Origin of the sequence: Paenibacillus contaminans (assembly GCF_003285015.1) — a bacterium.
GTDB lineage: Bacteria > Bacillota > Bacilli > Paenibacillales > NBRC-103111 > Paenibacillus_V > Paenibacillus_V contaminans.
In genome coordinates, this window is the sequence record NZ_QMFB01000023.1 from 57,672 (window position 1) to 115,342 (window position 57,671).

Here is a 57,671-nt window from a genome sequence, read left to right on the forward strand (position 1 = left end):
CGGCGGGCTGACGGCAATCAGCTCCGTAGTCGGGCGGACCCATGCTTGTGCAAGCCACTGCAAGGTTTGCGTTAAAGAAACGGTCGTATTCGGGTTAATCATTTTTATTTTCATGCCTGCACCGTCGGCTGCTGCTTGGAAATATTGCTCAGCTCCTCGCCGATCGTGCCGCTCGGCTCCATGTCCTTCGGCAGCGCTCCTTTGGTCTGCTTGATGATGCGAGCTGCGGCATAATAACCGACGAAACCGAGGAAAATCCCGACAAACCAGGCGTATTCATAAAGCCAGGATAAAGAATCGACGAATTGTCCGGTCATGACGATGGCCGTTCCGGCAACCATAATCGACAGAGAAGTAAGGTTGTAGCCTTTGTAAGCCCTGTATCGGCCGTTCGCCAGGAACAACTCCGGCACATCCAGCCGCTGCTTGCGTATGAGGAAAAAGTCCGCGATCAGAATGCCCGTTATCGGGCCCAGCATCGCCCCTACGTTGTTCAAAATTCCGTACAGCACCGTGGGATTCTCCATCAGCTTCCAAGGCATATAGATGAAGGAAATAATGATCGCGACCAATGACCCGCGCCAGAAATTGAACACCTTCGGAAACAAGTTGACGAGATCGTATGCCGGAGAGATCAAGTTCGCCGGGATATTGATCGAGATTGTCGCAATCGTCAGCAGGATGCCGCCGAAGATGCTCAAATACGGATTGTTGATTTCCAGCAGCAGATCGGCCGGGTTCCAGATCGCCTTGCCGTAAATAACGACGGAAGCGGACACAATTAAAGCCGACATGCCGTAGAAAACTAGCGTCGCAATAGGAAGGCCGATCATCGTTCCCCAGAACTGCTCGCGGTTCGAACGAGCGAAACGGGTAATATCCGGAATGTTCAGCACCATGGACGCCCAGCTGCCGCTAATATAGAGCGCTACCGCCGGAATAAAATATTTGAAGACGAACGATACGTTGGTCTCGTATTTGGAAGGCTCGTGGAACAAGGTACCGATTCCGTTTGCATGCGACACCGCCCATACGACCAGCACGCCGAGGACGACGAAAATCATCGGACCCGCCCAGTGCTCGAACTTTTTGACGGTATCCATGCCTCTTCTGACCACAAGCGTATTGAGCGACCAGTAAACGATCATCGCGATCCACAAGCTCCCCGACGCGCCCAGAAAATGAATCTCGTTCAAATTCCGCCATGGCTCAATGACAGCCGACAAAAGAAGATTAACCGCCGTCGCCCCAAGATAGCTCTGCACGCCGAACCAGCCGATAGCGACGATACCGCGGATCAGCGCCGGGATATTCGCGCCGTATACGCCGAAGGCCGATCGCGCCCATACCGGAAAAGGAATGCCGTGACGCGCGCCGACCCTGCCTACAAGTCCGATCAAAAACGTTTGGATCAGGTTGCCGACAATCGCGATCGTCAGCGCCTGGCCGATGGACATGCCCATCAAAATCAGTCCGCCAAGCCAAGTAAAGTTGTATACGTTGTGAACCATCCCCATCCATAGCGTCGAGAAACTCCACCACGTCCACGTACGCTGCGCGATCGGCGTAGGCGCTAGATCGGGATTCGTCAGATTGGGATCGCCTTGAATGACAGGATCGTATTTCTGATGCATGCTCGATGTTTGTTCCATGGGAGCACCCTCTCTTAATCAGGTTTTAACGGGTTGCACAGATTATTTGTTATACGCTGCCGTAATCGCCGGGTCGATGCTGCGGTGGAGAAATTGCCCGTCGCCGCGGCTGCCGCGGAACATGCCGTCTTCGACGATAACCTTTCCTTTGGCGATCGTCATGACCGGGTAGCCTTTCACGACCAGTCCTTCATATAAGCTGTAGTCGAGGTTGTTATGCAAAACTTCCGGCGAGATCGTCACTTCTTTGTCCATGTCCACCAATACGATGTCCGCGTCGCTGCCTGGCGCGATAATGCCTTTTTGCGGGAAGCAGCCGAACAGCTTGGCGACGTTGGTGCTTGTAATCTCACATACCTTGTTGATGCTGATTCTGCCTTTGGAAACGCCTTCAGAAAGCAGTATCGGAAGCCTCGTTTCGATTCCCGCCACCCCGTTGACCACCTTCGTAAAATCGGGAATGACCGCGTCGTCCGCATCCTTCTGCAGAAACATCGACTTCTCTTCCTTCGAGTAAGCGCAATCATCCGAGCCTGTAACCGTGATACTCCCGTTTCGAATGCCGTCCCACAGCTTCTCCGCTTCTTCGGCGGTTCTGAGCGGCGGCGAGCAAATCGCCAAATAGCCAAGCTCCGGATCGTTGTAAAGCTCGTCCGACAGCATCAAATATTGCGGACACGTCTCCACGTACACCGGATGGCCTTCCCGCTGCGCCCGGCTGGCGTTTTCGAGCGCTTCGCCGTTCGTCGTATGCACAATCAGAACGGCATTTCCGACATATTTCGACAAATGTACGGCACGGCTAACCGCCTCCGCCTCGCACAAGACGGGTTTGCTAAGCGGGAAATCCGTCCATCCGAGCTTGCCCTGCCGGCTGAACTGCTCGATATTCGTTTCGGCGATCGCATTGTTCTCCGCATGAATCATCGTTAACGCATTATGCTCCTTCGCCTTCTGAAAAACCTTGACCATCGTCTCGTCGTCGGCCATGACGCCTTCTTTTTTGTAGGTCATAAAAAGCTTCAACGAAGGACAGCCCAGCTCCGCAACCTTGCCGATTTCATCCAATATCGACTCCGGCGCTTCTACGATTTTGACATGGATGCCGTAATCGATCGCCGACTTGCTCATCTCTTCCTTGCGCTGCCGAACGGCTTCGACAAGCGAAGTGCCTTTGAAGGTGTTCGTGAAATCCATGAAGGAAGTGACGCCGCCGAAAGCCGCCGCAACGCTTTGCGTGTAAAAATCGTTCGCGCCGATGCAGCCCTGAAACGGTGCCTCGATGTGCATATGAGCGTCGATGACGCCTGGAAGCAAGTATTTCCCCGCCGCATCGATTGTCCGCTTGGCTTCTCCCAGCTGCGAGCGGTCGCCCATTGCGGAAATTTTGCCGTCCTTGATCGCGACGTCGGTTCGTAAGGTGCCGTAAGGAGATACGACCATCCCGTTAGTAATCACCAGATCATTCAAAACAACCATCTCCTGCCTCACTTAGAAGATTAGCAACTTGATTAAGTTCCTTGCGAAAAGTATATCGCCATCCAAACGAAGATAATAGTATCGCTTTGATACTTTGATTGCGCTTACATTTTAATTTTGAAGGGATACAGCTGAATTTTCGACCGAGTATCAAAATGATACGTCGAATTAATTTGAGACTTTTTGCGGTTGATTTAAAACGCTTAGCAAAGAGACCGCGAGCGGTTCCTTATAAAGACTATAATTCATAAACGGCGCATTTTTAAACCGGTATGGGTTTCCAGCAAAAACGCTGACAGTCTGCTGTCATCGTATATGGTTTATAATAGATTTAACGTATATGGTAGAACGACCGGCGGCATGCAGCGCAGCACATTCAACGCTCGGCGCGCAAGAAAGATTCATTAGGAGGCTATGCCCTTATGCCTGACGCTCCAAAGCAATCATTAATAAATAAAGCAAGCCGGACCGTTGCGGGTAACATATCCGTACAAGCCGAAACGGAAGCTATGCCTAACGCTCCAAAGCAATCATCCGATAAAAAAAGCGGCCGGCTCGTCGCGGGGAAATCAGCCGTTGATCAAGCAGAAATGTCTCGCTCGACACCGAATGTTTTTCCGGAAGCCTCAGTAGTTCCGATCAAAGGCGATACTTCGCCTGTGCTTGGCAAGCGCGAGCTGAACCGGGCGCTGTTGGCGCGGCAGCTGCTGCTGCGCCGGTCAAGCCTGTCCGCGCTCGAGGCGATCGGGCATTTGGCCGGCATGCAGGCCCAAGTCCCCAATCCGCCCTACTTCGGCCTTTGGACAAGGCTGAAGGACTTCCGTCAGGAAGATCTGTCACAGTTATACATGGAGCACAAGGTCGTGCGAATCGCGCTCATGCGATCGACGATTCATCTGGTTACCTCGGACGATTGCCTTTTCCTGCGTCCGCTTATCCAGCCCGTGCTGGAGCGCGGCTTCAAAGGCCCCTACGGCCGCAAGCTCGCCGGCGCCGATATCGATGCGGTCGCCGACGCGGGCAGAGCGCTCGTCGAGGAACGGCCGCGCACGTTCCACGAGCTGGGCAAGCTGCTGCACGAAGCATGGCCTGAAAGCGGCGCCGACGCGCTCTCCGCTGCCGTCCGCACATACGTGCCGCTCGTTCAAGTCCCGCCCCGCGGCTTATGGGGCGAAAGCGGAGCGGCCGCCCATACGTCGGCCGAAGCATGGCTCGGCCGTCCCCTAACCTCCGATGCTTCGGCGGAGGAGCTGGTTTGCCGCTACCTCGCAGCCTTCGGCCCGGCCACCGTCAAGGATATCCAGGTCTGGTCGGGGCTGACCAAGCTGCGCGAGACAGTGGATCGGCTGCGGCCGCGGCTGCTGACTTTCCGCGATGAACGCGGCAATGAGCTGTTCGATTTGCCGGACGCTCCGCGGCCGGATCCCAATACGCCCGCCCCGCCCCGCTTCCTGGGAGAATTCGACAATATGCTGCTGTCCTACGACGACCGCTCCCGGATCATTGCAGACGAGTATCGCCCGCTCGTGTTTACCGAGAACGGGATCATTCGCGCAGCCATTCTTGTCGACGGCTTCGTGCGGGGCATATGGAAAATCGAACGTAGCAAAAGCGAAGCCGTTCTGGTCATCGAATCGTTTGCGCCGCTAACCGCGTTGCAAACGGCCGAATTGGCGGAGGAAGGCGCCAAACTGCTCGATTTTGCCGCGCCGGATGCCGGCAGCCGGGATGTTCGTTTCGTTTCACGAACTTGAAAGTGTAAGGCGACAGCAATGTCGTAAGATATACGTCCTTGCCTCTTATCGCCTGTCTGGGTCATTGGCTTCGTTCACGCGGTCGTCCTCGGGACCTGAAAGCGCTAGATGATAGCAAAACCGGATAATACCTGCCTCTCCTGCCGCCTATCCGGGATCGCTTTGTTTCTCGCGCATGACTTCAGCCCCCCTTCCCCTTTTCCGCGTACATCTGACCTTGAAGGATTTCAGGAGCTGACTGTTGAAATGTTACTAAGACTTTTGGATTTGCCGGCACGTCGAACTATAATGAAGAAAACTGCCTATTTAGGCGGGAAAGGCGGTTAACGTTGCATGAACGCAATCGTATCAAAAAATTGGGTATTGGCACGTTTATATGAACCCGACATCGTCATCGCGGACTGCCGTTTTTTGCTCGGAAAGCCCGATGTGGGCCGTGAGGCCTATTTGGAGGCGCATATACCGGGAGCGGTTTATCTCGATTTGGAAAAAGACCTCTCCGCGCCGATCTGCGAACATGGAGGCCGGCATCCGCTGCCGGATATCGACAAGTTTGTACAAAGCTTAAGCAAAGCGGGAATCGGCAACGATACACGGGTTGTCGCTTACGACGATCAAGGCGGGGCGATGGCTTCGAGGCTTTGGTGGCTTTTGCGCTATTTGGGCCATTCGACGGTTTATGTGATGGACGAGGGCTTTTCTGCCTGGCAGAAAGCAAGCTTTCCAGTCTCCGCCGAGCAAAAAGTGATCGTACCGGCATCGTTCGTCCCTCATCCGCAAGTTGAGCTTGTCGTCAGCGTTGAGGAAGTGAAAGCGAAGCTGCATACGGCAGGCACCATGCTGATCGATTCCCGCGAAGCTCCCCGCTATCGCGGCGAGGTCGAACCGATCGACCCGGTCGCGGGCCATATCCCCGGCGCGATCAACCGCTTCTGGAGCGAAGGCCGCCGCGCCGACGGCTCGTGGAAATCGCCGGAGGAACAAGCTGAGCGCTTCGCCGATCTGTCGCGGGACGACGAGCTCATCGTCTACTGCGGCTCGGGCGTGACGGCGTGCCCGAACGTGCTCGCCTTAACAGAAGCAGGTTTCGACAAGGTGAAGCTGTATGCGGGAAGCTGGAGCGATTGGATTTCTTATGAGGGAAATCCGGTGGCAACGGGAGAAGAAGGGAAGCAGTAAAGCCGCGTCGGACGCGGGTTTGAGGGCTGTGGCAGGATGCCGTTTGAGGATCTGTCGCGGCCCTCTTTCGGCTTTTTTTTCAAATATAAGTTAGCAATCAAACTACCAAGTGAGCCATGAGGGATAGAGAAAGAACTGGTTATATTGGGAGGTTGGATATGGAATTTATTTACGAAGATGACACGCTGGCAGTAGCCATTGTCCAAGCGATCCAAACGGGCGATATTCCATCCCTGAAGCAACTGCTCGTCGAGAATCCAGGGTTGGCAAGGACGAGAATTATCGGAAGAAACAATAGTAAGGAAAGCGGTAGCTGTAAGATGTCTCGGACACTGTTGCATGTGGTGACCGACTGGCCCGGTCACTTCCCAAACAGTTCGGCTACCGTGGGAGTGTTGGTCGAGTTCGGCGCGGAGGTGAACGCTCGTTTCACGGGTTCGAACACCGAGACACCGCTGCATTGGGCTGCGAGCTCCGATGACATTGAAGTTCTTGACGCGCTTCTTGATGCTGGCGCCGACATCGAAGCGCCAGGTGCAGTGATTGCCGATGGCACGCCACTGGACGATGCAGTAGCGTTCGCACAGTGGCGGGCAGCGCATAGGTTGGTTGAACGTGGAGCGCAAATTGCACTCTGGCATGCGGCTGCGCTAGGACAATTGGCTGCAATTGAGGCCTACTTCGCCGGTTCCACACTTTCAGAGCGATACCCTTGGGGAGTAAGTCGCTCTTCACCTCCTGACAAGATCACCGTCGCCTTCTGGTGCGCTTGCCACGGTGGACAACGGCGTTCTGCAGAGTACCTTCTCGACCGTGGTGCTGAACTGAACTGGATTTCGGTTTGGGATGGATTGACCCCACTGGACGCAGCGCAACGTAGTTCTGCTACTGATTTGGTTCAATGGCTGCATAGTCAAGGTGCCAAATCTGCCGGCGAATTGTGAAGGATCAAGAAAACGCTACGCTGCATCAAAATTTTGATAGCTTGAATACCGGCTTCAAAATCTTGCGAATTCCAAAAGCAAATACAGTCATTGCGGTCCATGAACTGCGCTTATTCTGGATGTATTGATCGTTTATTATATAAGTCCGAGTGGAAGTAGGGCTCTTCAGACCGAACTCTTCCCACTTCGCAGGATCATTCCAACCTCCGAGCCTTACAAGCATATTCGCCGACTCGCTATTTACTTTAGCCGGAATTTGCTCGTATGCTTGGGTGATTTGCGCATGAAATTCGTCGATCGGATTGCGGCTAGCAAGACTTTCCAAGTGGATGCCTTCGCGAATGTAAGAAACGTATGCCAGATGGTCAGCCCAGAACTCGTCGATATAAAAAAGCCTTACCCGCTGCTCCGAAGGGCTCATCAGCTTCTCGCCTTTCAAAATTCCGAGCCGCTCCTCGTATAAAATTCGCCTCTGATCCTCCACCATATCCGAATAACAGTTCAGTTCCTGGCGGATATGGAAGTTTTGGCCCATAATAACGCGCTGAATATGCGCGATTTTGTTACGGAGCACCGGCTCTTCGAGAGCCTCATCCTGCCTAGGAGAGCGAATCGCTTTATTGATGCCGAACCGAAGCATCAACTCGTCCTCCAAGCTTACGAAAAATACGGAAGCTCCCGGGTCGCCTTGGCGACCAGAACGCCCGCGCAGTTGGTCGTCGATCCGCACGCTTTCGTTCACATGTGTACCAATCACGTACAACCCGCCCAGCTTGGCGACAACTTCTGCTTGCGTGGGGTTGCCGCCGCCGAGCCGAATGTCGACGCCGCGTCCCGCCATATTCGTAGACACCGTCACGGCGCCGATTTCTCCCGCTTTGGCGATGATCTCGGCTTCTTCTGCGTCGTTCTTCGCATTCAGAACATGGCAAGGTACGTCGGCAACCGCTAGCGCCTCCGCCAGCATGTCAGACTCCTCGACACTTGACGTACCAATGAGAATCGGACGTCCCGTCGTATGGACGGACGAGATTTCTTGTACAAGCGACTTAAGTTTGGCTTCTTTATGGGTATAAATCCGGTGGGGATGGTCGATCCGTATGTTTGGCCGGTTCGGCGGAATTTGCACGACCTGCAGCGCATAAATATCTTCGAATTCCATTGCGGAAGCGTGCGCGGTAGCCGTCATTCCGCAAATATTAGGATATAGGCTAAGGAAGTGTTGAAGGGTGATCGTCCCGAGAACTTTCCCGCCGGCTGTCGACTGCAGCCCTTCTTTGGCCGCAAGCGCGGCTTGCAGCCCATCCGGCAAATACCTGTTCTCCGCCACACGGCCGGTATATTCTTCGATCAGCTCGATTTTCCCGTCCCGGACGATGTAATCGACGTCTTTTTTTAATAACGATTCCACATGCAGCGCGCAATTTAATGACGATAACAAATAACTATTATGGCTTTCGTACAAATTATCGCATCCCAGCAGCGATTCCGCTTTCGCAGAGCCCGCTTCATTCAAATAAACGTTCCGCTGAAACTCGTCGAAATCGTAATGCTCAACTTGCTCGAGCAGCCGAGCCACTTCTGCGAAACGAATGCCGTCGTTGATGGAAGAGCCCGACTCGCCGGCGATGACTAGCGGTACCCGCGCTTCGTCCAGAAGCAGTGAATCCGCCTCGTCGACGATGACGTAGTGGAAAGGACGATGCACGGTATCGGCTTCGTTAAGTGCAATCGTGTCGCGCAAATAATCGAATCCCGCCTCTTTGGCCGTAACATAGGTTATATCGGCGGCGTACGCTTCCCGTTTCTCGGACAGGCTCATACCCGCTTGAACCGGATTTACCGTTAACCCGAGGAAACGATAGATCGGGCCCATCCATTCCGCATCTCGATTTGCCAAATAATCGTTAAAAGTCAGCACATGAACGCCTTCGCCGGTTAGCGCATTTAGATAAGCAGGCATAACAGCAGATAGCGTTTTTCCTTCGCCGGTATGCTGCTCGATCAAAAATCTCTCGTGCAGAGCGATGGCAGCCATGATCTGGACATCGTAAGGCAGTAATCCGAGCTTTCTTTTCGCTGCCTCGCAAACTAGCGCATAGGCATCGATAAGCAGCTCATCCAAAGGCGTACCCGATTTTGCTTCTTTTTGCAGCCGGAGGGATTCCTCTTGAAGCCGCTGATCGTCCCATGCTTCCAAATTCCGTTTCCTGATGAGCTCCGCTTTGTCCCGATAGACTTTCAGCTTTTTCTGGGTATCGAGGTCTTTGAATTTTTGCATCAACTTGGCGGCAATATTCATAGGAATTTGATCTCCCCTCGGTAGAAATACAAGATTTAATGCATTGAATCAACAAGTAACAAAACCACATACTTCCAAACAGCAGCGTCTATTTGACTTCCCCAACCCACTACCGACTGTCACCTCCCCGTTTTAATAGAATCAGACGCGGCTATACTTCCCTATTGTCAGACCATAGACGAGAAATTGGCCCAATCCCAACAATCCGAAAGTGATTAAAGTATAGACAGAATTGGGTGGAAGCAATATGACTGTTCCTGCAGCTATGGGCAAACAATAGCTGTAGTAAATATAGACGTTTCGGCAAGCTTTGAACGTGATCCATTGCTGCCCCTCATCCACTTCCCGAAGTTCAAACGGGATTACGGCCCAGACATTAATGCGGTCTTTCGGATTTCTTCGATTATAAATGCTTACAAGCATCACCCACACCACGCTTAGAGGGACAAAAAAGCAGGCGCCATAAATTCTTCCCGTCGTACTCGAAAGTTCCCCTGACAGCATTATCTTTAATAGGTAAAACAAACCCAACGTGCTGAGAAACAAAGTGGTTGAAAGTAATGGCGAACGCATAATCCGTGTTAACATCTTATTCATCCTCCTCCTTTAAATAAAAAACTTCCTCGACGGGTAACTTGAAAGCTGCGGCAATTTTGAGCGCGAGCGTAATCGATGGGGAGTAATCTCCTTTCTCGATTAACCCTACTGTCTGGCGAGTGGCTCCAATGGCATCCGCGAGGTCTTGCTGAGACCACCTGAAGCGTGCCCTCAGTTCACGAACTTTATTAACAAGCATACGATAGATCCTTTCCAGTCATTGGTTTGAATTATTGTAATTTATATATTTCAAAATGTAAACATTATATTGCATTTTGTAAATCATCATAGTCATTGATATTCAAAAAAGATGACGGAACAGGTTTGTCACAGTCTGTGATGGTCGCCTTGACTCTCCCAATCAAATCCCTTCATCATTATCACAAAATCGGCCTCCTCTTGCGGCGCGCGGTAAGACCTTTGGTCGTCCAGATTTTTGAAAATATTACTTTTCACGCCTGATATAATCTGATAGAGTTGGCAAGTGAGGATGATATTGGAATTTAAACCAAATCAATTCCTGAACTTCCCGTTCAACAGCGTATGCCGCCGCTTTGAAATTAAAATCACTAAGGGGATTGGAATGAAAAAAACGATCATCATTTGGATTGCCGCCATATTGGTCTTGGCAGGCGCAGCCGGCTTTACGGTTTGGAAAATCAACGACGTCAAGGAAAAGAAAGAACTGGCTTTATTAGAGGATATATCGAGCATCCAGGATGACGTGAACAGTTTGTATGCAGACGGCCAAAAAACGAATCTGGCGGATCACATTGACATGAATCGAATCCAGCAATCGCAGGATTTGTTAGGGAAGTATAGCGGCAAAGAGTTATCAGCCCAAGCCACTTTACTATTGAAGCAAGCGTCCACGGATTTAAGCTTCGCAGAAAAAATGTTCGAGATGAAGCAAAGTATCGGCCAGCTTTTTGATGCAAATGGAGCTATTGTCCAAGAAGCCGACATCGACGCTCACAAAGGCCGTTTGGATGCTTTGAGGACGGAAAAACCTAATTTTGCCGACAAAATGATGGTCTTGATTCTGGAAGCAGAGGCTCAGAAGGTGCAAATTGAAGCATCTTCCCGACTGGTCGACGGATTATTTTCATCACCGGATAAATCCACTGTCAAAGAAACCGTCACGCAGACGGAAATTAACGATGCCAAAGCATCGATTGCTACCATTAAGCAAGATAAGGCGAAAACAAGCTTGTTGTCTTATGTGCAGGTTGCTGATGTTTATTTGGATGCCAAGCTAAAAGCGGAGGCAGAAGCCAAAGCCGCGGCAGAAGCTAAAGCAAAGGCCGAGGCAGAAGCCAAAGCTCAAGCCGAAGCGGAAGCCAAAACAAAGGCAAAAAATAATAGCTCCTCTTCGCCCAAGAACGCTGGCCAAACGCCGGACCTCGAAGGCTGGTCTCTGTATAGCACAGGAGACGCCTCCTTACTATTGAAATATTTATTGTCGGGAGAGGTCGTAAAATACAACGGCCAATACTGGGCCTCGCCATCTTTAGTGGACAAATTGGCGAATCCGGAAGTTCACGTCTTTGAAACCAAAAGCAACTGAGTTGCACCGCTCAATTGAAATGAGTTATGAGGGGAATTCGGACACAGGTTTCAGGGCTGTAACAGGTTTCTGGTAGGCGACCTGTCGCAGCCCTCTTTGTTTTTTCGTTCAACAATTTGCAACCAGCAGACACGTGCATCTACGCCAAAAAGACACGGGAATGATCCATTCCCGTGTCTTTTTGGAAATCGGCGTTATGCTGCCGATCAATCTTCGAACTCGACGTTATGATACACTTGCTGTACGTCTTCGAGGTCTTCCAGGACATCGATCATCTTCTCGAACTGGGGCTGCGCGTCCGGCGGCAGCGTGACGTACGTCTGCGGCATCATGACGATTTCCGCTGTCGTAAACTCCGTAATGCCTGCGTTGCGGAACACCTCCTGCACGAGATGGAACTGATCCGGCTCAGCGTAAACGATCACTTCCTCGTCTTCTTCGACGATGTCGCGTATGCCGGCGTCCGCCGCCAACAGCAACTCCATCACTTCGTCGGTCGATTTCTCCGCGATGCCGAATACGGCGGTAGTGTCGAACATGTAGGCGACCGATCCGTTGACACCCATGTTGCCGCCGTTCTTATTGAATGCGGAGCGAACGTCGGAGGCGGTGCGGTTAACGTTGTTGGTCAGCGCATCAACGATGACCATTGAGCCGTTCGGTCCGAATCCTTCGTAACGAAGCTCGACGTAGTTCTCGTCTCCGCTGCCTTTCGCTTTCTCGAGAGCGCGATCGATGATCGCTTTCGGCACGTTGTACGTTTTGGCTCGTTCGAGAACAACCTTCAGTGCCCGGTTCGATTCCGGATCAGGCTCTCCCTTCTTGGCCGCTACGTAGATTTCAACTCCGAATTTGGCGTAGATGCGGCTTGTGTTGGCGTCCTTCGAAGCTTTTTTCTCCTTGATATTGTTCCATTTGCGTCCCATGACACGATTCCTTTCCCTTTGTGCAGTTTCCTGTCGAACAGGCTCTTCTTATATACTCTAACCAAAATTCGGGTCGAAGAAAAGGGCACGGGCGATTCTTGCACGCATAAAATGATCTCTCCTTTCAAAATAGATGCAAAAAAGCCTCCCAAAGTTGGCCGGCAGGTTAGCGGAAACCGCTGCGCTCGGAATAATTTTGTAGTATTCTTGAGATGACTTTCCAGGAAAGAAGGGGGATTTCAATGAACCAAACTAACTTGGTTGTCAGCCTGATCCAAATTTTTCTCCCCTTAGTTTTGGCCTTTCTATTTGTGTACAAGTATGTAGATATCCGCACAAAAACTACCCATTTTGTTTGTCCGTTATGTCGGAGTCGTTTTAAATTATCGAAAAGCCAGTTTGCGTTTGCCCTAAAAACGGGTGCATTAAATGAACGAGTGGTTACTTGTCCCGCTTGCGGATACAAAGGCAGGATGCCAATTATAAAGGATTAGCGGAGACGAAAGTTCAACATTGAGGGGGTTGCAAACAACCCGTCAACTAGTTGCAAACGTTCCCCGATCGTCCATTTCCTAGCCCTCTCCACCCCTTCGTTGCATCACATTACTTCACTAAGCCTTTCCATGGCAGTTATTCGGCTCGCTCCATCCATAGGTGGATGACTCGCCTCGGTTTAAACCACATTATTCCGCCAGCCCCGCCCTCCCATAGGCTTCTAGCTCCCAACGTTCAAGTGTGTCAGAGGAGTCGTCACACATGGGCGCCGGCCTATCCTCGGATGCACTCCCGCCGCGCTGCTCCGCCCCCCTACTTTTTGGCGTTGGAACTTTTCAAACATGGGGGTTGCTGGGGCGAAGCAGGTAGAAATTGCTACGTACCGAAGGTTTTTGTTCATATTGAGTTCAAATAAATGTCGTAAAATGTAGTCGCACATGCGGAAAGGGGGAAGGCGGATGCCCAAAGTGCTGGTTGTAGACGATGACGCGCACATTCGCGAACTGGTACGGCTCTACCTCGAAGATGAAGGAATCGAAGTCGTGCAGAAGGGAAACGGATCCGAAGCGCTGGAATACGCCGAAAATCATTCGCCCGATTTGGTCGTCCTAGATATCATGATGCCGGGAATGGACGGTTGGGACTTGTGCGCCAAGCTCCGCGAGCTTGCGGACATGCCGATTCTCATGATTACCGCAAAAGGCGAGCCGGCGGACCGGATCAAAGGCTTTAAGCTGGGTACCGACGATTATCTCGCGAAGCCGTTCGACCCGATGGAGCTTACGCTGCGGGTCAAGGCGCTATTGAAACGTTACCGGATCGCCTGTTCCCAAACGGTCCGGCTTGGCGATCTCCAGTTGGACCGCAAAAGCTACCAGGTGGTGAACAAGGACGGTCTGAAGGTCACCCTGCCGATGAAAGAATTCGAACTGCTCTACAAGTTCGGAAGTTATCCGGGGCAGTTGTTCACCCGGGATCATCTGATCGGGGAAATTTGGGGAATGGATTACGAAGGAGACGAGCGGACCGTAGACGTTCACATCAAGAGGCTTCGGGAGCGCTTCGCCGAACACGAGTCGGATTTCCGCATTGTAACGCTGCGCGGTCTCGGCTACCGTCTGGAGGTGTACCGGGATTAAATCGCTCTATACCCGCATCGTCCTCCTCTTCGTCGGCGTCATCGTTGTCAGCCTCATCATCGCCTCCATCGCGTCTACGCTTCTGTTCCAGAAACCGTTTGAGCAGACGCTGGAGAACAGCTTGTTGTCGAACGGCAAGCAAATGATTCAGACCTACCGTTCGTCCGCCGGTACGGAACTGATTCCTTTCATGAACAACGTTTCCAGCATATCGATTTATGCGATTCAACTGTTCGACGCCTCCGGCAAGCCTTTGCTGGAAGCCAGGTCGGAGCCTGTCGTTCCCGATGCGGAACGGATTCGTCACGTGTTGGCCGGCGGCGTGGCCCGAGACATCGGGAACGAAGGGCGGTATCCGATGGTCGGACTTCCATTTCCGGTTGACGGCAAGTCCTATGCCTTATTCGTCATGCTGAAGAGCAACGAATTATGGATGCAGTCGAACAAAGAAGTCAACACGGAGCTGGTGACCGTCTTCCTGATCGGAAGTTCACTTGTTCTGGCCGCCGCGCGATTCATCGTGAAGCCGCTTCTTCGGCTGAGAGATGCGGCCGGGCGAATGGCTCAGGGCCATTTTGACGTTCAGCTCCGGACGAACCGCGAGGACGAGATCGGACAGCTTAACGCGAGCTTTAACGAGATGGCGCAGGAGCTTGCCAAGCTGGACCGGATGAGGCGGGAATTCGTGGCGAACGTATCGCATGAGATCCAGTCACCGCTGACGTCCATCTCCGGTTTCGCCAAGGCATTGAAGCAGAAACGCATGAGCGAGGAAAGCCGGATGTATTACCTGACGATTATCGAGGAAGAAAGCGATAGGTTGTCCAGAATCAGCCAAAACCTGCTACGGCTTTCTTCCTTGCAGCACGATCCTCATCCCGTCCAATCGGCGGCTTTCCGGCTTGACGAACAGCTCCGCAAGGTCGTCATCGCCCTCGAACCGCAATGGTCAGGTAAAGAGATCGCCGTTGAGTTGGACCTGGACCCGGTAACCGTCCATGCGGACGAGGATCAACTCGGCCAGGTATGGACGAATTTGCTGGGCAACGGCATTAAGTTCACTCCTGTCCGCGGAAGAGTCCGTATTCGCGTCTATGCCGACGGTCGGTCGGCGATCGTCCGCATAACGGACAACGGCATCGGAATACCGGAGGACCAGCGGACGGATATTTTCAAGCCGTTCCATAAAGCAGACAAGGCCCGTGACCGCGCCGTCAGCGGAAGCGGACTGGGTCTCTCCATCGCCAAACAAATCGTGGATATGCATGAAGGGGAAATTCGGGCGGATGAAGGGCCGGGCGGAGGTTCGAGTTTCACGGTGAAGCTGCCGCTCAGAAAGAGCCTGTGACAACCGCATAGCCACATCTAACTGATTTCATCACAATCGGAGGCCGCCGGCCTCCGATTGTTTTTTTGTAACGCTCCGTTCATTTTCAATTCAAATACGACGCTTATAGTGTCCCTAGATGAATGAAAGGAGAGAGCTTACATGAGAATTAGGCATTTCGGACGGACCGGCGTGAATGTACAGGGATGAAACGGGCGACGGAGTTGCAATTCGGAGAATTTACAAGAAAGCAGGACAATACATTACTTTTACAGTTGGAGGAAAATTATGCGTAAATCTATTAGTCGTTGGGTAAAGCGCGTGGGTATCGCCTTCTTTATCCTTGCAATCGCTCTAGTCTCGATCGGTGCCATTTATGAACAGGCGGCTCGCAGCCGGGCCGTCAAGGATTACCCTGCGCCTGGAAGGCTTGTGGACATAGGCGGCGGTCGCCAGATCCATCTGAATTGCGAGGGTCAAGGCACGCCGCTCGTCGTGCTTGAAGCAGGTGCCGACACAAGCGGATCTGCGCTATGGCAACCCGTGCAGGAACAGGTCGCCCGGTTCACGCGGGTTTGCTCCTATGACCGGGCCGGCATTATGTGGAGCGATCCGGCCAAGGGTCAGCGAAACAGTATCGCCATTGCCGAAGATCTTCACAAGGCCCTTAGTGCTGCAAATGAAAAACCGCCTTATGTTTTGGTCGGTGCGTCCATGGGCGGCCCATATGTCATGACATTCACCAAGTTCTATGGAAAAGAGGTCGCCGGGATGGTTCTGGTCGACGCCTCGCATCCTGACCAGACCGCGCGCCTCGCTTTGGCCACAGGCGAACCGGAGAGCGATCCGATTCCAATCGCGTTTCGCGCCCTTGCCGCAATTGCGTGGTCCGGTTTGCCGAGACTTGTGCTTCCCGATGCTGAAGTCCCGGAGCTGCCGTCCCAGACGGCTAAAGCGATCACGGCCTATCAACCGACATCGCTTAAAGCCGCCTTCGCGGAGGCAGCCGTATTCGAAGATTCGCTGCGCGAAGCCGGCACATTTCGCACCCTCGGCAACCTGCCCCTCGCCGTGCTCTCCAGAGGAAAGCCTTGGAGCGCTTTCAGCGAAGCCGAACGCTCCGCAAGCGGCCTCACGCGCGAACAGTTCAATGGTGCGGAAGCAGCTTGGGCAAGCATGCAAGCCGAGGAAGCCGGTTGGTCCTCCAACAGCACGCACCAAGTTCTCGCAGACTCCAGCCACGTTATACAGTTGGAGCGCCCGGACGCGATCATTGCTGCTATTAAGGACGTCGTTGGAAAGGTAACGCGCGAAGATGCAAATCCCTAGTAGAACCTCCCGGAAGCTCCTGCCTGCACATAGGGTTAAGCAGAAGTTAAGTCCAAACAATCTTACGAAATAAAGTTATAACCGGACAATCCAATCGCGACGGGAGAAGAGCAAGAACTGAAAGTCCGTGTCGGGCGCGGTTTTGGGGCTGCGACAGGCTGCCGAGAGGTAGAATGTCGCTGCCTTTTTTGATTTTCTCGTTCAACAGCTTGCAAATAAAAACGAGGAATGCAGTTGCAGGAAACACGAGGGCAGTCAGCATGTTGCCCTAGCAGCTCCGATCGCGTCATTCGACTTTTTCCAGTACTTACGTCGCTGTTTCCGTTTATTCGAAGCATATCCCGACGGCTATATCCCCCTCTTCGAATACAAGATCTATTTTAGCTGCATGTCTCTCGCCTATATGATTTTTCGCATAGAATCGTTCAGATGCTCCTTAAAAGATAAATTCGATATGATTTTTCATACAGATTTATCGGATTTGCTCTAATGAGGCAAAATCTATTCGATTATTCACATACACTGCTAATCTGCGTAAGTTGAGCCATCAAATCAAATCGGGACTTTGAATGGAACCTACATATTCATAGGAGATAACCCGTCCAGAAACCCCTCGTTCTACGGCTCGAAACTTTCCTTTATCAACAAGCATGCGGCAGTACTTAATGACAGTCATCGTATGGAGTTCCAGTTCCTTTGCCGCTTCAGTCGGGCGAATGACACGATTGTGGCGAATAGCCGCTCGCATCAAGTCACGTTCAATTTTTGAAAAAGATTTTCTACCCGCATTTCCAGCTAGAGACTCAGCAGACAGATAAGGGTATAGGCTGTTCCGTAAGGCGAAGAGAATGAACGAAGGGTTCTCTGTTAACTCGTCCAGGGAAATTGAATAGACGGAACAGTCTTGGGCTTGAAGAAAAAGCCCTCAACGAACAAACGATTGCCGTAGCCATGGCCGCGCTTGAGCGCATCGAGGCGTTCCCCCTTTCTTCGCTTTAGATGATCGTTCATCCATTTCTCATGCTCAATTTGAAAGCTCATTTTCAATCCCTCGCTTCGTCGTTCGCTTAATCGTAACAAGGATAAACGGCTTCGCCGTCCTAAACGCTTTCGAAGAAAGCGGCTTCGTAAGCATAAGCTAAGGACAGGCGCGTTTACCGGTGAAATATCAGGCTCAAGCAATTGTGAAACATATAAACTCCGATATTTGCACAAAAAACCCCGCCTCCTTTCGGATGTTGAAAGGAGACGGGGCATTCTTTGCCACTAGGCTGTTACAGCTATTTCCAGTGTGCCACGAAATTTGACGGATTGCAAATAACTCAATTTCAGAAAACGCCCATTTTATACCTTCTTGCAAAGAGCTTGCTCAAAACTTCTTACATTTCAACCACGGATTGGAACTGATACAATGACAAACGAGGACGTAAATAAAGCTCCATATAAATAACTCTGCAGGAGGCATTTTATATATGAATCGTTTGGATACGGATATAATTGTCGATACGGATCAAGGTACGGACGTAATCGAGATGCAGCCGGGGCAATGCGTCGTTATACAATGCAATCACAATATCGGTACCACGTTTATTCGCTCGTTGACGGGAGAGGACGTATCCTCCTGCTACCGGGTTTCCTACCGCGGGGAACTCCTGCCGTTGGCCGGTCCGGCGGCCGTCAAGCATGTCGGCATTCGCTGTTTGGATGACGGGTTGTATGAGCGGTTGAAAGTGAAAGAGTTCTTGTTATTTTGGATGGAGCTGCATGACGTTCGGGCTCCGCTCGGCGAAATGCTAAGTCAAATCGGGTTATCGGAGAAAGCAAATGAAAAGATAGCCAAGCTTAGCTATTCCGAAAAACGGCTGCTCGGCTTTGCCAAAAGTATTCTTCATGACCCTGACCTTATCGTCTGGGAAGATCCGGAGCAAAACCTCGATTTAGAGAGCTGCATGCTTGTCCGAAGGATGATAGACGGACTGATTCAAAAAAATAAAGCCGTTCTCGTTACGTGCTCGACTTTGGAGCAGGCGCTCTCGATATCGAATCGCATCTTCCGGCTGACCGGGAGCTCGATAACGCCGATTACCGTACAAGAACAAATGGAGCTCAGTGAGCCCGAGCCCGGCGCGGATAACGAAGAACTTGCGGCGGAAAGCAGCGAGCTGCAAGAGCAAACGCCGAGGCTTGCTAAGCTGATTGTAAAAACGGAAGACAAATATGTGTTCATCGATCCTAGGGAGATCCGCTATATCGAAAGCGTCGAAGGCATGACTTACTTGTATACGAAGGATGCCGGTATTACCTGTACCTGGACGCTGGCGGAACTGGAGGACCGGCTCAAACGGTTTCGGTTTTATCGGTGCCACCGCTCCTATATCGTCAATCTGGATTCCATAACGGAATTGATTGTATGGAGCCGCAACAGCTATAGTCTTGTTCTGAATGACGATAAGAAGTCCAAGATTCCGTTATCCAGGGGAAAATTTGATGAAATAAAGGCGATTGTCGGGCTGTAAGGTTGCTCCGTTCGCGCCCAAAATAGCGGCATTCAGCCTGAAAAAAGCGCATTTCATCGAGAAATTGCGGTTTTCAGGCTGTTTTGTTCTTATTCTGGAGTCGAGCAAGCAGGCAACCTATACAAGGGAAGGTGTAATCATCATGCAGTCCGTCATTGAGGTCGAAAACCTCGAAAAGCTGTACAAAAACAAACAAGCTTTAAAGAAGATCAGCTTTCAAGTCCGCCATGGCGAAATATTCGGATTTCTCGGCCCCAGCGGCTCCGGGAAAACGACAACGGTGAAAATCCTTACTTCTCTGCTGCTCTACACATCGGGGCGAGTGAAGGTGCTTGGTATTGATCCCGGACGAAGCAGGCCATCCGAGTTTTTGAGTAAAATCGGCGTGCTTACGGACAACAGCGGCATCTATGAGCGTCTTAGCGTGTACGAGAATCTCGAATTGTTTTGCCGCTTGTACAGCGTGCCCGAACGAAGAATCGAAACCGTTCTCGAAGCGGTTAATCTGGCCGAAAACAAGCATACGCAGGTCGGACAGCTCTCCAAAGGAATGAAACAACGGGTTACGCTGGCAAGGACGATTTTGCATGAACCGGATATTCTTTTTCTAGATGAGCCCACCTCCGCTTTGGACCCGGTGAATAGCGGCCGTATCCAGGAAACGCTGCGCGAAATGAACCGCAAGGGGACGACGATTTTTTTGACGACGCACAATATGCAGGAGGCTGAGGAGCTTTGCGATCGCGTGGCCTTTCTGAACAATGGGGAAATCTCCGCTTTGGACACCCCGCAAGCCTTGCGTTTGCAGTACAGCGACGGTTCGATTACCGTAACGACACGGCAGGGAAAGCAGCTTGTTCAGCGTAATGAAACGGGAGCGGATTTGATAAAAGAGCTTATGTATAGCGATAATTTGCTGGCTATTAATTCCAACGAACCTACGCTTGGCGACATTTTTGTGAAACTGACGGGGAGGGGACTGGAATGACGTTCTCCATACGCCGCTTTCGAGCGATGGTAAAGAAAGAATGGAAGGATGCGATTCGCAATCCGCAAATATTATTGAATGCGGGGATGCCCATTCTGTTAGCCGTTTTATTCCGGCAAAAGGGAGACGACCCGGACAATCTGGCGTTTTTTTCGATTCCGATCCTGATTGCCATATCCATTACCGGCGCCTTTGTTCAGGCGAATATGATCGCCGAAGAGAAGGAGAAACACACGCTGCGTTCGCTCATGCTGTCCCCTGCTTCAAAGCTGGAGATTCTTGCCGGAAAAAGCGCGACGACGACTTTGTTTGCCCTGATCGTCATTGCGGCTTGTTTGGCGATCTCCGGGGTGCCCGATGTAAATTTCGCTTATTTGACAATCTTGGCGGTTATGCTGCTTCTAATCTTTATGGCATTGGGAACCGCGATCGGCCTTATCGCGCGAACCGCCTCCGAATCGTCCATTGTAGGGCTTCCTTTGCTGCTGCTTTTTATTTTTGGCCCCATATTTGTTCCCAGCCTGGATATGCCTGCCTTGATGAAGATTATTTCATTGCTGCCCTCTCAGCAATTTGTAACGGCTATAACGGAGCTTCTTCAAGACGGAGGGCTGCCGCAGATTGGAGGCTCTCTTCTCAACTTGATCATATGGACGATTCTATCAGGAGCTTTGTGCTTCCTCCTATACGGTAAGAAACGGTTCGATCGATAATGCCGAAACGACACAATTATTGAAAACGGAGGTAAACGGACAATGAACAAAATGACGAAAAATATTTTGATAGGCGTTGTCGTCCTTATCGTATGCTTAATTGTAAGGAAGCTGTGGTTGCCCGATGGAATTTGGGGACTTATCGAATAACCGGATTCAACGATTATTCGTTCAGGTTCAGAAAAACATTCCGCATAAGGGTAACCCGATCGCCGTACGCGGCTTTATACGACACGATAGAGGCACTGGGACTCTCCCCTGCGCCTCTATTTTGCATAGATTTATACAGTATTGGGCCGATAGACAAAATCGGGTATAGTTAGAGAACATAGAGAAAGGGGAATATATTAGGTGAAGATTGATCTATTGCTCGTGGAAGACGATCCGGTCTGGCGAAAGATGCTCGCCCGTTTTTTGGACAACGAACCGGATCTTCGTGTCATACAGGCAGTTGGAACCAAAGAAGAGGCTGTGGCGTACTGCGCGAACAATAAGGTTGATGTGGTCCTGATGGACATTAATTTGACCGGCAATAATCTGGACGGCATAGAGGCCACGCTGGAGCTGAACTTAATGAAGAGTCCGGCCAAAGTGATCGCTCTGACCTCGTTAGACCGCGAGGACGTTATTATCGATACTTATACGGCAGGGGCAGTCCACTACATAAGTAAAAGCGATTTTCGCAAAATACCCGAAACGATCAGAAGCGTCTTCCACACCGTCTCCCCCCAGGAAATTTTGGTGAAGGACTATATCCGGCTTAAGGAAGCGGAGCAGTACAATAAGCTGACCTTGGCGGAGAGAGAAATTGTAGCCCTAAGCGAGGAAGGCATCGGCCGCACGCAAATGATCGACAAGCTGGGCAAATCGGAAGGTACGCTCAAAAACCAAATCTCGCACATTCTCCGGAAGTTTAAAGCCAAGTCGCTGAAGGAAGTGATTCGAACGGTCAAGAGCAGAGGGCTCGGCAGCCGGGAGTCGGATCGATGATTACTGCATTTGTGATCGCCGTCGTATTGGCTACAATCGTATTATGGATCAATCCCCGGGATTCGCGGCTAAGATGGTTTAGTATCGGTATCTTTGCGGCAAGCGCTTGCATCGCCATTTATTGTCTCGATCATTGGTATCCGCAGATGCCCGACATATGGGTCAACATTCTGACTTTCCTGACGGACGGGGCTTTTGCGATTTCGCTTGGCATGTTTGGCGCTGCGTATTCGGACTTGTTCCCCAAGAGACAACGAACTCGGCTGCTGCTTGCCGGTCTGCTGCTGCTTGCCATCGTCTGGCTGCTGACTCCCCTGACCCCGACACGCATGATCAACTACGACGGGTACAATGAAGTTCCTATGGTGTTGTTTGTGTGCGTCTGCTTAACTTTGGGCATCGTTTCGCTGATCGTCGCCTATAGGCGAGAGAGTCATCTTTATAAGAGAATCGAACGGTTATTGACGAATTTGCTGGCGCTGCCGCTTCTTTCCGGTGTGATGATCAGCTACGTGGTTTATGTTTTTGGGATCGACCTGTTTCAGTATAACTATATTTTAGCTATCGTGATCCTGATTTTGTTCCTTACGATTGGGGTCAAGAAGGGCATATTGGGCGTGAAAATCAAAATAGCGATGATGAAAGCGGACGCTTCGCAGGATGCGCTCAAAGGCGGCGCCGGCTTTATCAACCATACGATCAAAAATGAGGTCGGCAAAATCGATATCCTGCTGCACCAGCTCAAGCAAACCTTCGAAGCGAATCCCCCCCACTCGGGTCCGGCCGCTGCGGAGATCACGGAGATGGTTACGCTGGCCTCCGGCTCGGTGCTGCATATCCAGACGATGATGCGCAAAGTCAACGAGAAAATCAAAACGATTGAGGTCAAACTCGAAAAAAGCAATATAGCGCCAATCGTCGAGCATTGCCTGATTCAGCTGGAAAAGGTGTCCGGCCAGGACGTTTCCGTGATAAGAGAACTTCAAGCTGTACCCGACGTGTATATGGACCCGGTGCATATAAGGGAGGTTGTGATGAATGTGCTGGGCAATGCGGTCGAGTCGATGGATCGCCGGGGAGTTCTGACAGTCGCTTTGTCGGAAACAAGCAAAACCGTTGTCTTGCAGATCCGGGATTCGGGCAAAGGGATCGAGGCGGCGGCGCTTCCTTCTATTTTCGAGCCGTTTTTTTCGACCAAAAACGGCAGCGACCACTTCGGCTTAGGCTTGTACTACTGCCAAAATGTGATGATGAAGCACGGCGGCGCCATCGATGTCGACAGCTCGCCCGGGCTAGGATCCTGTTTTTATATTCGGCTGAAGAAATAAGCCGCTTGGCTGAAACCGCTCCTTGCGAGCGGTTTCATTTTTGTCAAGGCCTATAAAAGATGTGCCTTACGAACTATAAAACGGCCTGATATACTACCTTATATCTCGTTGAAAAATGAAGAATCATGTCGAAGGGGATGGATAATAAAATGAAAAATGTGCCGCAAATGTTCAAAAAAGTTGCTGTAACGACGGTATTGTCGACCTGCCTGGTCGGTTCTATGGTTAGTTCGGCTTTTGCCAGCGTTACCGCGGGCAACTTGGGCAACAAGGTTGGCAATGAACTGCTGGCCAATTTCACCATTACGGATGCTGTGGATACGGTTGTGCTGTCGTGGGACCAGGCTGCGCTTGAGAAGGATCCGAAGAGTTACACGCTGGCCAAAGGTTCATCCCAAACGGTCACCTACCACGTAAAGCCAGGTGCTGAAAATGACGATGACCTGACGGTGAGCGTACTGCTTAAGGTGCCGACCCTAAACGCTTCCACGATCGGTTCGCTTAAGGCAGGCGGGAATACGCTTAGCCTCGCTTTCACAGACGGCGGTTACAGCTATTACATTTTGAAGGAAGGACTTGACGTGGCAGTTGGGGCTGCTTCCCAGTCGGGCACATTCGATATTGCCTTTAGCCAAGTAAGCTCCTTGTTGCCACACCAGATCAGCCTGATTGCGATCAATGAAAATGCGCCTGCGCCTGTGGGCATTAAGTCTCTTACTCCGACTCTTGGATTAATTTCTCATCCTAATTTAAACCCCGAGCAGCAGGTTCAGGCGTCGATTACTTTCAATACAGCATTACCATTGGGGATGACTGGGACAGCTGTTGTAAAACTGGATGGTATTGAATCCTTTGACGTAGCCGGCAGCACGATTAGCTCGGGAGGCTTACCGATTTCAAACTTGACTTCGTACTGGAACGCGCAAACAAAGACGTTGACTTTTCCGGCCAGTCAGATGCTAGCGCTGCCGACTATCATCACTTTGAAGGATGCTAAGGCTAGCTCAACCGCGGGCAGCTATTCGATCAAAGCTTCCATAGACTTCGACGGCGTAGGAACGCTTTATTCACCTAGTGACGAACTTAGCATTCCATTTGTGATTAATTATCCAGGCTGATAGACGGAAGGTGAAGGTATGCTGCCCAAATTGAAGCGGAACACGCAAATCGCTCTGTTCGCCTTGTTGATTCTGGCGGTTGTGCAAGGTTCGTTCTTCCGCACGGCTGCCGCCGGGAACGCACCCGTACAGCTTAATATTGTCTCGAACGAGCTGACGGCAACGTTCAAGGTTACCCAGCCGTTAGGGGAAAGTCCGGCAACGCCGTCCTCAACCGTTGAGGAAATTACCGTTACGGTAGATATGGGGGACGGCTCGGAAGTATCCAGGGCAACGATCAGGCGTACAACCGCTGCCAACGGCAGCAAGCATGACCAGATTGTCTTCAACGTCGAGCAAGCGAAGCAAACCGTCGAAAGAGCCAATGCCTCCGGGCAAACGACGGCGCGGATCGTCATTCCGGATGCGAAGGACGAAGTGTCGCAGCTTGACATTACGATTCCGAAGGATGCCGTGTCCGAGCTGATTCAGGGCGGATTGAATCTGGAGATCTATACGGATAACGCCAAGATCCTTATTCCGAACAGCTCGCTTATCGGGCTTGAGGGCGATGTGTATTTCCGGGTTGTGCCGATTAAGGACGAGACGGAGCGGCAAGAGGTCGAGGACCGGGCGCGGGTCGAACGGGTTGTCAAAGAGGTGGCCGGCGATCAGAATGTTATCGTTGTGGCGCGTCCGATGACGATCGAGACCAACTTGTCCAGTCGGGCCGTAGACATTGTGCTGCCTCTGCTCGCCGTGGTTTTGCCGACGGACGAAGCGGAGCGCGCGGCATTTTTAGAAGACCTCGTGATCTTTATCGAGCATAGCGACGGAGATCGGGAGCTGGTCAAACCCGAGGTGCTGGATTACAAGACCGGGCTGTTGGGACTGAAATTCAGAGTCAATAAATTCAGTACCTTTACGATCTTGAATATGGATACCGCAACTGAGCACAAGTCCTATATGGAAGGGTATCCAGACGGGACGTTTAAGCCCGACAGAGGCATCAGCCGTGCGGAGATGGCGATGATTCTGGATCGGCTGGAAACGGGCGCTGCACAAGATGCAGGAGGCGCAACCGCATTTTCCGATGTAGCTTCCGGCCATTGGGCGAGCTCGGCGATTCGCTCGGCGAGCGCAAGCGGTGGTCTGATGACCGGCTTCTCCGACGGAACGTTCAGACCCGAGCAGACGATCACCCGAGCGGAGATTGCCGCGATCGTCAGCCGGTGGCTTGAGCTGCACGGAAACGCACCCTCAACCTTTAACGATGTTGCAGGCAATGAGGCGGAGAAGGAGATCGCGCTTGTCCGGCAAGCGGGCCTCATCGAAGGGTATCCCGACGGCTCGTTCCGGCCGGATCAGCCGTTAACCCGTGCCGAGGCCGTTACGCTGATCAACAAAATCCTCAAGCGAGGATCGCTGGAGTGGACAAGCCCGACATGGAGCGACGTTCCGTTAGCGCACTGGGCTTTTGAGGATGTGGAGGAAGCGTCGCGTACGCACCGGCATCCGACCATACAATTCAAGTAGCCTAATTCAAATACAAGAGGACCTCAAAACCCGCTTCTACGCGGAGATGAGGTCCTCTTGTCGCATTACCTGCCTCCGCCCTGCTTAGCCTCCTAAGATTATTGAGCTTGGCGTTCCGAATGTTCCAAAAAGCCGAAGCCGCGTCCCACGCAGGCTGGAAGGCTGTAACAGGCCGCCGGTCTGCGGCCTGCTGCAGCCCTTTTGAAACTTTCTACAAGATCGGGGAGCTGTAGTGCAAGAAGGCCTCTGCCTGTGGCGATAACCGGTCGTTCGTGCGAGTGCAGCACGAAATCGGATTGACGGCGGCGGCATCCGGAACCTCGAGCTTCGCCAGCGCCCCTGCCGCAATATGCTCTTGAATTTCCAGAGAAGACGCCAACGTTACCCCAAGACCGGCAATAACGGCTCGTATCGTTTCTTGCGGGCCGCTGAACTGGAGAGCGGCCTCAGGAGGCGCAATGCCTCTGGCCCGGCATAGAGCAAACAAGGTATCCCGAGTGGAGGAGCCCGGTTCGCGCAGAACGAACGTTGTGCCGCGAACGAGTTCGCTTAGCGTCACCGGTCTGCCGACGAGCGGATGGTCCGGCGTTGCGACGATCGCAAGCTCATCCTCAAGCAGCAGTTCACAACGTACGTCAGGCGGAAACGTCCGCATGCTGCCGATGAAGGCGATATCCGCTTCGTAGCGGAGCAACCGTTTGCAAGCGGTCTGCGCATTGCTGGTCAACACCGTACAGGCTATATCCGGGTAGTCGAACCGAAAGCGGGCCAGCATCTTTGGCAGCAAAAAGTTCGCGGGCAAGTAAGTGGCTGCCAGCTTAAGCGAACCTGAGCGTCCGGTGCGAACCGCCTCCATAGAGGAGGAGATATTCGCCTCCAGTGCGAATAAGCGGTCCGCCTGTGCCGCTAACCACTGACCTGCTTCGGTCAGTACAACCCCTCTGCCCTGCGGTCGGGTGAGCGGCAGACCGTGCTCTTTTTCCAGATTGCGAAGCTGGATCGTAACAGCCGGTTGACTGATGTGCAGCTCCTCGGCCGCGCGTGTTACGCTGCCCAGTCTGGCGATCGAATGGAATACCCGCAGCGCATGCAAATTCAATCCAGCTACCCCCTATTTCATAAATTTAATTTATGCAAACTAAATTAATATATATTATTTTTATTAGTTGTTGTGTTCTATTGTAGAAGTAGATTGAAGCGAATGTAAAGGGGCGAAATGTAATGGCATGGAAATCACCGGCGATTGACGGCAAAACTGCCGATTGGGATGGAGAGGAACTGCGTAGATTATTCGACCAACGGCTTGCGGAGAGAGGAACAGTATGGGCGAGCGGCGTGTGGAGATACAAAGAGCTGATCGCACCTGAGCTGCCGATGGAATCGCTCGTCACGCGGGGAGAGGGAAACACCGGGCTGTACCCGCTGGAAGCGGCGGCCCGATATGCCGGAGTTCGGCGTATATGGATGAAGGCGCAAAGTGAAAATCCAAGCGGTTCTTTCAAAGATAACGGAATGGCGGCAGCCGTTTCCCATGGGCTTTCGATCGGCCGGCGCGTATTTGCATGCTCGTCTACAGGCAACACCTCCGCTTCGCTGGCGATGTATGCGGCTTGGTGCGGGGGGACGGCTTACGTGTTCGCGCCGGCACGGCATGTGGCTGCCGCCAAACTGCTGCAGACGGCCGCTTTCGGAGGAAAGCTCGTCAGGTTCGAGGGGACGTATGATGACGGCATAACCTTCCTGGAACGGCATGCGGAGGAGCTTGGCCTGTATGTCTGCAATTCCGTTAACCCCTATCGCATTGAGGGGCAGAAAAGCATTGTGTTCGAGATTGCGCAAAACTTAGGCTGGCAAATGCCCGATTGGATTGTCGTGCCTGGAGGCGCGCTTAGCAACGTGTCCGCGCTTGGCAAGGGGCTCGAAGAGCTGCTGGCCTGCGGACTGATTGACCGGATTCCCCGTATTGCGCTCGTGCAAGCGGAGGGGGCAAGCCCGTTTCACCGCATGGTGGAGCGAGGGGATGAGCGGCTGGTGCCGGAGCCCAAGCCATACACGCGCGCTAGTGCGCTGAACATCGGCAATCCGCCCAGCTGGCCGAAAGCTCTGCACGCGCTGCAGGTTACGAAAGGTGTCACGGTAGCGGTTTGCGACGGAGAAATCATGGAAGCGAAAGATGTGCGATCATGACAACCATGATCGAAAGGTTTCAGCTAAAAATAGGCCTCCCTCCTGCCGATATAGGACTATATGACCAAAAATCCTTGCAGTTGTTAGGATCGTAGTCAATTCAGCTCTTACCATCGCTAGAGAATAAATACTAGAGGAGATTGATCAGCCTTCATGAGACGATCCGGACGGCTTCGGATGCGACGCTACAGCGATCATCATAAATATTCTGGAGAGGAAGTAAAGCCGATGACCTCCGCAACTAAAGTCTTCGGAATTTTTTTCTCGCTTTTCCTGCTTCTCTATGTCCAGCCCGCATATGCCGATGAACGCTCATTCCAGATTCGCGAGGTTACCGTTCATGCCCGTATCGACGGCGACGGCGATATGCATGTTGCCGAGGTAGACACGTACCATTTTGATGGGGCTTTTAACGGGATTATCGTCGACCTCGACAGCTCTAAGTCAGACGGGATCGATGATTTTCAAGCTTTCGAGGTTTCAGGACAGCAGGATATCCCTCTTCGTTCCGAGTTGTCTAGCGATGGGGACAGGCTCCAGTATAAGGTCTATAGTCAGTCTGAAGACGAGTCCAAAGTATTCCGCTTCACGTATACGGTCAAAAACGTCGTGCAAGTTTATGCGGATACAGCCGAGTTGTACTGGAAGTTTTTCGATGAGAGAAATCCAAGTACGCTGGAGACGGTGAATATTGATATCGAGCTGCCTGACGGTGTTAGGCGGGACGAGGTCGCCGCATTCGGGCATGGGCCGCCCCAGGGAGTCGTAGAGCTTGAGAACAACGGCAATGTCCGGTATCGGGTCAGCCCGCTGCCGCCCGAGGAGCTTCTGGAGGTACGGATCTTGTTTCCCGGCTCTTATGTTCCTGACAGTACGAGGATAAGCCCCGACTTTATGCTTGATGCAATTAAGGAAGAAGAGCGGAACTGGGCGGACAAGTCCGGTGACGAAAGCGTCTATGGCGCCCTCGCCCTGCTGATTGCGAATCTGATTGCCGGGATTTATGTCAAATTCGGCCGTACGTACAAGCCGGAATGGAAGGGCGACTATTATCGCGAGCTTCCTGGCGATGTGACGCCTGCTGTTGTTGCCTATTTGATGGAGTACCGCGTGAAGCCTAAGGACCTTATGGCCACAATGGCCGATCTGGTAAGGAAAAAATACGTCGATATGCAAGTGGCTAAAGGAGGGGATCAGAAGGATTACGCCTTCCGGCTGTTGGACAACAGGAGGGATGGGCTGCAGCCGCACGAAACGATGCTGATCGACTGGTTCTTCGGAGAAATGGGACGCGCCGGAAAGGTGTCGCTCTTGGGCATTCGCAAATATGCCAAGTCAAAAGAGAATGCGAACGCTTTCAATGAGCGGTGGTCAAAGTGGCAGGACGAAGTCGCTCAAGTTGCACACCGGCTCGGCTATATTGACAATCAGAAATGGCTGCGCCGACTGGTCCAAATCACTATTATCGTTCAGTTTTTCGGTTTGTGGTTTTTGGCGCCGGAGGATTGGAGATGGCTGATGTTTTGCTCGCTCCCCCTGCTCTTCTTCATACCGAAAAGCCGGCGAAGAACTAGGACGGGACAGACCGAATTTGTGAAATGGAACGCGTTCAAGCGTTTCTTGCGCGACTATAGCCGGATTGCATCGCGCGAGCCAATGGCTGTTCACTTGTGGGAGCATTACTTCGTATATGCCGTTCCGTTGGGGGAAGCGAAGAAGATGATAACCATTACCCGGTTGAAGGTGCCCGGCGCGAGGCAAGCTGGTCCCATTATCGACAATTCCTACTTCTATCATTGCGATTATTGGATCGAGTCGTTCAAACAGACGATCAACGAGGTAAACCAGTCCGGCCGTTCTTCTTCGGATGATTCCGGCGGCTCGTTCTCTTCCGGCGGTGGAAGCGGCGGCGGCGGCGGCGGGCGCGGTGCTTTTTAGGCAGTGTGAGGTTCGCATCATTTATTCTAAATCGTTCGACGAAATGGAGAAAACGACTCCGCGGATCAAATTTTAGTCCTCCTTTGCTGCGGTTAAGCCTGCAAACCCCTTTCTTCGTATGGCAAAGGAGGACTTTACTCCATCACGCCTTGGCGCATTTCCTGCTCGGTTCTCCTTTTCGGAGAAAAGCTCGGTTCACTCAAAGTTTTCTCTGGCGAAATGGCCGGTTTGAAGATTTCCTCAAGCAATTTGCTCCTTAATGAGTCACGCCTTAATGCATGGCTATCAAGGTGACGCCATTCGGATTCGAAAGTGTGCCGCCTTGATCCAGTACGTTGGCTGCCGTCTGATCGGCGTAGGAAGCATCGAACCAAGTCTTGGTAACACTGTTCGACGAGGAGATAAACGGCTGTATGCCTGCAGTTCCATCCGGATTGTTAAACATGCATTGCTGGAACCAAACGTTCGAGCCTCCGGCTCCCTGATCTTCCAATTTAATAGCTACTTGAGCATCGCTTGTTACATTTTTCTCTACACGGCATTGTATAAATTCCGTCACTCCGGAGCCGGCAGATGCCGGACGTCTGACTATGAGCTGGGCTGCCGGCGAAAGCTTCATGGTTGTCGAACGGAATTGAACTCTGCCGTCCGTTTGCACAAAAACCGGTACAACAATGTCACAATCCTGAATGGTAACATTTTCGACGGCTTGGGTATGCCCTAAAGTTAAGCCGGTATAGGACACAATTTTGCAAATGAAAACTTGGCGCAGCGTCTCCGCCTTGAGCCATGATTAAATATCCGGCGCGATCGGAGCTGCCGTCAAACGCCATCATGACTTGGGTATTAGTAATGTGGAACGAGTCTTCGCTATTTGCAGCCGATGAACCTCCCCTACTTACTCTTCGCTTAAAAGTAGGGGTTTCTTACCAGCCATACCGTTATCCTCTGCAAGCAAATAGGTTGGCTACTTGCTTTCGCTTTACACGGAAATCTAACGGCATGGTTCAGTAAGCAACANACGGAAATCTAACGGCATGGTTCAGTAAGCAACACTTTTACAAGTGGGTGGGTACTCACCTTCTACTACTTCCCGCTGAACTACGCGATACGTAGATACTTGATCGTTTGCGTTTCGCCCAAATACCGGATTTCTCCATGCAGATACTTGGACAATATGCCTTTGCTCCCGTGTACATCCCGATGTTCGTGATAGCCACAGGAACAACTGTAGATTCTTGCAGAGGACTTCTTCCTTCTGCCGCAACAAGGACATTGTTGACTCGTATAGCTCTCGTCAATCACTTTGATGCTTGTTCCATGTTCTTCAAGCTTGTAAGCCAGCTGCTTCCGGATTTTACCGAAGCTCCAGTTGGACAGCTTCTGACTCACGATCTTTCGCTTCTTCTTTTTCGTATGGCGCTGCACGCCTTCCACTTCCCCGATCACCACTTCTTTGACGTCGCTTTCCACGCACCACTACACGAATTGCTTTGTCGTTTTGTGGATGACATCCTGCAATTGACGCTCGCTTTTGCCGAGTACGTACATTTTCGCCTTCTTGTACGTTTTCCATTGCCGGCTGCCTTTCTTGCATTTGCTCATCAGCTTCTGAAGCTCGGCCAGCTTCTTGTTCCGGAGCCGGTGGATGCTTCTTGCTTTCCTTCCCGTTATCACGATCGACTGGTTTGCGGTCGTCGTGGCCGCAACCGAGTGGATTTCGCCCAGATCCACACCTGCAACTTCGCGGCCCTCGTTAACCGCAGCCGTTTTCCCATCGTCAAAGCTTAATGACACCATCAGCTTTCCGTCAAACACAAGTTCAATTTCTTTGATTGCGGCATCCGGTATGCGGGGAACAAGGATCGTAATCGGCTTCTGCCGCTTACCGTTCTGGTTCCCTAGACTCAAGGTTATCGCATTACCCTCTATTTTGAACGCTTCGTCTACCCATTTGGTGTTGAAGTACTTCTTGTTTTTGTAGGGGTATTTGGGATTCGATCCTTGGTTTTTCGCTTGTTTGGCGCTGTTTCTGGCAAACAGATATTTGTGGCAAACCGCCTGTACGGACTGCGAGTGCAAGGGGTATTGGTGTTTCAATGCCGCTTGAAGTGCCGTCTTCCCGATCCATTTCCCATAGTGCTGTAGGGAATAGTTCTTAGCGACGATCAGACACCGGTTCCAAATTTCCGCCGATACTCGGTTGCATGCAAACAGCCGATCCAGATCGGCTCTTGATGCTTGAAACGCCGTTTTGACACATCGGGATATGTCGCTCTCCCCTCCTTCCCTGGATTTGCGATTCTACTTCGCGAAGCCTGTCAAACTCCGTCTTGAACAATGCCGGCATCCGGTACGTTTGCCATTCGGTCGTTCGGCATCCGCTTGATCGTATTCGGACTTGTCCTTACGTTCCGCCAGCATCTGATTGTAGAGAAACCGAACACTGCCAAATGTTTGACGAATCATCGACTCTTGCTCGGTTGTACCGATAAGCCTTATTCATACACTTACCCCCATAAGCAGATTATACCACAAAAAAGGGAATGTATGTTCCTATTTCTTCCAGCAAACAACATAACAAAATGCATCGATTCATCACCCAACTACACGCTCACTACGTGAGTATGGTAGTTCAGAAATCGGGGACTTCTCGGCTCTTAAGTTAAATATGCGCCGAGCCTTTCGAACAGGGCTGATTTTATATTTCAATCCTGTACGGCGTCCGCTGCCGAAATAAGCTTCGTCTCGGGAACGTAATTGGAAAGAGCGGCAGGCAGCTGTTACGATTGAGGGATGCGTAAGCATGAATAATGCGAGGGGCTCCCCCCCCGCCGGGAACCGCTACAAACCCGATATGGGTATTGTTTTCGGCCAAGCATTGGGAAAACGTTACATTCTCGGATTGTTCCGACCAAAAGCCCGCATTGGATTCTGCCCCGCCAAACATAACGAAAGCATGATGCCCGTTGCTCGCGAAGTATTGTGAGTAGGAGACATTATGTACGCCAAGATCGGTAACAAAACCAATGCGCGTGTAATCTTCCGCAACACAGTTAGTAAATTTGACGTCATGTGACTTCTGAACGTGCCGCCGCAATTGATTGGCCTCGCAATTCCGCGATTGTCGTATACTCGACGATGTTCATTGCCATCAAATCTTTAACTTTGTTTTTCTTCTCTTCCGGCGCGGCGGCATACGCTTGTCCTGCCCCGTTCAACAGGCTGCTTGACGCCATCCCGATGCCGGCAGCCCCTATCGATGCCAGCAGTTTGCGGCGGCTGATCAAGCTTTCCTTCTCCCTGCTCCCGTTACCCAACTTCTCTTCACCTGCATTCATATTGCAAGCCTCCTCACTGGAATTGGATAAAACCGACATGCATCTTTTCGAAGTCAGTACCGTTAATCACTAACATGATACCGCTTTCAATTCCTTGCCCGCGCCTGCCCATCCCCCTTTCTGTGCAAAAGGATTGTTCGAACGACTTCCGCTCCTCTTCCCTCCTTTGTCGTGCTTGCGGTACTTGTAACTCCATTTTACTGCATAAGAAAAGACGGCCGAGAGAAGCCGCCATCATTAAAAAGGGACAATTTTACAGACTCTTCTAAGCGTAACCAATGGATCGGTTAATAAAAGTGCACCTTTCAGCGGATCATTTTAGTACCATACCGTTTATCCGGCTTGGCGAAATGGTCGGCTGGGGCATTTAATGCCGAGCCTGACCCGGTTGGCGAGCCTTGTCTTCACCGCTACTACTAGCCTAGCAGCTATCCGTTCGTCACACCGACCGATACCGGCAGTTCCTAAGCTCTAATTCGACATTCGGATTTCGATGCGAGGCGGAATTTGCAGTTCTTTACGAGGCTCCCTTATCGGCTTGATGGCTCTTGTTTCGACGACCATCTCCAAGACGACATTCCGGTACTTCCTCACATCGTTCATGATCTCGCTAATCGGCGTGTTCTCGTATACTGCCCGATCTACGAAAAGCGTAATTTTTTCCGTAAGCCAGTCGCCTCTGTATCCGTAATCCGCGCGCCAGTAGTAAGGCTGAGAGAAATACCCGAATGATTGCAGGAAGTATTGCTTGACATGCGTCGGGTCTTCGTAAGCATCGTCGCTGGACCCGTACGGCAAGCGAAACACAGCCGTAGCGCCCGGTTTGGCGATCCGGTGCAGCTCTTGCATTAGAGGCAGCGTGTTGCTTATATGCTCCAACAGGTGGCTTGCCAAAAACGTATCGATGCTATCATCCTCGAACGGCAACGGAGTCGATGCGCAATTATTCAAATCCGCAACGACGTCTACCCCGGGCACGTCCACGAAATCCAAATTGATCCAACCCGGCAGAATGGTTCTTCCGCAACCCAAATGAAGCTTTTTCTCCAACATGCTCAGCCCCCGTAATCTTTTTCGGCTCGTTATCCGACTCAAAAATAAAGCGCAATATTGCGCTTTCTCAGCGTAATCTAAACGACTGCTTACCGCAACTTTTTTGTCGAAAAATCGCTATAAGCAGCCGTTACTTCTTATAGCGGCCATTATGCTGCACGTACGGCGAAATCACGATGGGCAGTATTCGCTTATCTGACGTGCAGAATAATGGAATGACTCTCTTGGCTTGCGTCCAGCTTCCCGATTTGAAAAATATTGCCGCAGGAACAGGTGTTTGGTATGATAAATACTAATTTTGAAAATGAGCTTAACCGAATAATCGTCTGCAGAAGCGAGGAATTAAAAATGTTTACTGTATTTATGAAACAATTGGGCGGCCGAACGGGCTCATGGCTGGCGGCGATGGTCGTAGCACTGGCGCTTCTTCTGGCCGGCTGCGGGACTGCAAGCGTCGATCAATCGCCAACCGTCAAGCCGTCAAGCCCTTCGGCATCCGGCTCCGGCCAGACAGATCAAAAACAGCAGCCTTCCAATTCTCCGAAGTCATCCCAGAATCCGAAGGCCTCCGAAGAGCCGAAAGATTCCCAAGCTCCGCTAACCGGCTTTAAGGATGTGTCGGATTATATTCGAAAGCACAACAAACTTCCGGCAAACTTCATTACCAAAAAAGAAGCCGAGAAGCTCGGCTGGGAGCCTGCCAAAGGAAATCTGGATAAAGTGGCGCCCGGTAAAAGCATCGGCGGCGACCGCTTCGGGAACAGGGAGGGCCTGCTGCCCAATGCGAAAAACCGGATTTGGTACGAAGCGGATATCAATTATAAGAAGGGGACGCGCGGTGCGGACCGGATCCTCTATTCGAGCGACGGCTTGATTTATATGACCACCGATCACTACAAGTCATTTAAGGATATTACAAAGGAAGGCAGTGTCCCCGAATGAGTAAAGTTGTGGAGCTTAGACAGTCGGAAGCGGATCGTCACGCGAACGTTCATGATTGGCTGAAGCGGAAGCTTGACTTGCCCGAATGGTACGGAGCGAATTTGGATGCGCTATGGGATTGCGTCACCGGACATCTGCCTACACCGCTGCATATCAGATGGATTGCAGACTCCGAGCACAACAAACGTTATTCCGCTATAGTCGAGGTTTTTCAGGATGCTGCCGATCAGTATGAGGAAATAAGCTTCGATTACGTGCCTGGCCGCGAGCGACAAGGCTGAACGGCAAACATATATTGTAAACGAAGGATATCATGTGCTAAAATAACTTCATTCCTAGGAACGGAGGGTTGTCCTAACAATGGGTGCTGTAAATTATAACAGATTGCGTTTTGTCGCTTTGTGCCACTAACTTCATAGTGAACAAAGGCTCTGCCTGCGCGCGGAGCAAAACGGAATCGGTCTGCCCATTTTAGGATATCCTGCTGCATAGACGGATAGTGAGGGACAGCGTGTCTGTCTCTTTTTTGCGTGCTCAAAAAGGCGTACTTTTCGTCATTGCATCTAAAAATCCGGCTATCTGTTGTCCTTGTCGACTCAAGGACAATGGTTTCTTTGAATGCGCATAACAGTTCGTCCCCATTCCCGTTGTTCCGCCGCAGGCATACGTCTGCGGTTTTTTTGTTTGGGCCGCGGGCATTAACGAAAAACCGGGAGGAACATGTCAATGCGCAGACAGAACAAGAAGCATAGAACAATAAGAAAATGCAAATCGGGACCCAATTTTACTGGGCAGCATCTGCTTCATAATCCGAAAACGATCAAGCAGCTCATCGAAACGGTACGGCTTCAGCCGACCGATACCGTGCTTGAAATCGGTGCAGGCAAGGGAGTCATTACTTTCCCGGTCGCCGAGAAAGCCGGTAAAGTGATTGCGGTTGAAATTGACGCGGATTATGCTGATTTATTACGCGAAAAAGCGAAATGCAGCCCCCATATTACAATTATTCAAACGGATATTAGGGAGATGCGTCTGCCTGCAAGACCCTTTTGCGTTGTGGCGAATATTCCGTTTTCCATCACGACCGCGATACTTGAAAAACTTCTGGGGAGCGAAGGCAAAGCCTTTCAAAGGGGGGCGCTGATTTTGGAAAAAGGAGCGGCGCGAAGGTTTACGGAACACGCTACGTCGGATCCGCGATTGTTGATGTGGAGAATGCATTTTCTGTTCGCAATGATAACGGTTGTGCCTCGCACGCACTTTGCCCCGCCCCCTCGCGTCGATGCGGCTATCATACGAATAACCCGAAGGGATCGCCCTCTCGTGCCTGCCAAAGATAACACGAGATTCCTTGCATTCGCGGCATATGTCGTGAGACAATCTCGGCTGTCGGCGGCTGAAGCGCTTAAGGGTATTTTTACACCGGCTCAGCTGAAAAAGGTATTAATGAGTGCAAATGCGGACCGCGAGCAGCCGGTCGCCTCGTTATCGCCGGAGCAGTGGGCGTCTCTCTTTCATGCCATGCTCCAGCATGTTGCGCCGTATCGTTGGCCGAGACTGTAAAGCCCTTGCTCTCGATCGGTTGCGCGGGTATAGTGGAACCGCCCCCTACTCGATTATAATAAACATAAAATCTGGAAATCCAACCGGGAGGTATTCGATGATTTATGCAGTCAGACATGGACAAACCGATCTGAACAAGGAAGGCAGGCTTCAAGGAAGATCCGGTCTGAGGATACGCGGGATTTTGTCAAAAGGGTATTTTCGTTTATGCACGATCTTGAAGCCGAATACGGCGGAAGGAATGCGAATATTCTCATATCTGGACACAGATGCACTACAGGCTGTATAGGCGCCTATTTTAACGGTATCCCGGAAGACGGCAATGTACTTCGGTTTTCATCCGATAACGGCAAATACAAAGTATACGCGTTCAAAGGGAAATAACCGTAACTCGTAACGCTCTCGCATTCGCCCAGGAACGCCGGCTTGCGGAGACTTTGTGTTCTCCAATCCGCAAATCCTAATAGCATAGCCGATGCATCATCCCAAATCTATCATGTATCATTTGCCTGAAAGGTGTCCATTCGATGCAAAAGTTCAATTGACTTCGCTGACAATTGCCCTTTATATTGTAATGGCGGACAATTGTCCGGCCAAAAATAATATGACGCCTTCAACCCCTTATATGTCTGCCTGCCAGCCAGAAAAAAACAACAGGATCGTCAGCGCATGAAGAGTTGAACACGGGAGGAGTGAAAGAGGATGGAGCAAACGACATTGGCGGGAGATTCCCAGCCGGAATTCCGTATGACCAGCATACTGGTTCCGCTGATCGCTATTATCGCAGGCTGCTTCATGGTTATTCTCGATACGACGGCAATGAACGTCGCCCTATCGAAGCTGGTTGTCGATTTCAACACGCAACTGCCTACTTTGGAGTGGACCGTTACCGGGTATATGCTGGCAACCGCATCCGTCATACCGCTTGCGGGATGGCTGTCGGACCGTTTCGGGGCGAAAAACGTATTCCTTACTTCGATCATCTTGTTTACGATCGGCTCGGCCTTATGCGCGACGCCGAACAGTGCGGAGTGGCTGATCATTTTCCGCATTATTCAAGGCCTTGGCGGGGGGTTTGTCATGCCCGTGGCAATGGCTTACGTCTACAGACTCAGCCCGCCGAACAAAATCGGCGCGGTTATGGGAATGCTCGGCATCCCGATCCTATTCGCGCCGGCAATCGGCCCGGTCTTATCCGGCTGGCTGGTGGAATATCATTCTTGGCGCTGGATTTTTCTCATCAATATTCCTGTCGGTATCTTCAGCGTCCTATTCGGCATGTGGAGCTTACCGAAAATCGGCAAGAAGGATGTAGCCGGCTTCGACCTGCCCGGCATGCTTCTCGGACCGCTCGCATTCGCCGCATTGTCATATGGCGTGAGCGAAGGCGCGCACAGCTGGACCTCCGGCAAAACACTTACGGGCATCATCGTCGGGACGATCGCCCTTATCGCTTTTATTTTTGTAGAGCTGCGTGCCAAAACGCCGCTGCTTGAGCTGCGCATTTTCAAATCCGCCGATTTCTCGTTTGCAATTTTCGTACAATGGATCGTGCAATTTTCCTTGTTCGGCGCGATTTTCTTATTGCCTCAGTTCCTGCAACAAGCAAGAGGATTCGGAGCGTTCGACACTGGATTGACGCTTTTCCCTCAGGCGCTCGCTTCGGCTTGCATGATGCCGCTAGGCGGCTTTCTGTTCGACAGAATCGGCGTACGATGGCTTGTCGTCATCGGCCTTAGTCTCGTATCCGGCGCGATCTACCAATACACGTTCCTAGATTTGACGACGGAGAGTAAGGATCTTCTGCTCCCGCTTATCATGGCCGGCGGCGGGATGGGGCTGATGATGATGCCGCTAAACTCGCATTTGATCAGCAAAGCGCCGCGCGATTTGGTCAGCCGTGTCACCTCCGTAACCAACGCGCTTCAGCAAGTCATTACTTCACTTGCCGTAGCGACCGTCGTGACGGTTCTGACTTCGCGGATGAAGACGCTCGCGGCCGAGAGTCCTCCCGCCCCAGGAACAAGCCAGGCCGACGCGATGAAAGCGATGGCCGCGCTCGCGCCGAAGGCGTTCGATTATACGTTCGGCGTCATGCTCGTTGTCGCCATGTGCGGCATCGTACTGGGACTGCTCCTCCGGCGCGGCAAAAAGCCGTCTGATGACAGCGCGCAGAGCGCGAAACCGGAGCTCGCCGCCGACGGGCTTCATATGGGTTGACCGCAATTGCGTTTGAAGTCAATCTTGCAGACTTTGGCAATATATTTCCCCCACAGGCTAGGGGCTGTAACAGCATGCTGCGAAGCAGGCTGCCGCAGCCCTTTTTTTACTGCTGAATATAGGGGGCCTTAACGAATTGATCGGGCGTTAAATGCCGCATAGAGGATGCGACGAAACGTACTTTTCGTCCAGCAGCGCGTCATCACCGTATTCGCGAATCCATATGCACAGCCATAACGCCGCAGCTTGTTTTCTTCCCCGCCGCCTGATAGAACTCCCATTTGTTAGAGGTAATCTACATATCAGACTGGGTCGACTGCCTGTTGCATGTCAACGCTTATCCTTTAAAGGTGTAAGCATTTGATCGTGCAACGGGTAGTGATCCTCATTATAAGGCAAAGCTTATTATTCGTGAGGCAAACCTCACTATTTCAAACCGAAAATCCGTGTTTTGGTGAGATAATGAGGCAAACACAACTATTAGTGAGGCAAACGAAATTGATAGTTGCGTTTGCCTCACTGATGGGAGAGAACGAGCATTTAACCTGCGAAATAGTGAGGATAGCCTAATAAACAATAAGGTTTTCTCCACTAATCGTACGATTCGTGCACAACCATTACGATAGCCGTGTTTGCTTTCGTAACCAGGTCATCAATTCCTAGTTTTAGACTTGAAACGCTTTTAGACTTGAAACGCGACTAGTACCTTGACCGCGTATGATCTAAGGTTTTCTGCCCGCGCTTTTCATGAGAGAATCCGCAGTGGAAAGGGCGGGTTCGTATAAGGCCACGAGCACCCAAACCTTGCATTTCATGCGGTCAACGTACTAGCCTCAAACCATTTCCTCCAATTCTTTCGTCAAGGCAGCCAGTGTCTTCGTTCGCTCATCGGCTTCCTGCCGGTCGTATAATAACTGCTCCAGGAATTCCCAAACATCCTCCAACTTACGTCTTCCCTTATAAAACCGCAGAACGTCGGGCTGCGGAACAAAATCGGGGTATCGCTTTCGATAAACATGTAGAAACGTATCGTAATAGGGCTGATCGACTAGGAACATAAAATCCGCCTCGACGGGTGCCAGGCGCAGCCCCTCCCAATCAATTAGGACGAGTTGTTCTTCCGTTTGCATCATATTCCAATGATGAAGATCCGTATGACACAAAACGTTTCGCAAAGGACGCTGCCGCAAGTCCCGGGACAGCTTTTCCATTTCGCTAATCAATTGATTCGTTTGCTCCGTATACCGGCTCAGTACTTCGCCCAAGTCCGATGGAACTGGCGATAGCTGCCCTGTCAGAAGCTGCTTTATTGGTCCGACAAAGGGAAGATCAAAATCTTCTTTGAGCCGCTTTGTATGTACCGGCAATTGTTCGTCGTGCGAATGAAGCTCTGTAATAATGTCCGAAAGCTGCATCGCCTGATTGTCCGTTAAATCCCGGGGACCGATTGTCTCTCCGTCGATATAATCATAGAGCAGAAAAATACCGTCATCGTTCGAGCATAAACAGCTGCCAGCCTTTGTTGCAAGGGGAACGGGAATTTTGCCTTTTAAGCTGCTGTGATTATGGAGCCAGCTCAGGACAGGGACATACTCGTTAATCAGCGCTGTCCATTTCGGAGTGGACGCTCTGCTTTTCTCGTACATTTTCAAGAAGTAAGAGCGGTCGCCCGCAATCATCTTATAGGCTAGCGAGGACCATCCGCCTTGCTGCGGAGTAAGTTGGGACACCTTCAGCCCATAATGCTCATATATCGTTTCCTCGATTTTGTTCATACGTCCTCCGGCATAATGTTTTCCGGTTTAGTATATCGCAAATTCGTCCTACGGTCACAATGTAACGGATGTCGTTCCTTTATTTTTTGTACCGTTTCACCAATAATTCGGCTATCTCTTCCGCTTGGGCGATTGTGGTTATGGGATCTCAGTACCAGTACCGTTCGGAATCGAACCCGTACGACAAAAATGGAGCGATTCGTATGAATTGTATCATATGTTCATAGGCGTGTATGCCGGAGACGGCGGTAATCAGAGTGCGGAGGAAATCTGTTCTCCGTCTTTCATAAGCCGGGAGCGGACTCCGATTTTTCCCGTTGAAAGCAGCTGCAGCGACGCCGGAACGCAACCGCAATCGGACAGTCCGGGCTTTTTCCGCACCGCGCGCCTCCCGGCGCGCGGTGCTTGGTCACACGTCGGCGGTCAAACCTAGTACGGGTTGTTATTGATAGGCGCCGGCTTCCGTCACGCCCCTCCACGACTCTCTTCTATAAACCATACTTTAGTATCTGCAAGGCGGAATCGTTTAGCAGCTATAATGCATGTGAATGTGCGCGGAGATTCGTTCGCCATATACCAACCGGCAAGCTGACTAGGAGGGGAACAATGGATGCCAATCGCAGGTCCGCACTTTTTGCGGGCGTACTGTTTGTATTCGCTACGGTTTCGTATATTTCAGGGAATGCCATAATTGAATCCGTTCTGAGCGCTCCCGATTATCTTCAAGATGTGTATTCAAAGAAAAACCAAATCGTCCTGGGCGTATTGCTTGAGTTTATTAATTCCGCCGCTGTGGTCGGAATCGCGATCATGCTGTATCCCGTCTTAAAGCAGCATAATGAAAAAATCGCCATAGGCTACGTAGGCTTTCGGGTGATTGAGGCCGCGCTCCTGATCGTCGGGACAATCGGTCCGCTTTTGCTCATCGGGCTTAGTCAAAAATATATCGCGGCGGGCGCCCCCGATCACTCCTATTTTCAAACAATCGGCGCATTGGCGGCGGAAGGAAGCTTATCGGCTTTTCAGTTGGCCATGCTCGCGCTTGGTCTGTACAGCCTTTTTTTCTGTTATTTGCTGTACCGGTCCAAACTCGTTCCGCGATTCCTATCCGGCTTGGGACTCTTCGGTTATGTATCGTTGTCTGCCAGCGCCATCATGGAGCTTATGGGTTATAATGGCATGTATTTATACGCGCCCGGAGCCTTATTCGAAATCATCTTTCCGCTCTGGCTGATCGTCAAAGGGTTTAACTTATCCGGAAGGACATAATCGTCACGCAGGACATCCCAAATCGTTATTTCGTACCTCTAGATGGGTTTTAGAAAATCATAAGCCCCTCACGATATCGTCAATGCAGCGGCTATTTGCTATAATACCCTTATTGAAAATCATTATCAATTACAAAAGGGTGAAAAAGATGCCCCTATCCCCTGCTGCCGGCGAAACGAAATCGGAAATGTCCCATACCTTCTATATGCTTGTGCGTTTGAACGGATTAAACGGGCCGGAGCGGCACGATGACCGGGACGAAACGCCGCCGCTTCCACGCATCCTGATCGTTAGCGGCGGGAGCGGAACCGTTCGGATCAACGGGCGGCAGCACCCGCTGTCCCGCGGAAGCGTATTGCTGTGCGATGCCGGCTTCCAGCCGGTACTTCAATCGGAGCCGTACTCCTTATTGAAGGGCATCCAGCTTGTTTATCGCGGCATTACGGCGGACGGTTCTCCTCCGCAGATCTTGGAGTATGATTTGCCGCTGCACCTTGGTTCGGCCGGCATTGTCAGACTGGCTGAAGAGCTGGCGGCCGTCTGGCGAGAGCCGCAGCTCGGGGGGCCGTTCCGGCCGCAGCAGCTGTTCACCGAGCTGCTCGCGGAGCTGCATCGGGAGCTGACGATCCGGGAACAGCCCGAGCAGCCTGCGAACGGCTGGTTTGATCAGGCGCTTCAATATATGGAGGAGCATTATTGCGAGGATCTGACCCGGGAGCAGATGGCGGAGCTGGCCAAAGTAAGCCCCGAGCATTTTTCCCGCACCTTCCGCAAGCTTACCGGGCGCACGTTTAATACCCATCTGACCCTGCTGAGGATTCGCAGCGCCCAGATACGCTTCCTGACCGGGGCGCCGGACTTGAATACGCTGGCGCAGGAGGTCGGATACCGGGAGGGGTGTTATTTAAGCCGCAAATTTAAAGAAACGGCAGGGCTGTCCCCCACCGCTTATAAGCGCAAACGCAAACGAATTGCCGCGCTGAATCCCAATCATACCGCCAGCCTGATCGCGCTTGGCGTCACCCCCGAGCTCGGCGTTTATACATCCTGGCTCGAGCAAGAGCAGCTCAGCCGATCGGCGGCTATCGGGCCTAAGCTGAATCCTTACGAGATGAGCCCTGACGCTTACATGGAAACGGTCTCCGCGGCGCGTCCTGACGTCATTATCGACTACGGCACCGGTGCGGAAAATCGCAGCCTGCTTCCGATCGCTCCCGTGGTACAGCTGCCTTTTAAAACGATGAGCTGGCGCGAGCAGTTTCGCCTGATCGGCGACATAGCGAACAAACGGCAGCAGGCCGAAGATTGGCTGAGCCGCTACGACGAACGGATCAGCGAAAGCAATCTGCTCCTGGATCGCGAGCTTGGCCGGCGGGAAGCGAGGGGAACCGCCATCGTCTGGGAAATCGGCCTGGGATCGGCTTATTGTATCGGCAGCAGCTTCGGCAGAGGATGCCAAATTCTATACGGCGACCTCGGCTTTCGCCTCCCCTCCCGGCTGCAGGAGCAAGGCATCTTCACGCGCGGATACGTCGAAGCGGATATCGAAGCCATCGCCGACTATTCGGCCGATCATATTTGGATTACCGACGTGCCTGCCGATCCGGCTGTTCGACAGCGTATACGGCGGTTATTCCGCTCCGAAGGCTGGTTGAACCTGGAGGCCGTGCGCCGCAACCGGGTCTACTTGCTGAACCAGTCCGAATTATTTTACGGCTACGATCCGATTTCCTCAAAGGCGCAGCTTCGCGAGCTGCTTCGGACGCTCGTGCCGCATCATAAAAGTACATGAGCGCACATCATTTTTAGGCATAGCCAACTCCTGTCCGACACGGTAAAGTATTAGTTGAGAATGATTATCGTTGTTGATAGGGAGGCTAAACCATTGTTTTTGCAGCATACTTTTCCGCCACTCCGCACATATCGTCTGTCCGTCATCGTTTCGCTTCTATTTCTCTTATTGGCGCTCTCCGGCTGCGGAGCCGCCGGGCCGAGCGACGGCCCCAATGACAGCGATAACGTCAAAGCCGCACAAGCTTCCGACGGCAAAAACGGCAGCTCGCCTTCGCCGAACGATAAAGACGCCGGAAAGACGGCCGGCGATTCCGCTCAGCAGACGGCCAAGATGAAAACCGTATCGACCGTTAAAGGGGACATCCAAATTCCGGTTCAGCCGCAGCGGATCGTAGCCGAGGAATATTTGGGCAGTTTGATCGCGCTGAACGTTATCCCTGTAGGCGCTCCCGGATTGACGATCAAAAACTATTATTTCAAGGAGGCGCTTGCCGGCATCGCCGATACCGGCGTTTACGGCAAGCCGTCCGCCGAGAACATCATCGCCCTTAATCCCGATCTCATTATTACCGGCAACGGAGAAACCTACGATGTTCTTAGCAAAATCGCGCCGACTCTGGTTATCCCTTACGGAGACTTGAAAAACGTCCATCAGGAGCTCGCTTACTTCGGAGACTTGCTCGGCAAGGAAGACAAAGCCAAGACCTGGCTGGCGGAATACGATCGGCGCATTGCCGCAGCCAAAGCCAAAGTCGATGCCGTCATCCCTGCCGGCGCTTCGTTCTCCATTATGGAGGACGGCGAGAAAACGACATGGGTATACGGCGATAACTTCGGCCGCGGCGGCCAGCCGGTATATCAGGCGCTTGGCCGCAAACCCCCGGCCGAAATCGCCGATACCCTCATGGAGAAGCAGTGGGCCGAATTGTCGGCCGAGCTGCTTGAGAAGTATGCCGGTGACTATATCGTGATGACCTCGAACAACCGGACGGCGGAGGATTTTAAAGCCGACCCGATCTGGCGCAATCTCCCGGCCGTGAAGAACGGGAATCTCTACGTTTGGCCCGAGGAACGGTCCTGGTATTACGACCCGCTAGCCGTACTGGCTCAAACCGAAGAGCTGGCCGAATGGCTCGCCAAGCATGGCAAATAATACGCATTTACCAGCCGCCGTGTGGCCTAGCTCCGCGTGCCGGGAGTCGCGCATCGCGGGGAAACCGGCGTTCCGCCTCATGACAACAAACTCCGGACGGGATTTTCCCGCTCCGGCTTTTTGGTGTCGGTCGGTAGTCGTCGGCGCAACCGCTTCGCTCGGTCAACTACTCCGGCGTCCAACCTCCACTAGGCATTCGGTATGATCGTGCTGTCTGTGAGGCATCTTATGCCATTAGTGCAACCTCGAAGTTGCACTTAAATCTCATACAGCCTATAATAAGTGCAACTGGAAAGTTTCACTTAGGAGGCGAATCGATTGGAACAGTTGACGGTCGTGCGTACGATTTGGATACAGGCTTCGCGGGAACGGGTTTGGGCTGCCGTTACGGAAGCGGAGCAATTGTCACGCTGGTATTCTCCGGGATCCCCGTGGGAAATCCCTTCTTTGAAGGTTGAAGCTGTAGTTTTGTTTCATCACTCGCCCAATCGTTACCACAGCGGTATGGAAGTTGTCACCTTGCGGGCAACGATCGAGACGGTGGATCCCCTCCACAGGTTTGCAGTCCGCTGGGAGTACGAGGAGTCGGACGTAGACATGGTCACTACCTTCATTCTCACCGAAGAAAACGGCGGGACGAAGGTAACGATAACGGAAACCGGATATGAAACGCAACAGCAGCTGAAGCAGACGGAGGAAGGCTACGGCATGTCTTTGGAGAACTTGAAGGCCCATATGGAGGGAAGGGAGCTTCCTTATTGAACGCTGAGCGTATTTTTACCGCCATCGCCGATCCGGTTCGAAGAGAAGTGCTGGAAACTCTTGCAAAAGACAGCCCCAAGACGGCAACCCAATTGGCCGCAGTTTTCCCGATAACGCGTCAAGGCGTTCTCAAGCATTTACATGCGCTCCAGGAAGCGGGATTGGTTACAGTCCGGCAAAGCGGTCGGGAGAAACGCTACTTCCTCACTCCCGAGCCGCTTCGCGTATTGGAAAACTGGGCGAAATCGGTAGGAACCATGTGGGACGAACGCCTGCCGCGCCTGAAGGAAATGCTCGAAAATGAATAATGCGTTAGGACGGCGTATGCAGGAAGCGATTTCCTATGCACCGAAAGCGTGAACGCCGGGGCGTCGGACAAGCGACTCCGAAGCGTATCGCCAAAAGCAAGTAGACCCGCAGGGATGAAAGGCTGTGACACTTTGCCGTTATGCAGGCTGTCACGGCCTTTTTGGGGTTTCCCGGGTTTCGCGGGTTTCGCGGGTTTCGCGGGTTTCGCGGGTTTGGCAGGTTTCGCCGGGTTTGGCGCCCGCCATAGCCGGCAGTCCGTTAAGGATTAGTCGCGGTCCATATTCGACTTAAGCTCGTTAAGCCTTTCGGCTGCTTCCATCACCTCTTCAAGCTCACGGTCGGACAGCGGCAAATGCTCCGCTTTTTCTATAAAAGCTTTCGCAGTATGCAGCTCGTCCACGGAGGCGGCGACATCGGCCCGCAGGACATAAGCTTTATAACGAAGCGTTACCGGCGCCTCCTCGGCTTTCGAAAACACAAGATCCAATACTCTGGCAGCGTCTGCGGGCTCGTCTTTGGCATAGGCCAGTTTGTATGCCGTTTCGAACGCATTCGAAAACTTCGACGGACGCGCCTCATCGTTTCGATCGTTCGGGATTTGTCCGGGAGAGGCATGCTTCTGACCGATCAATAGGCGGTTTCCTGCAGGATCGATAAGATTGAATCTCCGGTCCTCCGCAAGATTGTTGACCTTGGTTATTCTTGGATAGCCCTTCGAGGGGACCTTTTGATAAGCCCTTTTGAGATTTTCGCAAAACTCCTTGTACAGGGCATCCACGTCAGTGACGCTTACGTAACACATGCTGTAAGAATTAGACGGCTCCAATTGTTTCAGCACAAAAAAGTGTATCTCCATCATGCGGTGACGGACGCAAGCATATAGATTGGGCTTTGCTTGCCTGTAAGTCAGTTCAAAGCCCAATGCTTGGTAGAAAGCTAACTGTTCATCAATGGATTTGCAAGGAAAAATGGGAATTACGGTTCCACCCCGTTTTGTTGTCATGTTACCAACCTCCATATCACGATCAACGAATCATTTCATCGATCGAATTTGCCTTCCCCTTTACCATACTACATTCATGCAAATGCTAATGTTTGAATGAATTTGCTCCTCTGTCAGATCAAAACCCGTCTTGAGATTGAAAGATCATGTTGAAGGTGGCATGCGATGACCTTTCCTCGCAACCAAAATGACAGTATATGTCATCCCCGTCTGTTATAATTAGAACAAACGGTTAGGCGGGAGCTGATTACTCTGAGCAACATGCACAGACTCGGCTGGATCGATGCGCAAATTCGGCAGTTACGTTATCCCAATTGTGTTCGTATTGCGGACAAATTCTCGATCTCGCCCCGGCAAGCGGCCAGGGACATCGAATATCTGCGGGATTCAATGGGCGCGCCTATCGGATTTTGCCATCAAAACAAAGGGTATTATTATACGCAGGACACTTTTGTGCTGGGTAATGTCCTGGTGACGGACCGGCAGCGTCAAGGGTTATTGTACCTCGCGGAGCAGTATGAGAAATTGGAATCGGAGCACGCACGACATTTATCCGGATTGTTCAGAAGGCTAATCGACCATAACGGCTCCGAAGAAGCGGATATCGCCCTGCCGTTGTTTCCGATCGACCCGGCGGAGCTGAGCATTTTCGACAAAATCAATCAGTCCGTTGAAGCCCGCACCAAAGTAGACATTCATTATATTGACGGCCAAGGCTCCATGAAGTCGGTGCGCCTGTCTCCCTATAAAATGTATGCATATGATCGCGAGAATTTCGTAGTCGGCTATTGCGAGCCGGGTAAGCAAATCCGTTTTTTTGCCTTGTCCGGACTTCTGAGCTCCGATGTATCGGATACTAAATTCGACTTAACCCCGCTGCTGAAGCAAGCGGAGGTCGTACCCGAGCTGGCCAACGAGGCGAATATCGCCTACGTGCGTCTGAGCGCGCCGTCGTATGCCGGGTCATTCCCATTCCGCTTCGAGGCTGTGGATGCGGGACTTTTCCGCGTAGAGTACTACGATCCTCTCAAACTTCTGGCTGCTCTGTTCGCCAGTCCGGTTGAAGCGACGATTGAAGCGCCAAAATGGCTCAGAAATCTGTATGTCAATCAATTGGAAAAAAAGCTGCGTTATTTTATAGAGAATGACAGCATATGTCAGAGTCCCCCTGCTAAGATGGAAAGCAAGAAGTCGGAAGGATCTAAACTTGTTCCTACGGGGGGATGATGATGGCGGGATTAAACGGATTGGAATGGAAGTCCTTCTGGAACTCGCAATTAGGATGTCTAAAAGGCTGCAGCGAATACTTGGGTATCGATTTATCGGATGCTTGGCTGTTTGGCGGAACGGGAGCGGCTTTTATTTTGCACATGGACGAACAAGGCTTCGGAGCCGGAGGGCCGTGGTATCAAGGGCCGATGATGCATTTATGCAATAATCTCGGGTATACGGTAAACGGGGTTTACGGCTTCAAAACGGACGATGACTTCCTGGTAAAACAGAGGATGGCGTGGGAAAATACGAGAAATGCCATCGATCGCGGATTTCCGTGTTATGGATACAACCTTGCGATTCCCGAGTACTACGTTGTTTACGGCTACGAAAAAGAAGGGTATCTGTTCACCGGCTTTGGGGCGGATCAATATTCCGGACGTTATGACGAGCGGGTTTTCGTCTTGCCGCCGGAGCTCAAGGACAGGCTTTCCGCCTGCGGGGAACAAGCCTATGTGCCGCTCGAAGACGCGGAAACGAATGCGATGCTTGCTCAATTGGCGGGTACCCGGGGATACCGGCTTAAAGGCCGCATGCGAATGGTCAGCAACGGCGGAGTTCGCGAGATCATATCCGAGGAGGGTGATTGGATTGTTCTCCAAGGCGAGGGCTTTACTTCATGGAGGGACCTTGGAACGATACATATCGGGCTTTTGGAAATGTATTGGGTCGAGCCGGGACGGGCGTCAAGCCCAAGTGATGTCGTAAAGGAATCGCTTGAATTCGCCTTGGAATTTGCCGAAGGGCCGCGGAAATGGGTGCAGCCGCCGTATAAAGCCGGTCTCGACGCCTATGATTTATGGATAAATGCAGTAGAAAGCGCAGAGCCGAATATTTTCGCGCTCTCCTACAATAGCCAATGCTGGGCGGAATGCCGCAAGCACGCGGCCGGATTTTTGCTGGAGGCAGCTGACCGTATCGGCGGCGCACCGTCCGTTTTATTGAAGGATGCGGCTAACCTCTATCAAGAAATTCATCTGCATCTGCAAGCGGCGGCCGACCTGCTTCCATTCGAGGGGAAAAGCGACGATCACTACAAGCAGCCGGAGCGATTTCAGCAGATAGCCGCCCATATCAAGCAAGCGAGGTCAGCGGAAAATGCGGCGCTCAGCCAATTAAGCAAAATTGCTGCGAGCTTGTAGCCGAGCTTTTCGTTCGGGCCGGAAGTTTGCTTGCAACATACTTGTAGCCGAGCCGATTGCCTGGACCTGCAGCGGACATGCGGCATTTTTTTGCAATCTAGACGCCTTTACCGCCAACCGGCCTTACTTTGACGGCTTCGACTCCGGCTATTAACGGCATTGCCCGTTCAATGGACGCTTTCGTTTCTTCCTGAGCAAGAGAAGCCTCGTGCGCTTCCGGATTGGCCCACATCTCCGTTACCCAAATGGTATCAGGCTCGGTATCCGAGACATTGACGATGTACAGCTCGCATTCCTTGACAGACTGCATGGAGGCTTCGCCCTCCAGCAGGATGTTCACGAGAGCGTCCCGCTGGCCGGGTTTCGCGGTGAATTTAACGTACATGCCGAATCTGCTCATTTTGGATCACCTCTGTATTTGTTGGCTTTATTATATTTGTATTTGGAAGCTTTGTATTGTAAAAAAGCGTCACGCTAACCGACCCATTCGCGTGTTCGGGACGAGAACCAGTGATGTTTGCCTCAGGAATCTTTACCTTTGCCTCATTAACGTTCCGGAGCAGGACATCACGGCCTCGCTTTCATATCCGGGACAAGGCTTTATAACCCGGCCGCTCCATGAGCAGCTGCGCAAGCAGCTCCAACTGGCCTTCTATCGAAATAGGATCGAAATAAGAGAAGCTCGCCTTCTCCAGAACGTGCACCCGGCCTCGCTCGACTGCGGGGAGACGTTGCCAGATCGGGTTGTCCTCTACGTATTCGATCCCCTCTCCTTCATCCGCAACAAAAAGATAATCTGCGTTTCCCGCATACTTCGGCAGCTCTTCAAGCGGCATAGCCTGCATAATTTGCAATCCGCTGTCAATCACATGGCGCTGCACCGGTTCAGGAATGCCTAGCTGAAGCCCCCGGTAGATCGGCCACCCGCCGCGTCCGTAATTGTCTCCGAATACCGAAAAACGCCGGCCTCCCGATTCGAATCGCACGATAACGGCCGTAGTCTGACGGCTCACGATTCCATTCAGCTTTTCCCTGACCGCCGCGGCCCGCCGCTCGAAGCGCAATTTCAGTTCGCCTGCGGCATTCGGCTTATTGATCAGTTCTCCGATAATTTGGGTATCTTCAAAAATGTTGCGCCGCCCTTCATAGGGCAAAATGACGGTAGGGGCTACTTTGGACATGGACGCATAGTCCGTGTCGCTGTTGTCGTTCATAATGATGAGATCCGGCTCCAGCTGCGAAACGGTTTCCAGCGACGGCGCACTTCCGATATCTACGATGCCCTTCTCCATTTCCTTTAGAAAAACGCTTCCGCCCCACCATGTCAAATTAGCGGCGATCGGCTTCACGCCGATGGACAACAGAACGTTGGCATAGTAGAGCGCAACGACCCGCAATGTCTGCCGCTTATTTCGGACGTATTGCCTCGGCGGTTGTCCGACCATCTGCTTAAACCGCCTGCTGAAATAATAAACATCTTTAAAGCCCGTACTCTGTGCAATTTCCTGCAGACTTTCGTTGGAAGTGAGCAGCTGCTTTTTGGCCTCATTAAGCCTCAGTTCCGTAATATAATCCAGAGGACTCCGGCCCGTCAGCTGTTTAAACAGATGCGCATACTGCCTCGTTCCGATATTGGCTTGCTTGGCGAGTACCTCTATGTTAATGGCGGCGGCGTCCATCCGATGAAGACTATCGATCGAACGTCTGACGGCTTCCCTCGATTGCAGCTGATCGTTCGGCGAATAATTGCTGCGGTACAGCTCGTAAAGGAGCTCTTGCAGCCGAAGATGCTGCTTGAATTGCGCGAGCTCGTCTTGCGGCGACCGATGCCGGTAAAGCTCCTCCAGCATGCCTGCCACCTTGCCGAATGGCTTTGCATTCAGCTCTCCGTGCGGCGTAAAGCTCAGCTGGTCATCCTTGGACGAATCGTTTCGTCCGGTTCCGGCTTCGGTCGGCATCGCATGAAAGGACAGCTCATACATGCGGAGCTCGGAGGTTTTGCCGGCCGACGCGTTGAACAGCGTATTCGGAGAGAGCAGGAAACAGCTCCCCTTGACTACCCGGTGATGCCTCCCGTCAATTACGGCGCTGCCGCTTCCCTCGGTTACGGCGATAAACGCATAAGACCGCGCGTGCAGTCTATAGGGTTTGCCGGCAGCTGTGCAATGAATCGATACGATATTCGACAGGGTGAACAAGCAGGATCGGAAAGGCAAGGAAAAGCGGCTCATCAACAAGCACACTCCTTTTGTGATTGAGAATCGATATCAATTACATAGCTGCATTTATTCTACTCAATCCTTCTCCGATACGCAATAAGGCCGCCAACGAATTGGCGGCTTAGCGTCGTTTATTTAACTTGAAGCTTCAGAAACAAATCGGTTATCAGGTCCAACTGCGCGGAAATCGAGATGGGGTCGAAGTAAAAATATTTCTTGTCCAATTCGATCACGCGTCCCGCCTTGACTGCGGGTATGCTATTCCATACGGCGCTGTCTTTTACGGTCTCCAAACCGGAGCCTTCGTTGGAAACGAAGAGATAATCCGCGTCTTTCACGAATTCCAGCATTTGTTCGAGCGACAGCTCCTGAACGATTTGTTTTCCGCTGTCGATGACCGCTTCCTTAACCTTGGCCGGATATTGAATCTGAAGGCCTTTATAGATCGACCAGCCGCCGCGTCCGTAATTGTCCCCGAACACGCTGAATTGCCCGCCCTTGTTATCGATACGGATAATAGCCGCCTTTACGCCTCCATCCAGAACGCTTTTCAGCTTGGTGCGCGCCTCGGCCGCCTTCTTCTCGAAATCTGCGGACACTTGGTTTGCCATCTCCGCTTTCCCCAGCATCTCCGCAATCAGCTTCGTATCGTCGTAAACGTTGCGATTGCCGTCATATGGAATAAGCACGGATGGGGCGATTTTGGCAAATTGATTATAATCTTCCGTATTGTTGCTGTTCATAATGATGAGATCCGGCTCCAATGCAGCGACGGCTTCAAGGGACGGTGGCCCTCCGACATCTTTCATTCCGGACTCCAGCTCCTTAAGGAACGGACTGCCTCCCCACCAAGTCAGATTGGCGCCAACCGGCTTCTCACCGAGCGCAAGCAAAATATGATGATAATACAAGGCCACGATGTGCTTAGGTTTGGCGGGAATCTCGACGTCCCCGTTGACCGTGCTGACGATCCGGGTCGCTTTCTCAGCTTCCGGCTTGGCGGAAGGTGCTGAGGATGCAGAAGCCGGCGTATTCGCGGCAGTATTATTGGAAGCGGCCGGAGAGCTGCCGCCTTCGGAGGCGGTCTTGCTTCCGCAAGCGCTGAGAAAAGCTGCTGCAAAGAGGATCAAGAGGACTGCGACAACAGAAGGTTTACGAATGGAATGCATGTTCAGACTCCTTACTTTTGAATTGTGATAATGATTCTCATTATTAAGTTTATTATAAGGAAGCGGCGCGCGGCCAACAATGGAATTTTCGGAACAATAACAAAGAAAATCGGCCAATACCCTGTTATTTATGCAAAAAAACGCGTGACAATACGGTCCCAGCCGGGATATGGCAGTAACTTAACGGAGAAACCAGCAACCTAATCGAGGGACACGCCGTATAATGATAGGGGCTTTTTTTAGACGCTCCATGCCCTGAAATTTTGCCATTAGGAGGTAACGGCAATGAACGGATTATCGATTCAAGCTTGCTCGAACGAGGATTTGGATTTGCTCGCGGCGTTAAACAAACAGCTCATCGAGGATGAACGGCACGACAACCGAATGACTGTCAAGCAATTGAAGGAGAGAATGGAAGGGTTCATAAGCACCGATTACAAAGCCTATCTTTTCAAAGAGAACGGCGAAACGAAAGGGTATGCCCTAATCAATCATGCTAAGCGTCCTTTGTATGTAAGGCAGTTTTTCATTTGCAGAGATTGCAGAAGGCAAGGCTACGGCAAGCTTGCATTCGAGAAGCTGGTCGAGGTATTAGGAACCGATCAAATCGATATAGAAGTCATGTTTTGGAACGAAAGAGGACATGCGTTCTGGAAGTCGTTAGGCTTCAAGGAAAGAAGCGTGTATATGAGATTGGATAACAATTGAAGGGGTTTTGTGCATGCAAAAATGGATAGCGGACATCATGAACGAATTCGGTTATATCGGCGTTTTCCTGTTGATCGCACTTGAAAATTTGTTTCCTCCCATTCCATCGGAAGTCATACTCACCTTCGGCGGCTTTATGACCACCTATTCGGACATCAGCGTAACGGGTGTAATCGCCGCGTCCACGCTTGGCTCATTGGCAGGCGCAATCGTGCTGTATTATATCGGCTACTTAATTGATATTACCAGGATGGAAGCCATCGTTAATAAATGGGGCCGGTTTTTGCGGCTGACTGCAGCCGACGTGCATAAAACTTACGGCTGGTTTACGAAACACGGTGTCTGGGCGGTGCTTATTTGCCGGCTGGTTCCATTGATCCGCAGCCTGATCTCGATTCCGGCAGGCAGCACCCGCATGAACTTCGGGGTATTTATTTTGCTCACCGCCTTAGGCTCATTGGTATGGAATACTGCTTTGGTTTGCATCGGGTCCGCCGTCGGGGCTTCATGGGAAACCATTGTTGCCTACATGGAGGTTTACTCGAAAATCGTCTATGCCCTTATCGCCCTGGGCGTGCTGGCTGTTATCTATTTGATGTTCCGCAAACGGAAATCGGCCTGATTGAATTCGGCGTTTACCGCAGGTGCAGAACGCTTCCGCGACATCCTTTCCGTCCACAAAAAAAACAATAACGTTCAGGGCTTCCCGGCCCTGAACGTTATTGTCGTGCCTTGTCCGGGAACGCTCGAAATTTCCAGTCCCCTGCCGAAAATTTGCCGGAGACGGCGGTCCGTGTTGCGCAGTCCGATGCCCGTACGTTCGCCCGGCCGCTCATCCAGCACATGCTTCAATACCTCTTGTTCCATGCCGACACCGTCATCCGACACCGTGATCCCGATATGATCGCCGTTATCCTGTACGGATATTCGCACGGTCCCTCCCTCCAGCCGCCTCAAAATCCCATGACGAAGCGCATTTTCGACGAGCGTCTGAACCGAAAGCGGAGGAACCCGGGCGGACAACAGCCGGCTTGGAACGTCCCATAACACGCGAAGCCGTTCTTCGAACCGTTCTCCCTCGATAAACAGATAGGCCTTCACAAGCGCCAGCTCCTGCTCGAGCGGCACTACCCGTTCGGAATTGCGGAAGTCGAAGCTCCCCCGCAAATAGTTGCCGAACACCTCAAGCAGCAGCCGCATGCGCTCCGTATCGATCTCGCTTAGAGCCGCAATGGAGTTAAGCGTATTGAACAGAAAATGAGGCTGAACCTGCGCTTGCAGCCAAGCCGTCTCCATTCGCTGCCGCTCGCCGGCCGCAAGCTTCAGCTCCGTCAGCGCCCGCACCCGGTACTGGAGCTCCATCCTGTCGGCCGGCTTGGTTACATAATCATTCGCTCCGGCCTGAAATCCCGCCGCGATATCCTCCGGCCTGCTTCGGGCAGTCAGCAGCAGCACCGGCAGCTCGGAAATCGAGAATCTTCTCCGGATCGTCTGCGTCAGCTCGTAGCCTGACATGCGGGGCATCATCACATCGGCGATGACCAGATCCCACTCCCGTTCATCGATCAGCTTCATCGCTTCATGCCCTGAGTATATCGCCGTTACCTGATACAGGGACGAAGGCAGCATTCCTGCCAAAATACGCAAATTGACCGGATCGTCATCCACGACGAGCACCCGAGGCCTGCCTGTCTGCGCTTCGATTGCCGCCGTCGACTGCAGAAGATCGGAAGCTTCCTCAGAAGGCGTATTCGCCAAGGGCCGCTCCGATTCGGCTCCTCCCCTTACAGATACAATTGCTGCCGGGGCCGATTCCGGAGCCAAAGGCAAACTGAGCCTAAAGATCGACCCTTTCCCCGGCTCGGATTTGACCTCCAGCGACCCGCCGTGCAGCTCGGCAAGCTGCCGGCTGATACTAAGCCCCAGTCCGATGCCGCCCATCGACGTCATGCTGGAATCCGCCTGCTCATACGGCTCAAACAACCGCCGTTGATCCTCCGGCGTTATGCCGATTCCCGTGTCCTCCACCTCCAGAACCGCCCGCTCTCCGCGAACGACGCCCCGAATCGCTACATGACCCTGAGCCGTAAACTTCACCGCATTGTGAAGCAAGTTGAATAAGATTTGCACAAGCCTGTTTTCGTCCGCCATAACCGGAGGAAACGATTCGGGAATTTCATTGCGCACCTCGACCGGCTTGCCTTCCATCAAAAATCCCATCATATCGATGACGCCTGCCGCTGCAGCTTGCGCCTGCACCGCCCTTGGCTCAAGCCGCAGCCCCTTGCCCTGCAGCCGGTCGAAATCCATCAGGTCGTTCAACAGCAAGGACATGCGCTTGCCGACTGTAATGAGCAGCTCCAGCTTTTCCTGACCGGCGGGACGAACGCTTTGCTCCTCCACCACGCTTCGCGCAATATTGATCATCCCATGCAGCGGATTGCGAAGCTCATGGGAGGTATTCGCCAGAAAATCGTTCCGCTGCTTGTCCGCATTTTGCAGCTCCGAAGCCAGCTGGGCGGTCTGCTGCAAATTCCGGAAATACAGTCTGAACCAGTAGGAGGCAAAGGCGAAAAATACGATAATCAAATCTACAGGATAAAATTGCTGCAAACGCAGAGCGTAGCTGTAAGCATTCACGATGCCCCAGCACAAATTGACGGCGAGGCCTGCAAACCCCAGCCACAAAAAGATCGCATCGCGGTCAAGCCGCAGCGCAGCGCGCAGTGTCAGAACCGGCGCATACAAGAACCCGGCCAGCATAAGCGGCAGGGTGAATATATCGATCATCGAAGCGTAGGCTGCGGGCAGCAGAATGACCGCTAGCGTCAAGCACAGTACCAGCCCGCCATAATATATATGCCAAGGCCGCTTGGAGAGCTTCGGGTACAACTGCTGCACGAATCCGGTCAGCAGCGCCGCCACCCATAAGTAGCTTACGATATTAATCTTCAAGCTGATTTCGTACGGCAGCTCCCATAGCGACAACAAAAGCTTGTCGTCCGTAACGAGAACCGTAATGCAGGAACAGGTCATCAACACAGCCAGCGTTAGCAGCGCCCTCTGCCGTGCCCCTATGACAAAGAGGACGATCGAATAAACGACATGGATCAGCAGGAAGACGCAAACGAGCAACTGCATCGCGATCGAAAACCGCTTATTATTCATTACTACTTCTTCGGTTCCGAACTGCATCGAGTAAAGCAGCCCGCCGATAACCTCATTGCTGAAATTGGCGGCGTGGACGACAATTTCCAGTTCGGAGCGATCCGTCTCAAAGGTGGCATTGTACGGTTTCTCGAAGGCGACGGTATCCTCCGCCGTCTTCCCCGGCACTCCCGCTCCCCCTAGCCTGACGCCGTTCACATACAGCTCGGAGGAGGCTACCGTACTGGGCACAGCGAGCGCCAGCCTCCTCTCGCCAGGTTCGCCAAGCCTGATGAGCAGCCTGTAGCTGCCGTAACCGGTCGTCTGTTTCGGGTCGGCGAATTGGCCTTTCCACGAGCCGGGCAAGGCGATTGTGACGCCCCCCGCCCGCGAAGCATCCGCTCCCTCCTCCAGCAGAAACCGCTCCGGATAAAACGTCCATTCACCTTCCAGCAAAATAGGACGGCTCCATGACGTATCGTGAAGGTCAAGCTCGCCTTGCACCGCGAGCGGCCGCTCGGTCGACCAGCTGGAATATATCCAAGACAGCCGAATTCCCGTTATGATCAAAACGAACAGAATCGTTATGGTGAGCACGCGTTTTTTAGTCATCATAGTAAGGGGTATTCGACGTTTTTCGGCAATATTCCTCCACTGAAGGGCGTTTTCCTGCATATGGATGTCAGCTTCATAACCCCGTCTTCTATAGGAAGACGAACAAATAGGAACGGACGATATGGTATACTGGCGTAAACATGGCATTTACATGAAAGAGGTATACACGATGGATCATGACCTCAAGTCGGATATGCCGCCGGATTCCGGCCACATACGGAATGAATTCGTC

Annotated in this window: 51 protein-coding genes and 1 pseudogene (2 of these 52 cut by a window edge); 31 read left to right on the plus strand and 21 right to left on the minus strand. The window is 52.0% G+C overall.

Annotated elements, in window-relative coordinates; genetic code table 11:
- The 3 genes in view from DQG23_RS29705 to hydA are tightly spaced (at most 42 nt apart) and all read right to left on the minus strand, a layout consistent with a single transcriptional unit that may run on beyond the window.
- A protein-coding gene (locus DQG23_RS29705) for an aspartate/glutamate racemase family protein (protein WP_113034682.1) crosses the window boundary here: on the minus strand, positions 1-114 show its 5' end (the start). It extends 627 nt beyond the left edge of the window; 114 of the gene's 741 nt are visible here — the first part of the coding sequence; its start codon is at positions 112-114; its stop codon lies off the left edge, out of view.
- On the minus strand, positions 111-1,652 hold the full coding sequence (locus tag DQG23_RS29710) for an NCS1 family nucleobase:cation symporter-1 (protein WP_113034683.1): 1,542 nt from the start codon (positions 1,650-1,652) through the stop codon (positions 111-113). The genes DQG23_RS29705 and DQG23_RS29710 overlap by 4 nt, the downstream gene beginning before the upstream one ends.
- Before the next feature lie 42 nt (positions 1,653-1,694).
- Entirely contained in the window at positions 1,695-3,122 is a 1,428-nt protein-coding gene (hydA, locus tag DQG23_RS29715; RefSeq protein WP_113034684.1) for a dihydropyrimidinase, read from the minus strand.
- 431 nt (positions 3,123-3,553) lie between these two features.
- Between hydA and DQG23_RS29720 the strand changes: the two genes are divergently transcribed.
- The 3 genes from DQG23_RS29720 (at position 3,554) to DQG23_RS29730 (ending at position 7,008) form a co-directional block, all read left to right on the plus strand.
- Positions 3,554-4,885, plus strand: a complete 1,332-nt coding sequence (locus DQG23_RS29720) for a winged helix DNA-binding domain-containing protein (protein ID WP_238178103.1) — start codon at positions 3,554-3,556, stop codon at positions 4,883-4,885.
- A 333-nt stretch (positions 4,886-5,218) separates the two neighbouring features.
- Positions 5,219-6,064, plus strand: coding sequence for a sulfurtransferase (locus DQG23_RS29725; RefSeq protein ID WP_113034685.1), 846 nt, complete (start codon positions 5,219-5,221; stop codon positions 6,062-6,064).
- Positions 6,065-6,222: 158 nt separating this feature from the next.
- Positions 6,223-7,008, plus strand: a complete 786-nt coding sequence (locus tag DQG23_RS29730) for an ankyrin repeat domain-containing protein (RefSeq protein ID WP_113034686.1) — start codon at positions 6,223-6,225, stop codon at positions 7,006-7,008.
- A 25-nt stretch (positions 7,009-7,033) separates the two neighbouring features.
- Here the strand turns inward: DQG23_RS29730 and DQG23_RS29735 are convergent, their stop codons facing one another.
- The 3 genes from DQG23_RS29735 to DQG23_RS29745 form a co-directional block, all read right to left on the minus strand.
- Positions 7,034-9,310 (minus strand): preprotein translocase subunit SecA, encoded by a 2,277-nt coding sequence (locus tag DQG23_RS29735; protein ID WP_113034687.1) that lies wholly within the window; start codon positions 9,308-9,310, stop codon positions 7,034-7,036.
- 141 nt (positions 9,311-9,451) lie between these two features.
- Positions 9,452-9,898 carry a hypothetical protein gene (locus tag DQG23_RS29740; protein WP_113034688.1) on the minus strand — a complete coding sequence of 149 codons (447 nt, stop codon included), beginning with the start codon at positions 9,896-9,898 and terminating at the stop codon, positions 9,452-9,454.
- A gap of 1 nt (position 9,899) precedes the next feature.
- A complete protein-coding gene (locus tag DQG23_RS29745; RefSeq protein WP_113034689.1) occupies positions 9,900-10,106 on the minus strand; it encodes a helix-turn-helix transcriptional regulator in 207 nt (68 codons plus the stop codon).
- A gap of 297 nt (positions 10,107-10,403) precedes the next feature.
- On the opposite strand from DQG23_RS29745, the gene DQG23_RS42325 reads away from it, so the two are divergent.
- Positions 10,404-11,474 carry a toxin Cry1Ac domain D-VI-related protein gene (locus DQG23_RS42325; RefSeq protein WP_158560760.1) on the plus strand — a complete coding sequence of 357 codons (1,071 nt, stop codon included), beginning with the start codon at positions 10,404-10,406 and terminating at the stop codon, positions 11,472-11,474.
- 206 nt (positions 11,475-11,680) lie between these two features.
- Here the strand turns inward: DQG23_RS42325 and DQG23_RS29755 are convergent, their stop codons facing one another.
- Positions 11,681-12,400 carry a YebC/PmpR family DNA-binding transcriptional regulator gene (locus DQG23_RS29755; RefSeq protein ID WP_113034690.1) on the minus strand — a complete coding sequence of 240 codons (720 nt, stop codon included), beginning with the start codon at positions 12,398-12,400 and terminating at the stop codon, positions 11,681-11,683.
- Positions 12,401-13,353: 953 nt separating this feature from the next.
- Here DQG23_RS29755 and DQG23_RS29765 point away from each other — a divergent pair.
- From DQG23_RS29765 to DQG23_RS29775, 3 genes are all read left to right on the plus strand, one after another.
- Positions 13,354-14,034: a response regulator transcription factor gene (locus DQG23_RS29765; RefSeq protein ID WP_113034692.1), complete on the plus strand. Its 681-nt coding sequence runs from the start codon at positions 13,354-13,356 to the stop codon at positions 14,032-14,034.
- Positions 14,035-14,158: 124 nt separating this feature from the next.
- The gene (locus DQG23_RS29770) at positions 14,159-15,382 is read left to right on the plus strand and encodes a sensor histidine kinase (protein WP_238178104.1); all 1,224 of its coding nucleotides are present in this window, start codon (positions 14,159-14,161) and stop codon (positions 15,380-15,382) included.
- A gap of 267 nt (positions 15,383-15,649) precedes the next feature.
- Positions 15,650-16,690: an alpha/beta fold hydrolase gene (locus DQG23_RS29775; protein WP_113034694.1), complete on the plus strand. Its 1,041-nt coding sequence runs from the start codon at positions 15,650-15,652 to the stop codon at positions 16,688-16,690.
- A gap of 867 nt (positions 16,691-17,557) precedes the next feature.
- Here the strand turns inward: DQG23_RS29775 and DQG23_RS43140 are convergent.
- Positions 17,558-17,731 (minus strand): hypothetical protein, encoded by a 174-nt coding sequence (locus tag DQG23_RS43140; protein ID WP_238178105.1) that lies wholly within the window; start codon positions 17,729-17,731, stop codon positions 17,558-17,560.
- A 431-nt stretch (positions 17,732-18,162) separates the two neighbouring features.
- On the opposite strand from DQG23_RS43140, the gene DQG23_RS29785 reads away from it, so the two are divergent.
- The 7 genes from DQG23_RS29785 (at position 18,163) to DQG23_RS29815 (ending at position 25,858) form a co-directional block, all read left to right on the plus strand.
- Positions 18,163-19,206, plus strand: coding sequence for a LytTR family transcriptional regulator DNA-binding domain-containing protein (locus DQG23_RS29785; RefSeq protein WP_113034695.1), 1,044 nt, complete (start codon positions 18,163-18,165; stop codon positions 19,204-19,206).
- 142 nt (positions 19,207-19,348) lie between these two features.
- Positions 19,349-20,194 (plus strand): ABC transporter ATP-binding protein, encoded by an 846-nt coding sequence (locus tag DQG23_RS29790; protein WP_113034753.1) that lies wholly within the window; start codon positions 19,349-19,351, stop codon positions 20,192-20,194.
- The gene (locus DQG23_RS29795; protein ID WP_113034696.1) at positions 20,191-20,907 is read left to right on the plus strand and encodes an ABC transporter permease; all 717 of its coding nucleotides are present in this window, start codon (positions 20,191-20,193) and stop codon (positions 20,905-20,907) included. Before DQG23_RS29790 ends, DQG23_RS29795 begins: the two co-directional genes overlap by 4 nt.
- 351 nt (positions 20,908-21,258) lie before the next feature.
- Complete coding sequence (locus tag DQG23_RS29800; protein WP_113034697.1) at positions 21,259-21,897, plus strand: response regulator transcription factor; 639 nt, start codon at positions 21,259-21,261, stop codon at positions 21,895-21,897.
- Complete coding sequence (locus DQG23_RS29805; protein WP_113034698.1) at positions 21,894-23,225, plus strand: sensor histidine kinase; 1,332 nt, start codon at positions 21,894-21,896, stop codon at positions 23,223-23,225. The genes DQG23_RS29800 and DQG23_RS29805 overlap by 4 nt, the downstream gene beginning before the upstream one ends.
- 137 nt (positions 23,226-23,362) lie before the next feature.
- Complete coding sequence (locus DQG23_RS29810) at positions 23,363-24,343, plus strand: hypothetical protein (RefSeq protein WP_146762408.1); 981 nt, start codon at positions 23,363-23,365, stop codon at positions 24,341-24,343.
- Between the two features lie 18 nt (positions 24,344-24,361).
- Positions 24,362-25,858: an S-layer homology domain-containing protein gene (locus tag DQG23_RS29815; protein WP_113034700.1), complete on the plus strand. Its 1,497-nt coding sequence runs from the start codon at positions 24,362-24,364 to the stop codon at positions 25,856-25,858.
- Positions 25,859-26,069: 211 nt separating this feature from the next.
- Here DQG23_RS29815 and DQG23_RS29820 read toward each other — a convergent pair whose 3' ends face one another.
- Positions 26,070-26,957 carry a LysR family transcriptional regulator gene (locus DQG23_RS29820; protein ID WP_113034701.1) on the minus strand — a complete coding sequence of 296 codons (888 nt, stop codon included), beginning with the start codon at positions 26,955-26,957 and terminating at the stop codon, positions 26,070-26,072.
- A gap of 122 nt (positions 26,958-27,079) precedes the next feature.
- Here DQG23_RS29820 and thrC point away from each other — a divergent pair.
- Both thrC and DQG23_RS29830 read left to right on the plus strand, forming a co-directional pair.
- Positions 27,080-28,030 (plus strand): annotated as a pseudogene (gene thrC, locus DQG23_RS29825) (threonine synthase); the annotation flags it as partial.
- A gap of 168 nt (positions 28,031-28,198) precedes the next feature.
- Entirely contained in the window at positions 28,199-29,983 is a 1,785-nt protein-coding gene (locus DQG23_RS29830) for a DUF2207 domain-containing protein (RefSeq protein ID WP_113034703.1), read from the plus strand.
- A gap of 271 nt (positions 29,984-30,254) precedes the next feature.
- On the opposite strand, the gene DQG23_RS41925 is transcribed toward DQG23_RS29830, so the two are convergent.
- The 6 genes from DQG23_RS41925 to DQG23_RS29860 all read right to left on the minus strand — a co-directional run bounded on the left by DQG23_RS41925 (position 30,255) and on the right by DQG23_RS29860 (position 34,377).
- A complete protein-coding gene (locus DQG23_RS41925; RefSeq protein ID WP_146762409.1) occupies positions 30,255-30,542 on the minus strand; it encodes a hypothetical protein in 288 nt (95 codons plus the stop codon).
- 542 nt (positions 30,543-31,084) lie between these two features.
- Positions 31,085-31,456 (minus strand): zinc ribbon domain-containing protein, encoded by a 372-nt coding sequence (locus DQG23_RS43145; protein ID WP_238178106.1) that lies wholly within the window; start codon positions 31,454-31,456, stop codon positions 31,085-31,087.
- 6 nt (positions 31,457-31,462) lie between these two features.
- A complete protein-coding gene (locus tag DQG23_RS43150; RefSeq protein WP_238178107.1) occupies positions 31,463-32,083 on the minus strand; it encodes a transposase in 621 nt (206 codons plus the stop codon).
- Between the two features lie 204 nt (positions 32,084-32,287).
- Complete coding sequence (locus DQG23_RS43855) at positions 32,288-32,485, minus strand: helix-turn-helix domain-containing protein (RefSeq protein WP_420330260.1); 198 nt, start codon at positions 32,483-32,485, stop codon at positions 32,288-32,290.
- Positions 32,486-33,054: 569 nt separating this feature from the next.
- The gene (locus tag DQG23_RS29850; protein WP_113034706.1) at positions 33,055-33,324 is read right to left on the minus strand and encodes a hypothetical protein; all 270 of its coding nucleotides are present in this window, start codon (positions 33,322-33,324) and stop codon (positions 33,055-33,057) included.
- Positions 33,325-33,795: 471 nt separating this feature from the next.
- Positions 33,796-34,377, minus strand: coding sequence for a class I SAM-dependent methyltransferase (locus DQG23_RS29860; RefSeq protein ID WP_113034708.1), 582 nt, complete (start codon positions 34,375-34,377; stop codon positions 33,796-33,798).
- Between the two features lie 363 nt (positions 34,378-34,740).
- Between DQG23_RS29860 and DQG23_RS29865 the strand changes: the two genes are divergently transcribed.
- The 5 genes from DQG23_RS29865 to DQG23_RS29885 all read left to right on the plus strand — a co-directional run bounded on the left by DQG23_RS29865 (position 34,741) and on the right by DQG23_RS29885 (position 39,102).
- Entirely contained in the window at positions 34,741-35,319 is a 579-nt protein-coding gene (locus DQG23_RS29865; RefSeq protein WP_420330261.1) for a ribonuclease domain-containing protein, read from the plus strand.
- Positions 35,316-35,600, plus strand: coding sequence for a barstar family protein (locus DQG23_RS29870; protein ID WP_113034709.1), 285 nt, complete (start codon positions 35,316-35,318; stop codon positions 35,598-35,600). The genes DQG23_RS29865 and DQG23_RS29870 overlap by 4 nt, the downstream gene beginning before the upstream one ends.
- Positions 35,601-36,045: 445 nt before the next feature.
- Positions 36,046-36,882 (plus strand): 23S ribosomal RNA methyltransferase Erm, encoded by an 837-nt coding sequence (gene erm, locus DQG23_RS29875; RefSeq protein ID WP_113034710.1) that lies wholly within the window; start codon positions 36,046-36,048, stop codon positions 36,880-36,882.
- Positions 36,883-37,041: 159 nt separating this feature from the next.
- Positions 37,042-37,266 carry a hypothetical protein gene (locus DQG23_RS29880; RefSeq protein ID WP_238178113.1) on the plus strand — a complete coding sequence of 75 codons (225 nt, stop codon included), beginning with the start codon at positions 37,042-37,044 and terminating at the stop codon, positions 37,264-37,266.
- A 318-nt stretch (positions 37,267-37,584) separates the two neighbouring features.
- Positions 37,585-39,102, plus strand: coding sequence for a DHA2 family efflux MFS transporter permease subunit (locus DQG23_RS29885; RefSeq protein WP_113034711.1), 1,518 nt, complete (start codon positions 37,585-37,587; stop codon positions 39,100-39,102).
- Positions 39,103-39,935: 833 nt separating this feature from the next.
- On the opposite strand, the gene DQG23_RS29890 is transcribed toward DQG23_RS29885, so the two are convergent.
- Positions 39,936-40,877, minus strand: coding sequence for a phosphotransferase family protein (locus DQG23_RS29890; RefSeq protein ID WP_113034712.1), 942 nt, complete (start codon positions 40,875-40,877; stop codon positions 39,936-39,938).
- A gap of 606 nt (positions 40,878-41,483) precedes the next feature.
- On the opposite strand from DQG23_RS29890, the gene DQG23_RS29895 reads away from it, so the two are divergent.
- The 5 genes from DQG23_RS29895 (at position 41,484) to DQG23_RS29915 (ending at position 46,163) form a co-directional block, all read left to right on the plus strand.
- Positions 41,484-42,146: a DUF4386 domain-containing protein gene (locus tag DQG23_RS29895; protein ID WP_113034713.1), complete on the plus strand. Its 663-nt coding sequence runs from the start codon at positions 41,484-41,486 to the stop codon at positions 42,144-42,146.
- A 148-nt stretch (positions 42,147-42,294) separates the two neighbouring features.
- Positions 42,295-43,938 (plus strand): ABC transporter substrate-binding protein, encoded by a 1,644-nt coding sequence (locus DQG23_RS29900; protein WP_158560761.1) that lies wholly within the window; start codon positions 42,295-42,297, stop codon positions 43,936-43,938.
- 93 nt (positions 43,939-44,031) lie between these two features.
- Complete coding sequence (locus DQG23_RS29905) at positions 44,032-45,093, plus strand: ABC transporter substrate-binding protein (RefSeq protein ID WP_238178108.1); 1,062 nt, start codon at positions 44,032-44,034, stop codon at positions 45,091-45,093.
- A gap of 318 nt (positions 45,094-45,411) precedes the next feature.
- Positions 45,412-45,855 carry an SRPBCC domain-containing protein gene (locus DQG23_RS29910; protein WP_113034716.1) on the plus strand — a complete coding sequence of 148 codons (444 nt, stop codon included), beginning with the start codon at positions 45,412-45,414 and terminating at the stop codon, positions 45,853-45,855.
- Positions 45,852-46,163: an ArsR/SmtB family transcription factor gene (locus DQG23_RS29915; RefSeq protein ID WP_113034717.1), complete on the plus strand. Its 312-nt coding sequence runs from the start codon at positions 45,852-45,854 to the stop codon at positions 46,161-46,163. The genes DQG23_RS29910 and DQG23_RS29915 overlap by 4 nt, the downstream gene beginning before the upstream one ends.
- Positions 46,164-46,429: 266 nt before the next feature.
- On the opposite strand, the gene DQG23_RS29925 is transcribed toward DQG23_RS29915, so the two are convergent.
- A complete protein-coding gene (locus DQG23_RS29925) occupies positions 46,430-47,002 on the minus strand; it encodes a VOC family protein (RefSeq protein ID WP_146762410.1) in 573 nt (190 codons plus the stop codon).
- Positions 47,003-47,620: 618 nt separating this feature from the next.
- Here DQG23_RS29925 and DQG23_RS29930 point away from each other — a divergent pair.
- Complete coding sequence (locus DQG23_RS29930; RefSeq protein WP_158560762.1) at positions 47,621-48,394, plus strand: helix-turn-helix transcriptional regulator; 774 nt, start codon at positions 47,621-47,623, stop codon at positions 48,392-48,394.
- A 2-nt stretch (positions 48,395-48,396) separates the two neighbouring features.
- Positions 48,397-49,581, plus strand: a complete 1,185-nt coding sequence (locus DQG23_RS29935) for a hypothetical protein (protein WP_113034721.1) — start codon at positions 48,397-48,399, stop codon at positions 49,579-49,581.
- A gap of 97 nt (positions 49,582-49,678) precedes the next feature.
- Here the strand turns inward: DQG23_RS29935 and DQG23_RS29940 are convergent, their stop codons facing one another.
- The 3 genes from DQG23_RS29940 to DQG23_RS29950 form a co-directional block, all read right to left on the minus strand.
- Positions 49,679-49,981 carry a putative quinol monooxygenase gene (locus tag DQG23_RS29940; protein ID WP_113034722.1) on the minus strand — a complete coding sequence of 101 codons (303 nt, stop codon included), beginning with the start codon at positions 49,979-49,981 and terminating at the stop codon, positions 49,679-49,681.
- Between the two features lie 181 nt (positions 49,982-50,162).
- Positions 50,163-51,812, minus strand: coding sequence for a helix-turn-helix domain-containing protein (locus DQG23_RS29945; protein ID WP_113034723.1), 1,650 nt, complete (start codon positions 51,810-51,812; stop codon positions 50,163-50,165).
- 119 nt (positions 51,813-51,931) lie between these two features.
- Positions 51,932-52,969: an ABC transporter substrate-binding protein gene (locus DQG23_RS29950; RefSeq protein WP_113034724.1), complete on the minus strand. Its 1,038-nt coding sequence runs from the start codon at positions 52,967-52,969 to the stop codon at positions 51,932-51,934.
- Positions 52,970-53,254: 285 nt separating this feature from the next.
- Between DQG23_RS29950 and DQG23_RS29955 the strand changes: the two genes are divergently transcribed.
- Entirely contained in the window at positions 53,255-53,677 is a 423-nt protein-coding gene (locus tag DQG23_RS29955; RefSeq protein ID WP_113034725.1) for a GNAT family N-acetyltransferase, read from the plus strand.
- Positions 53,678-53,690: 13 nt separating this feature from the next.
- Complete coding sequence (locus DQG23_RS29960; RefSeq protein ID WP_113034726.1) at positions 53,691-54,299, plus strand: DedA family protein; 609 nt, start codon at positions 53,691-53,693, stop codon at positions 54,297-54,299.
- A 74-nt stretch (positions 54,300-54,373) separates the two neighbouring features.
- Here the strand turns inward: DQG23_RS29960 and DQG23_RS29965 are convergent, their stop codons facing one another.
- Positions 54,374-57,439, minus strand: coding sequence for a hybrid sensor histidine kinase/response regulator (locus DQG23_RS29965; protein WP_158560763.1), 3,066 nt, complete (start codon positions 57,437-57,439; stop codon positions 54,374-54,376).
- Between the two features lie 169 nt (positions 57,440-57,608).
- Here DQG23_RS29965 and DQG23_RS29970 point away from each other — a divergent pair, with 169 nt between their 5' ends.
- Positions 57,609-57,671, plus strand: the 5' portion of a protein-coding gene (locus DQG23_RS29970; RefSeq protein WP_158560764.1) for an AraC family transcriptional regulator. It continues 1,560 nt past the right edge of the window; 63 of the gene's 1,623 nt are visible here — the first part of the coding sequence; the start codon lies at positions 57,609-57,611; the stop codon falls past the right edge of the window.

Bases quoted from the DNA above. Each gene is read 5' to 3' on its own strand.
- DQG23_RS29900 (WP_158560761.1), top strand. From the start codon at position 42,295: ATGCCCCTATCCCCTGCTGCCGGCGAAACGAAATCGGAAATGTCCCAT.
- DQG23_RS29725 (WP_113034685.1), top strand. From the start codon at position 5,219: ATGAACGCAATCGTATCAAAAAATTGGGTATTGGCACGTTTATATGAA.
- DQG23_RS29945 (WP_113034723.1), bottom strand. From the start codon at position 51,812: ATGAGCCGCTTTTCCTTGCCTTTCCGATCCTGCTTGTTCACCCTGTCG.
- DQG23_RS29790 (WP_113034753.1), top strand. From the start codon at position 19,349: ATGCAGTCCGTCATTGAGGTCGAAAACCTCGAAAAGCTGTACAAAAAC.
- DQG23_RS29730 (WP_113034686.1), top strand. From the start codon at position 6,223: ATGGAATTTATTTACGAAGATGACACGCTGGCAGTAGCCATTGTCCAA.
- DQG23_RS29765 (WP_113034692.1), top strand. From the start codon at position 13,354: ATGCCCAAAGTGCTGGTTGTAGACGATGACGCGCACATTCGCGAACTG.
- DQG23_RS29720 (WP_238178103.1), top strand. From the start codon at position 3,554: ATGCCTGACGCTCCAAAGCAATCATTAATAAATAAAGCAAGCCGGACC.
- DQG23_RS29870 (WP_113034709.1), top strand. From the start codon at position 35,316: ATGAGTAAAGTTGTGGAGCTTAGACAGTCGGAAGCGGATCGTCACGCG.
- DQG23_RS43140 (WP_238178105.1), bottom strand. From the start codon at position 17,731: ATGAGCTTTCAAATTGAGCATGAGAAATGGATGAACGATCATCTAAAG.
- DQG23_RS29940 (WP_113034722.1), bottom strand. From the start codon at position 49,981: ATGAGCAGATTCGGCATGTACGTTAAATTCACCGCGAAACCCGGCCAG.
- DQG23_RS29895 (WP_113034713.1), top strand. From the start codon at position 41,484: ATGGATGCCAATCGCAGGTCCGCACTTTTTGCGGGCGTACTGTTTGTA.
- DQG23_RS29860 (WP_113034708.1), bottom strand. From the start codon at position 34,377: ATGTTGGAGAAAAAGCTTCATTTGGGTTGCGGAAGAACCATTCTGCCG.
- DQG23_RS29785 (WP_113034695.1), top strand. From the start codon at position 18,163: ATGAATCGTTTGGATACGGATATAATTGTCGATACGGATCAAGGTACG.
- DQG23_RS29865 (WP_420330261.1), top strand. From the start codon at position 34,741: ATGAAACAATTGGGCGGCCGAACGGGCTCATGGCTGGCGGCGATGGTC.
- erm (WP_113034710.1), top strand. From the start codon at position 36,046: ATGCGCAGACAGAACAAGAAGCATAGAACAATAAGAAAATGCAAATCG.
- DQG23_RS29795 (WP_113034696.1), top strand. From the start codon at position 20,191: ATGACGTTCTCCATACGCCGCTTTCGAGCGATGGTAAAGAAAGAATGG.
- DQG23_RS29960 (WP_113034726.1), top strand. From the start codon at position 53,691: ATGCAAAAATGGATAGCGGACATCATGAACGAATTCGGTTATATCGGC.
- DQG23_RS29890 (WP_113034712.1), bottom strand. From the start codon at position 40,877: ATGAACAAAATCGAGGAAACGATATATGAGCATTATGGGCTGAAGGTG.
- DQG23_RS29745 (WP_113034689.1), bottom strand. From the start codon at position 10,106: ATGCTTGTTAATAAAGTTCGTGAACTGAGGGCACGCTTCAGGTGGTCT.
- DQG23_RS29805 (WP_113034698.1), top strand. From the start codon at position 21,894: ATGATTACTGCATTTGTGATCGCCGTCGTATTGGCTACAATCGTATTA.
- DQG23_RS29740 (WP_113034688.1), bottom strand. From the start codon at position 9,898: ATGTTAACACGGATTATGCGTTCGCCATTACTTTCAACCACTTTGTTT.
- DQG23_RS29850 (WP_113034706.1), bottom strand. From the start codon at position 33,324: ATGAATGCAGGTGAAGAGAAGTTGGGTAACGGGAGCAGGGAGAAGGAA.
- DQG23_RS29935 (WP_113034721.1), top strand. From the start codon at position 48,397: ATGGCGGGATTAAACGGATTGGAATGGAAGTCCTTCTGGAACTCGCAA.
- DQG23_RS29885 (WP_113034711.1), top strand. From the start codon at position 37,585: ATGGAGCAAACGACATTGGCGGGAGATTCCCAGCCGGAATTCCGTATG.
- DQG23_RS29735 (WP_113034687.1), bottom strand. From the start codon at position 9,310: ATGAATATTGCCGCCAAGTTGATGCAAAAATTCAAAGACCTCGATACC.
- DQG23_RS29810 (WP_146762408.1), top strand. From the start codon at position 23,363: ATGGATAATAAAATGAAAAATGTGCCGCAAATGTTCAAAAAAGTTGCT.
- DQG23_RS29950 (WP_113034724.1), bottom strand. From the start codon at position 52,969: ATGCATTCCATTCGTAAACCTTCTGTTGTCGCAGTCCTCTTGATCCTC.
- DQG23_RS29830 (WP_113034703.1), top strand. From the start codon at position 28,199: ATGAGACGATCCGGACGGCTTCGGATGCGACGCTACAGCGATCATCAT.
- DQG23_RS29965 (WP_158560763.1), bottom strand. From the start codon at position 57,439: ATGATGACTAAAAAACGCGTGCTCACCATAACGATTCTGTTCGTTTTG.
- DQG23_RS29775 (WP_113034694.1), top strand. From the start codon at position 15,650: ATGCGTAAATCTATTAGTCGTTGGGTAAAGCGCGTGGGTATCGCCTTC.
- DQG23_RS29710 (WP_113034683.1), bottom strand. From the start codon at position 1,652: ATGGAACAAACATCGAGCATGCATCAGAAATACGATCCTGTCATTCAA.
- DQG23_RS29955 (WP_113034725.1), top strand. From the start codon at position 53,255: ATGAACGGATTATCGATTCAAGCTTGCTCGAACGAGGATTTGGATTTG.
- DQG23_RS29755 (WP_113034690.1), bottom strand. From the start codon at position 12,400: ATGGGACGCAAATGGAACAATATCAAGGAGAAAAAAGCTTCGAAGGAC.
- DQG23_RS29815 (WP_113034700.1), top strand. From the start codon at position 24,362: ATGCTGCCCAAATTGAAGCGGAACACGCAAATCGCTCTGTTCGCCTTG.